31 protein-coding genes and 1 rRNA gene are annotated in these 44,056 nt (G+C 47.2%); 29 read left to right on the top strand and 3 right to left on the bottom strand.

The window, feature by feature from the left end:
* Positions 1 to 139: 139 nt before the first annotated feature.
* The 22 genes from PHQ97_12350 (at position 140) to PHQ97_12455 (ending at position 34,111) form a co-directional block, all read left to right on the top strand.
* On the top strand, positions 140 to 325 hold the full coding sequence (locus PHQ97_12350) for a hypothetical protein (protein ID MDD4393524.1): 186 nt from the start codon (positions 140 to 142) through the stop codon (positions 323 to 325).
* A 440-nt stretch (positions 326 to 765) separates the two neighbouring features.
* The gene (locus PHQ97_12355) at positions 766 to 1,992 is read left to right on the top strand and encodes an MFS transporter (protein MDD4393525.1); all 1,227 of its coding nucleotides are present in this window, start codon (positions 766 to 768) and stop codon (positions 1,990 to 1,992) included.
* A gap of 680 nt (positions 1,993 to 2,672) precedes the next feature.
* A complete protein-coding gene (locus tag PHQ97_12360; protein ID MDD4393526.1) occupies positions 2,673 to 3,059 on the top strand; it encodes a hypothetical protein in 387 nt (128 codons plus the stop codon).
* A gap of 407 nt (positions 3,060 to 3,466) precedes the next feature.
* Positions 3,467 to 6,388 carry an insulinase family protein gene (locus PHQ97_12365; GenBank protein MDD4393527.1) on the top strand — a complete coding sequence of 974 codons (2,922 nt, stop codon included), beginning with the start codon at positions 3,467 to 3,469 and terminating at the stop codon, positions 6,386 to 6,388.
* 200 nt (positions 6,389 to 6,588) lie between these two features.
* A complete protein-coding gene (locus PHQ97_12370; GenBank protein MDD4393528.1) occupies positions 6,589 to 7,485 on the top strand; it encodes an HAD family hydrolase in 897 nt (298 codons plus the stop codon).
* Between the two features lie 319 nt (positions 7,486 to 7,804).
* Positions 7,805 to 9,175 (top strand): cytochrome c biogenesis protein ResB, encoded by a 1,371-nt coding sequence (locus PHQ97_12375; protein ID MDD4393529.1) that lies wholly within the window; start codon positions 7,805 to 7,807, stop codon positions 9,173 to 9,175.
* A gap of 101 nt (positions 9,176 to 9,276) precedes the next feature.
* A complete protein-coding gene (locus tag PHQ97_12380) occupies positions 9,277 to 10,467 on the top strand; it encodes a methyl-accepting chemotaxis protein (GenBank protein ID MDD4393530.1) in 1,191 nt (396 codons plus the stop codon).
* 30 nt (positions 10,468 to 10,497) lie between these two features.
* Positions 10,498 to 11,337, top strand: a complete 840-nt coding sequence (ccsB, locus tag PHQ97_12385) for a c-type cytochrome biogenesis protein CcsB (protein MDD4393531.1) — start codon at positions 10,498 to 10,500, stop codon at positions 11,335 to 11,337.
* Positions 11,338 to 12,269: 932 nt separating this feature from the next.
* Positions 12,270 to 12,884, top strand: coding sequence for a cytochrome c3 family protein (locus tag PHQ97_12390; GenBank protein MDD4393532.1), 615 nt, complete (start codon positions 12,270 to 12,272; stop codon positions 12,882 to 12,884).
* Between the two features lie 76 nt (positions 12,885 to 12,960).
* Positions 12,961 to 15,243 carry a molybdopterin-dependent oxidoreductase gene (locus PHQ97_12395; protein MDD4393533.1) on the top strand — a complete coding sequence of 761 codons (2,283 nt, stop codon included), beginning with the start codon at positions 12,961 to 12,963 and terminating at the stop codon, positions 15,241 to 15,243.
* An 18-nt stretch (positions 15,244 to 15,261) separates the two neighbouring features.
* Positions 15,262 to 16,071 (top strand): 4Fe-4S dicluster domain-containing protein, encoded by an 810-nt coding sequence (locus PHQ97_12400; GenBank protein ID MDD4393534.1) that lies wholly within the window; start codon positions 15,262 to 15,264, stop codon positions 16,069 to 16,071.
* 69 nt (positions 16,072 to 16,140) lie between these two features.
* A complete protein-coding gene (gene nrfD / locus PHQ97_12405; GenBank protein ID MDD4393535.1) occupies positions 16,141 to 17,373 on the top strand; it encodes a polysulfide reductase NrfD in 1,233 nt (410 codons plus the stop codon).
* A 31-nt stretch (positions 17,374 to 17,404) separates the two neighbouring features.
* Positions 17,405 to 17,563: a hypothetical protein gene (locus PHQ97_12410; protein MDD4393536.1), complete on the top strand. Its 159-nt coding sequence runs from the start codon at positions 17,405 to 17,407 to the stop codon at positions 17,561 to 17,563.
* 218 nt (positions 17,564 to 17,781) lie between these two features.
* Positions 17,782 to 19,032, top strand: a complete 1,251-nt coding sequence (gene murA / locus PHQ97_12415) for a UDP-N-acetylglucosamine 1-carboxyvinyltransferase (GenBank protein MDD4393537.1) — start codon at positions 17,782 to 17,784, stop codon at positions 19,030 to 19,032.
* A 148-nt stretch (positions 19,033 to 19,180) separates the two neighbouring features.
* Positions 19,181 to 21,784: a ComEC/Rec2 family competence protein gene (locus tag PHQ97_12420; GenBank protein ID MDD4393538.1), complete on the top strand. Its 2,604-nt coding sequence runs from the start codon at positions 19,181 to 19,183 to the stop codon at positions 21,782 to 21,784.
* Positions 21,785 to 21,972: 188 nt separating this feature from the next.
* Positions 21,973 to 22,773 carry a TIGR02757 family protein gene (locus PHQ97_12425; protein MDD4393539.1) on the top strand — a complete coding sequence of 267 codons (801 nt, stop codon included), beginning with the start codon at positions 21,973 to 21,975 and terminating at the stop codon, positions 22,771 to 22,773.
* A 156-nt stretch (positions 22,774 to 22,929) separates the two neighbouring features.
* Positions 22,930 to 24,981 carry a serine protein kinase PrkA gene (locus PHQ97_12430; protein MDD4393540.1) on the top strand — a complete coding sequence of 684 codons (2,052 nt, stop codon included), beginning with the start codon at positions 22,930 to 22,932 and terminating at the stop codon, positions 24,979 to 24,981.
* Between the two features lie 385 nt (positions 24,982 to 25,366).
* Positions 25,367 to 26,752, top strand: coding sequence for a DUF444 family protein (locus PHQ97_12435; GenBank protein MDD4393541.1), 1,386 nt, complete (start codon positions 25,367 to 25,369; stop codon positions 26,750 to 26,752).
* Positions 26,753 to 26,810: 58 nt separating this feature from the next.
* A complete protein-coding gene (locus PHQ97_12440) occupies positions 26,811 to 28,463 on the top strand; it encodes a SpoVR family protein (protein MDD4393542.1) in 1,653 nt (550 codons plus the stop codon).
* A gap of 63 nt (positions 28,464 to 28,526) precedes the next feature.
* Entirely contained in the window at positions 28,527 to 30,821 is a 2,295-nt protein-coding gene (locus tag PHQ97_12445; protein MDD4393543.1) for a serine protein kinase PrkA, read from the top strand.
* A gap of 563 nt (positions 30,822 to 31,384) precedes the next feature.
* The gene (locus PHQ97_12450) at positions 31,385 to 31,966 is read left to right on the top strand and encodes a hypothetical protein (GenBank protein ID MDD4393544.1); all 582 of its coding nucleotides are present in this window, start codon (positions 31,385 to 31,387) and stop codon (positions 31,964 to 31,966) included.
* Positions 31,967 to 32,251: 285 nt separating this feature from the next.
* Positions 32,252 to 34,111 carry a UvrD-helicase domain-containing protein gene (locus tag PHQ97_12455; GenBank protein ID MDD4393545.1) on the top strand — a complete coding sequence of 620 codons (1,860 nt, stop codon included), beginning with the start codon at positions 32,252 to 32,254 and terminating at the stop codon, positions 34,109 to 34,111.
* 30 nt (positions 34,112 to 34,141) lie between these two features.
* Here the strand turns inward: PHQ97_12455 and PHQ97_12460 are convergent, their stop codons facing one another.
* A complete protein-coding gene (locus PHQ97_12460; protein ID MDD4393546.1) occupies positions 34,142 to 34,627 on the bottom strand; it encodes a phage holin family protein in 486 nt (161 codons plus the stop codon).
* Positions 34,628 to 35,153: 526 nt separating this feature from the next.
* Between PHQ97_12460 and htpG the strand changes: the two genes are divergently transcribed.
* Together htpG and PHQ97_12470 are read left to right on the top strand one after the other, a co-directional pair.
* A complete protein-coding gene (gene htpG, locus PHQ97_12465; protein MDD4393547.1) occupies positions 35,154 to 37,085 on the top strand; it encodes a molecular chaperone HtpG in 1,932 nt (643 codons plus the stop codon).
* A gap of 125 nt (positions 37,086 to 37,210) precedes the next feature.
* On the top strand, positions 37,211 to 38,437 hold the full coding sequence (locus PHQ97_12470; GenBank protein MDD4393548.1) for a M48 family metallopeptidase: 1,227 nt from the start codon (positions 37,211 to 37,213) through the stop codon (positions 38,435 to 38,437).
* A 25-nt stretch (positions 38,438 to 38,462) separates the two neighbouring features.
* On the opposite strand, the gene PHQ97_12475 is transcribed toward PHQ97_12470, so the two are convergent.
* A complete protein-coding gene (locus PHQ97_12475; protein ID MDD4393549.1) occupies positions 38,463 to 38,819 on the bottom strand; it encodes a hypothetical protein in 357 nt (118 codons plus the stop codon).
* Positions 38,820 to 39,117: 298 nt separating this feature from the next.
* Between PHQ97_12475 and PHQ97_12480 the strand changes: the two genes are divergently transcribed.
* The 4 genes from PHQ97_12480 to PHQ97_12495 all read left to right on the top strand — a co-directional run bounded on the left by PHQ97_12480 (position 39,118) and on the right by PHQ97_12495 (position 42,179).
* Entirely contained in the window at positions 39,118 to 39,282 is a 165-nt protein-coding gene (locus tag PHQ97_12480; GenBank protein MDD4393550.1) for a hypothetical protein, read from the top strand.
* A gap of 717 nt (positions 39,283 to 39,999) precedes the next feature.
* Positions 40,000 to 40,440 carry a hypothetical protein gene (locus PHQ97_12485; protein MDD4393551.1) on the top strand — a complete coding sequence of 147 codons (441 nt, stop codon included), beginning with the start codon at positions 40,000 to 40,002 and terminating at the stop codon, positions 40,438 to 40,440.
* Positions 40,441 to 40,572: 132 nt separating this feature from the next.
* Positions 40,573 to 42,036: a 30S ribosomal protein S1 gene (locus PHQ97_12490; GenBank protein ID MDD4393552.1), complete on the top strand. Its 1,464-nt coding sequence runs from the start codon at positions 40,573 to 40,575 to the stop codon at positions 42,034 to 42,036.
* Entirely contained in the window at positions 42,033 to 42,179 is a 147-nt protein-coding gene (locus PHQ97_12495) for a hypothetical protein (GenBank protein ID MDD4393553.1), read from the top strand. Before PHQ97_12490 ends, PHQ97_12495 begins: the two co-directional genes overlap by 4 nt.
* An 11-nt stretch (positions 42,180 to 42,190) precedes the next feature.
* On the opposite strand, the gene htpX is transcribed toward PHQ97_12495, so the two are convergent.
* On the bottom strand, positions 42,191 to 43,117 hold the full coding sequence (htpX, locus tag PHQ97_12500) for a zinc metalloprotease HtpX (protein MDD4393554.1): 927 nt from the start codon (positions 43,115 to 43,117) through the stop codon (positions 42,191 to 42,193).
* A gap of 849 nt (positions 43,118 to 43,966) precedes the next feature.
* On the opposite strand from htpX, the gene PHQ97_12505 reads away from it, so the two are divergent.
* A 16S ribosomal RNA gene (locus PHQ97_12505) occupies positions 43,967 to 44,056 on the top strand; the annotation flags it as partial.

Here is a 44,056-nt window from a genome sequence, read left to right on the forward strand (position 1 = left end):
AAATGGATGAATCGGGCTTTTTTGTGAAGCCCTGGCATGATGGTTCTGTGGGGTCCGTGGGGGGGGCATACGGTTTAAAAAAAGTCCGGTTTATCGGAAAATTATTTTTCCATGGTATGAATCCGAAAGCTTTTACCTGGTGTTGACGGGATTTATGTGCCTGGTGGTGGCTTTTGGCCTTACAGGTATTTCGGTAGCCCGTGAATATGATCCCTGTCATCGATACCTGTGGCTGCCGGTGCTTCTGGTGGTGATGAGCGGATCGGTTCTCGTATCATGCCTGGTTCGTCTCATCATCCGTTATATCGGCCGGAGTTCAAAGTAGCTTCCATCCATGAATGGTTTTTTGAGGCCTGCGCTTATCCATCCAATTTCCGCGTTAATCTGTCCTCAACCCGGTCAAGGTTGCCAATGGTAAAATGTCCCTTTGCAAATTCGGGGTCCCGGCGGATGCTGTTTAACAGGTGTTGAAGTCGGTTGCATGACAGTTGCCGGATAAGCCCTTTGGGGAAAATATTTTTGAACTTCATGAAATTGATTTGAAAATTGTGAAATCAGGGTGCTGGATCAGCGGTTCATTTTGGGAGCTGTTTGGCTGTCAATTTTTTCTTCGGGCGGGCAGCTGAAATTTACTGAAAATGCCGGCAGTATGCCGGCGGGTAAACCAATGCGCATGACAGCGGTATTGACCGATACCTGATGATAACCGGAGGCCAGTGATCGAATAACATGCATGACGGTAGTAAAAAGAACGGTTTGAAAACAGTGCTGTCCGGAAATGTCCTGATGCTCGGGGTGGTCAGCTTTTTTACCGACATCTCCAGCGAGATGATCTATCCGCTGCTGCCGGTTTTTTTTACAGGCCTGGTATCTGTTTCGAGCGCCGCGATTTATATTGGTCTGATGGAAGGCGTTGCTGAAAGTGTGTCGAGCCTTTTAAAGATCTGGTCCGGCCGGCTGAGCGATGCCACCGGGAAGCGAAAGCCGGTCGTCTTGTTCGGCTACGGTGTCTCGACCGTGGCCCGGCCGCTGATGGCGCTGGCAATGGCCGGGTGGCATGTGATCGCATTCAGATTCCTGGACCGTGTGGGAAAAGGCATCCGCACGTCTGCCCGTGATGCCCTGATCAGTGACTCGGCCGATATCCGGGTTCGAGGGCTGGCCTTCAGCTTTCACCGGGCCATGGATCATGCCGGAGCAGTCATCGGACCGGTACTTGCGACAGGAATACTTTATGCTTTTCTGGGCCATGGCTTATGGAGCCGGGAAGATGCCCTCGCATCGCCTGAGGAAATCCGGGCCCTCCGGTGGCTGTTCGGTATCGCCCTGATTCCGGGGCTTGCTGCCATGGCCGCCCTGCTGGGAAAGGTCAAAGAGATTCCTCAGAAAAACAATTCTCCGGCTGTAGGTACCCTGACGGACTGCCCCTCTTTGCGCCTGCCCAAACGGTTTTACCTTTACCTTGCATCGGTGACCGTATTTACCCTTGGAAACAGTTCAGACCTTTTCCTGATATTTTTTGCCCGGACACGGTTTCATCTGGGTATGGGACATGTGATCGGCCTGTGGGTGCTGCTGCATATTTCAAAAATTGTTTTCAGTGTGCCGGGTGGAATGCTGTCTGATCGCTGGGGGCGCCGGCCGGCCATTGTAACCGGATGGGGGGTGTATATTCTGGTGTATGCCGGCATGGCCTTTCTTTCGGAATTATGGTGCCTGTGGGGGCTGCTGGCGCTTTACGGCCTTTATTACGGCCTGACCGAAGGAGCGGAAAGAGCGTTGGTAGCCGATTATGTGCCATGCGAATACAGGGGAAGGGCCTATGGCCTGTATCACGGGGCGGTGGGGCTGGCAGCGCTGCCGGCAAGCCTTCTGTTCGGTGTGTTCTGGGCGGAACTCGGCCCCCGTATTGCCTTTATGACAGGGGCAGGGCTTGCAGCAGTTGCGACAGGGATGATGGTGGTTTTTCTGTCCGGAAAACAGAAAATTTGATTCAAGCCCAAGTGCGTGGGGAAAAGAAAGGGGCTATGGATCTAATGCGGTCCGTGCCCGCAACCCAATTTCCATGGAATTGCCGTTACAAAAAACTCTTTAATTTTCTACCGCCCGTTCGCTTCGCTCTTTCGAGACACAGAGCTCGCAGAGACCAAAACCACCGTTTCGAGGCTCTGCGTTCTTCGCGTCTCGAGCGAAGCGGGCGGTAACTATAACGGGAAAATTTTTGTTTTTTTTGACAGAGTTTGAGGGATAAGACACTAACAACATCCGGAACCGCTGCAAGCGGGGCCTTTTTTATCGTGAACACGGCGTGGGGACATACGATCAGACACATGCCGCAGCCCACACACCGGTCGCTGTCCAGGGAGAATGTGATGATCTTTTTCAGGCAGATCAATTCTTCCATTGGTGTTGATCTTTTTCTAACTGATTTTATCAGTATGTTACAAACTGAGTGGCGGCAGCTTTGCTTCTTTGAGTCTGCCATAAGATAAAAGAGTCTTGCATCTTGTCTTTTTCCTCAAACGAAGTGCCCCGCCAGCGATAGTGCTACTCAGTCCCGCCCGCAGGGCTGATCCGGTCAGTAATTTTATTGACATTTAACCGCGTATATATTAGTGCACCGCAAAATACCTGACATCATTTTAATAAGATTAACCATATGGAGGATGCACATGAATTTGCTGGAGGATCAGATACGATCCATTTCCGAATCTCTGTCAGCCGTTTCCAGGGAAATAGAAAACCTTTCGAACGTGATCAAAGAGATTCACATTGCACCCCTGACGGCTGAGTCGGAAACTGCTCTTTCAGATGTGTTGTCGGTGATCCAGCAATCGAAAGACCTGGGAGACAGGGCTAAAAAGACGAAAAACGGAAAAGAATTAAAGGTGACTGATTCAGTTTATGATGTAATCAAACGAAGTAAAAAAGGCGCCAGTATCGCCAAACTGAGAGAAAAGACCCTGTTCGATCCCCGCCAGATCAGTAATGCGCTTTACAAGCTGACGAAAAACGGAAAAATTATCGCCAAATCCCGCGGTCTCTATATAAAAGTGTAACGGAAGCGGCAGAATTATCGGTTACGGCCATGTCGATACCGTCGCACCACATAAAATTTCATTCAACCGTCATAAACGTGTCGACCGTCGCCGATTCATAACGGGCGGTTGTTTTGATCTTCTGCGCCAGGCGCATCTCTTCATCGTAAATGCATTCATGTGATAAAAATTTTTATTTTCCCTGAATCCGAACAGTATTTCAGACACTTTCCACCGTCGCTGATAAGGCGGTTTCAATTATTATCCGATGCGGTTATCAGAACATACAGCCGGTAGGGCATGAAACCGATTCCTCTTGCGGGGAGGTGTTGCTTTTTCAGTATCCGGCCTTATGTTGTAAACAAAAATGTGTTCGAATATGCCGTAAATGATGTGCCAGTCTGAAAAATTCATGTAGAGGAGTGATTATGCTTAACCATATGTTCCGTCCTTTTGTCCGGAAGATGTTGTCCCGGTTCGTTATTTCAATAGCCGTTTTTTTTCTGGCCCATGCGTTTGATCCGGATAGTCAGAGCCTTGCATCGGTTGCGGCCCGTAGCACAGACGGGGTTGCGCCGGCAGTACAGTCGGTTCCATGGTGGCCTCAGGAAATCAGCGATCTGAAGCCTGATCCCGGACTGGTTTTCGGGCGTCTGGACAATGGATTCCGATATGTGCTGATGAAAAATCAAAAGCCCGCAGACCGGGTCAGCATGCACCTGAATATTCAGGCCGGTTCCATCCATGAAACCGATTCCCAGCAGGGCGTCGCTCATTTTCTGGAACATATGCTGTTTAACGGCACCGAACACTTTAAGCCGGGTGAGCTTGTCAAATATTTTCAGGGCATCGGAATGCAATTTGGTCCTGATGCCAATGCCCATACCGGATTTTCCGAGACTGTCTATGATATTCTCCTGCCGGATGGAAACCGTGAAAGCCTGAAAAAAGGTCTCCTGGTCATGAAAGATTATGCCCGGGGGGCGTTGTTGCTCGAATCGGAAATCGACCGGGAACGAAAGGTGATCCTGGCGGAAAAACGGACGAGGGATTCTGCATCCTATCGGACCTTTGAGGCCAGTATCCGGTTTGAACTTCCCGGGACAATAGTGCCTGAACGGCTTCCGATCGGAAAAGAGTCCGTTATCCAGAATGCGGACAGGGCCCTGTTGAAGGGGTTTTATGATACCTGGTATCGATCCGACAAGATGATGCTTGTCATGGTCGGAGATATCGACACCACCCTTGCGGCCTCCCTGATCGAAGATACATTTTCGGGTATTAAGCCAGCCGGTTCCACTGCCGGGGACCCGGCGCTGGGTCAGTTTGATCATCAAGGCAATAAGATATTTTATCATTATGAAAAAGAAGCCGGAAAAACATCCGTAAGACTGGGGGTATCGGATATCATTTCCCTGGAGACAGATTCTGAAGACCTTCAGCGGAAACTGACGATCGGGGACCTTGCCGATCAGATCGTTCAGAACCGCCTAGATGCCTTGATGCGCAGGGCCGATACCCCCTTTACATCCGCATCCATCGGATCTTATATTTTTTTGGAACAAATTGATTCTGCCGAAATATCGGCCGAGTGCAGTCCGGAAAACTGGGAAAAATCCCTTGGCATTATCGAACAGACGCTCAGAAAGGCGATTGAATACGGCTTTACACAGTCAGAGCTTGACAGGGTCAGGAAGGACTATCTGTCAAATCTCGAAAACGAGGTGAAAACCGCCTCTACGCGTGACAGCCGGGAGATAGCCGGACGGCTTATCAGCAGCTTGAACAATAACCGGGTCTTTCAATCGCCCGCTCAGCGGCAGGCTCTGTTGAGACCACTGATTGAGTCTCTGACGCCGGAAAAGGTTCATGAGGCATTCAAGGCCACATGGAATCGCGGTCACCGATTGATCATGGTTACCGGAAATGTTGAATTGGGCGGTGTGCAGCCGGCGGAAAACCGCATTGGTCAAGCCTATGCCGGCAGTGCTGCCATTCCGGTTGAAAAGCCGGAGGTAATAAAGACGGCGACGTTTCCCTATCTGCCTGAGCCTCAACAGCCGGGAAAAATTCTGCGAAAGCGCGAAATAAAAGACCTGGGCATCGTTCAGGTTGATTTTGAAAACGGAGTCCGCCTGAATCTGAAACAGACCGATTTTAAAGCGGATGAAATTCTGGTCAGTGTGTGCTTTGGAAGGGGGCGGTCTTCCGAACCCATCGATAAACCGGGCTTATCCTATCTGGCAGCGGATGTGATCAATGAAAGCGGATTCGGCGGTCTCGACAAAGAGACGTTTGAACGTGCCATGGCCGGAAAACGGACGTATGTGTCGTTCGGCGTTGAGGATGGCTGCTTTGTGCTGGAAGGTAAAACCGTATCGGAAGAAATCCCTCTTTTGTTTCAGATACTGTATGCCTACCTGAATGATCCCGGGTTTCGACCGGACGCCTTATCTCTGGTGATGGAGCGGTTCCGGCAGACGTATGAGAAATTGTCCAGTTCGGTTGACGGTGCCATGACCCTGTCCGGGAAGCGTTTTCTGGCCGGAGGCGATTCACGTTTCGGGTTGCCGTCTCCTGATGCTTTTAAAATGCTTACGCTCGAGGATGTACGAAGCTGGATTCTGCCCTCTGTCAGGCAGGATGAGCTGGAAATTTCCGTGGTCGGTGATGTTGAAGATCCGGTGGCTGTAATACAGGCCGCGTCGCTGTTTTTAGGTTCTTCCGATCGGAAAAAATCTGATCCCCGCCCGATCAGGGATAGCCTTCCCCGGTTTCCCCAGGGAGAAAAGCGCCACGTCGGAGTGCCGACGCAAATTCCCAAGAGCCTGGTGATCGTGGCGTATCCGACCGGGGATTTTCTGGATATCCACCGGACCCGCCAGTTTTCCGTTCTGGATGAAGTCGTTACGGACCGGCTGCGGGAAACGGTAAGAGAAAAACTGGGGGCCGCGTATTCCCCTGTCGCTTATAATATCCCGAGCAAGGTCTATAAGGGCTACGGCGTATTTTATGTGATGGTTACCGTTGCGCCGGAGGCCGTAACCGAGATCGAGTCTGAGATCAAGGCGATTATAGATCGTATTGCAGAAAACGGGGTTACGCAGGATGAGCTGATGCGGGCGCTGAAACCTTCTCTGACCGGTATCAAAGACCTTCGCAAAACCAATGAGTACTGGCTGCAAAGTGTCATGAAAGAATCGGATCGGTATCCTCAGCAGCTTGAGTGGAGCCGGACCATGGAAAACGATTACGCTTCCATTGCTTCAAACGAGTTGACAGCACTGGCAAAGACGTATCTGGACAATTCCAGAGCGGCAATTGTCATCATTGCCCCGGATCGGGACTGAGTATTGAGCCGATTGTGTATCCGGTTCATCTCAGCGGGGGGATTTGCCGGCCATGGTTTGGGCAAAATGCGGTTGTGTCCGTGTATACGCCAACCTCATCGCTGCATAAACAAAACAGTGAAGAATATCATAAGCTGATAATTACAAACAGATGTGAAATTAGTAACGTCCGGGCTGATTTGGGTCCTTGAGAGGATACGATGATTATTAACGAGGTCATAAAACCTGAAGCACGCCGTGGTCAAATGCATCCAACTGGCCTGGTCGTTACTGATCTGGATGGAACGCTGATGCGTTCAGACGGGACCATCCATTCGAATGATCTGAAAACGCTGGAGGACCTCGGAACATACGGGATTGTACGAGCCATTGCGACCGGCCGGTCCCTGTATTCATTCAGCCGCAGTGTCGATAGACCGCTGCCGGTCGATTTTATTATCTTTTCAACCGGGGCTGCCATATTAAAATATCCTGAAGGGGTAATGATGAGGTCCGTTAATCTGGAAGCACGGGAAGTTCAGTTCATTATCCGGGTATTTAAACAGCACCGGCTGCATTTTATGGTGCACCGCGGGGCGCCGGACAATCATCTGTTTGCTTATCACCAGCCTGAAGGTCCAAACCCCGATTTCGTCAGGCGGATCGAGCTTTATCATGAGGTATGCTGGCCCCTTGATTCAGATGCTGCCCCCTTTGATCAGGCTGCTCAAGTAATTGCGGTGGTTCCTGAAACCATGGGGGATAAGGTATTTAATCTTATACAGGAGCAGCTGGACGAGTTTAATGTCATACGGACGACCTCTCCCCTTGATGGTGCCTCGATGTGGATCGAGGTTTTTCCTAAAAATGTTTCAAAAAGTCTGTCGACCGCCTGGCTGGCATCCGAGCTGGGAATCGATGCCGAATACGTGATGGCCGTGGGCAATGATTATAACGATATGGATCTGCTGCTGTGGTCCGGTGCCAGTTATGTGGTTGACAATGCGCCGGAAGATTTGAAACGGCGTTTTGCTTCCGTCGCCTCCAATGATAATGCCGGTGTGACCGAAGCCGTCAACCGATGGCTAGGCCTGAATCCGATCCAATGCATCCGCTGAGCAGCCGCGTTTGACCAGCCGGCCCTTTGCTTCCAGACCTGTCCGTTGCTGCCTGATAAAAATCCTTCCTTCCTTTACCCCCTTGCGTTTTGTGATGAATTGATTCTCATTACTCCGGCCTGCCGTGCTGAGCATCTGCCTTTTTGTGATTTTTCGGGTGATGGGGGGTGCGGGAGTAGTGATATCTGACGTTGAAAAAATGATAAAAAAGCATATACATATGCTTTTATTTATAGTATTTTTTTTAATTCGTTATTGTTGCCTCTGAAAAAATGATTTGGTATTGTACTGAAATGATTATGGCAAGAAAGGATATAAGATGAGTGAAAAAGAATCATCGGTCACTTTTTTAAGCAGAATATGGACTTTTTTCGCATCGATAAAGCTGACCGTCGTTGTTCTTCTGTCCCTGGCCGCTACATCCATCGTCGGTACGATTATTCCTCAAAATGAGAGTCCATCCGCATATTTCCAGGAATATGGCCCTGTTTTATACAAGGTATTTTCAGCGCTGGATATTTTCAATATGTACCATTCGTGGTGGTTTCAGCTGCTGATGATTATATTGACCATGAATATCATTGTGTGTTCGATCAATCGGCTTTCCTCCACATGGAAGGTTCTGTTTGTAAAGGTCCCGCCGTTTAATGCTTCGAAATTCAGAGGTATTTCCGATAAAGAAGAATTTTCCGTTCATCGTTCACCTGATGAACTCAGAGCTATATATGAACCGTATATTTCCAGAAAATTTTCTTACTGTCGTGTTGAAGATCAGGAAAACGGATTTTGCATATTCGGTGAAAAAGGCCGTCTGGTCAGACTCGGGGTATATGTAGTCCATCTGAGTGTGGTCATGCTGCTGGTAGGCGGGCTGATCGGTTCTATCTTCGGGTTCGACGGGTTTGTCAATCTGCCGGAAGGCGAGACCGTTCAGGAAGTCCGACTCAAGGGAAGTCAGGAAGTCCGGCCGTTGGGTTTCAGACTGCGGTGTGATAAATTCAAGGTCAGTTTCTATGATACCGGTTCACCGAAAGAATACCGCGCCACACTGTCTGTCATCGAAAACGCAAAGACCGTTTTAACCAAAGATGTCATTGTCAATGATCCGCTACGCTATGGCGGTATAAGTTTTTATCAGTCCAGCTACGGCACATATGCCCCAAAGGAAGTCACATTAAATTTTACAAGTAACCAGACGGGCATGGGGTACAAGGAGAAGATGGTTATCGGTCAGAAGGTCGATATCCCGGAGGGAATGGGAACGTTTGTCTTGAATGGTTACAGAAAATCTTTTCTGTTCCGGGGCCGTGATCTGGGTGAAGCATTCGTCGGAACACTCAATCCGGATACGGCCAACGCGGTGCAGGTCGGGCTGCCGTTAAAATTCCCCAGTTTTGATAAAATGAGAAAAGGCGAAATCAGTGTTACGGTTTCGGATTATATCTCCAGATATTATACCGGCCTTCAGGTCGTTCGGGACCCGGGGGTTTTTCTGGTTTATTTGGGCTTTATTACAATGATTATCGGTTGTTTTGTGACATTTTTCATGTCCCATCAGCGGATCTGTGTTGAGGTGTGCTCAGCCGGTCAGAAAAGTAAAGTGATGGTGGCTGGCACATCCAATAAAAACAAACTGGGACTGAAAACCAAAATCAGTCAAATCGCACAGAAGCTGGCTGCCATGGTTTGAATGGGGCTGAATTGTATTCAACTTGTTGATGAAATCCGAAAGGAACGGATATGTTCAGGCAGTTTGGAATCAGATCTAAATTTTTGGTTGGGTTGGGGGCAATGTTGCTGATTGTTGCTATCTTGAGCGGTTCGAATATCTATTTTCTGCATAAGATTTCCAGCCAGCTCGAACTGATGCGGACATCTGATGCGAATTCGCTTTCCCAAACCGTTTCTTCTCTGTTGGACGTTACGTCGGTTGCCTTTTATCAGTCCGGTATTCTTTGCTGCATTGGGCTGATTGCGTTCGTGAGTCTGGGTCTGCTGTTTTCAAAAACGTTCTTCAATCCGTTGAGGGATGCCGTTGAGGGCTTCAGCCAAAGTGCCTGTCACCTGACAGGATCTTCAAATCAGCTGACGGAAGTCAGCAAGTCTCTGGCTGAAGGCGCATCGCTGCATGCCGCATCGATTGAAGCAACCTCTTCTTCTCTGGAAGAAATATCTTCCATGACCAAGCAAAATTCGGATAATGCCTGCCAGGCCGACATTCTTATGAAAGAGGTCAATGGCGTGGTTCAGCAGGCAAACGATACAATGTCTGAGCTGACCCGGTCCATGAAAGATATTTCAGAAGCCAGTGAAGAGACGTCAAAAATTATTAAAACAATTGATGAAATTGCTTTTCAGACCAATCTGCTGGCGCTTAATGCTGCCGTAGAGGCGGCACGTGCCGGAGAAGCCGGTGCCGGATTTGCCGTGGTGGCGGATGAGGTTCGTAATCTTGCCATGAGAGCGGCGGGTGCTGCCCAGAATACATCCACTCTGATCGAGGGGACCGTCAAGAAAATTCAAAAGGGCTCATATCTTGTGACTAAAACCAATGAAGCCTTTTGCCGGGTGGCCGAAAGCGATGCCAAAGTGGGTGAACTCGTAGCCGAGATAGCGACTGCTTCAAAGGAGCAGGCGGACGGGATCGAACAGATCAACAAAGTCGTGGTCGAAATGGACAGAATTATCCAGCAGAACACGTCGGACGTCCAGGTTTCAGCGTCCGCCTCTGTGACGATGAAAGCGCACACAGGTGAGATTGAAGACATGGTGGCTAAGCTGGTTGCGCTGGTGAAAGGGAGTCTGGAGGAGGAAATAGATCAGGATGTCAGGCCCGGGATGACGGGCCCGCGCGCTGCTGTTCAGCGTCTCGAAATGCAGAGAAAACCGGCAGAATCGACTAAACGACCGGCGCTTCCGAAAAAATCGACAAAACCTGAAGATATTATCCCGTTTGATGACGATGATTTCAAAGATTTTTGATATGGATATCATCAAAGGTAAGGATTCATTATGAACAGTTCGCATGTATTGTCGCTTGTTACGTTTACATATGCCTTTTCCGCAATTTTTTATATAGTGGCCTGGATTTTCAGAAAATCCGTCGCAGGTAAACTGGCCTCACTGATTGCATGGGTCGCCGTGGTCGGGAATTTTTTCGGGTTGATATTGCGCTGGATCGAGTCCTACCAGCTGGGCTATGGCCACGCACCGCTTTCCAATTTATATGAATCCCTTGTCTTTTTTGCCTGTATGATCGGCGCCATATACCTGGTACTTGAATGGAAATATAAAAACAGGGTTGTTGGCGCATTTGCCGCGCCGCTGGCATTTCTGGCAATGGCCTATGCCTCTCTGGCCCCAAATATCAACGACCGGATTCAGCCCCTGGTGCCTGCGTTAAAAAGCAACTGGCTCATTGCCCATGTATTTGCCTGCTTTCTCGGATATGCCGCGTTTGCCATTGCCTTTGGCGTCAGTATCATGTTTCTGATTAAGGGCAGACAATCCGATAAATCGGGGCGTCTGATCTCCCATCTGCCGGATACCAATATTCTGGATGAATTGACCTACCAGATGATCATGTTCGGTTTTCTGTTTTTGTCGATCGGGATCATTACCGGTTCCGTATGGGCCAATTCCGCATGGGGTACATATTGGTCATGGGACCCTAAAGAGACCTGGTCATTGATCACCTGGTTTATTTACGCCACCCTGCTGCACGCCCGATTGATGAGAGGATGGCATGGCAAACGGATTGCCTGGCTTTCCATCTTTGGATTTATGGCCGTGCTGTTTACCTATTTCGGAGTTAATCTGCTGCCGGGTCTCCACAGTTACGGGCAGTTTTAGGCAGCTTCCGGTCATGAAATTTTTTTTCAACCGATGAAAACGCGTTCGTATCTGTTTGATATGGGGCCGGCGGAATTTTATGGGTTTCGCCGGTTTTCTGTTTCCAGCGCCCCGGGGCCGCTTTAAAGAAAACTTTTCATTTGTTTCAAAGATAAGTGCCTGAGGCAGTAAACCGATATCCATCCGCCAGCCACCTGTATAATCATTGCCCACCCGCCCGTTCCGCACAAAGTGCGCACAACCGGTTTGAATCATTTTGGTCCCAGCCTTGTTATCGGAAGGAAGTCGTCGAAATATTTTCAGACTACAATCGGATGCCATCCGGAAATGTTTGTTTTTTTGCCAAATTTTGCGTTTGTCCTGCTGGAATGCGGAGTTCATTTTTCTGGATCGCGTTTCCTGTGCCGGAACCCATACCGGGCCGCTTACGGATGTTGACTCAGTCGGTCCGAAATTAGAATTGTCCGTCTTGAACAAAACTTTTCCGTCTGGCAGTGAGTTGAGTTCCAGACTGGAGAATTTGGTTTATTTTGAATCAGATAGTAGTAATGCTGCATTTGATGCAGCATTTTTTTACCCACGACAATTAAAATTTTATGAATATTGAATCCGGTGGTGTGCGGGTTAAGATCATCGTTGGGTTAGAATTTTCATTGACAAAAATGTAATCACAATGTACTGAAACATCTATTGCTGAAAAAATTTGAACTTCTCATCAGAACAGTTATACGACATATAATAAGGTGGAAAAAAAACAAAAAAAATATATCTTTCTCCAGAGAACCGGGAAAGTATATTTAAGTTTTGTTTTTTGATTTATTGGATTGGGTAACGGTTTGTTAACTATTGGTTATCGATGAAATGTGAAGTCGACCAATAACAGGCTCACCAATTTTAAAAGTAAATTGGAGGAAAAACAAAAGGGGTCAATCATGGATGAAAAAAAGCAGGGAGGCAAGTCCAGCGGAGTAATTTTCCTGTCTTTTGTTCTCGGGTTAGCGGCCAGTCTTTTTGTGGGATGGGTTATTTTTCCAGGATTGCTTTACTCAAAGAAAAAGCAGCCGATTGATTTTGATCACGCCCTTCACGTAAATTCAGTGGATTCAGGTTGTGAGAGCTGTCATTTCTTCCGAGAAGATGGAAGTTTTTCCGGAGTACCGAAGATCGCGCAATGTGTTGACTGCCATGAAGAAGTTCAGGGAGAAAATCCCGAAGAGACGAAATTTGTGGAGGAATATGTTGCTCAGGGGAAGGAAGTCCCCTGGCTGGTATATTCCAGGCAGCCGGATTGCGTATTCTTTTCCCATGCCGCACATGTCAAAACGGCGGAAATGGAATGTGCAACATGTCACGGAGCCATTGGAGAATCGACAAATTCCAGGGTATATCAAGAAAATCGCATCACGGGATACAGTCGTGACATCTGGGGAAAAAATATTTCGGGATTTAACAAAAATACCTGGGACAGTATGAAAATGGATGATTGTGCCGGCTGCCATGAGCAGACGCCCGGCCGAAAAGATGCCTGTTTTGTATGCCACAAGTAACGGAAGACATCTTTAACTGATCCATTATTAATTTGCTGACAATCTTGGCATTTATTCGAGTTAAGGGGTAGAATCTATGAAAATAGACAGAAGAAGTTTTTTGTCATTAGTAGCTGGCGGTGCCGCGGGTACCGCTCTTTCCCCATTGCCCTGGAAGCTGACGGATGATATCTCTATTTGGTCTCAAAACTGGTCGTGGACACCTGTGCCTGAGGACGGAGAGGCCGAATACGTCAGTTCGGTTTGTACTTTATGTCCCGGCGGATGCGGAATCACAGCACGCAGGATCAAAGACAGGGTGGTTAAAATTGAAGGGTTGAAGGGTTGTCCCGTCAATGACGGGGGAATATGTATTCTCGGTTTGTCCGGGACTCAGTTGCTGTATGGGCCTACCCGGATTCCGTCACCGATGAAGCGGACCGGAAACCGGGGCGATGGCCAATGGGAAAAAATATCATGGGATGAGGCCGTATCCACGGTTGTGGAAAAATTAGCTTCGCTGCGTTCAGGCGGTCAACCGCAGAAGGCCGGCTGTATTCTGGGCTCAGAGCAGGGAACCCTGCCGAGTCTTTTCGATCGGTTTATGACCGCTTACGGCTCACCCAATGTCATGAGTCCGGCTTCTTCCCGAACATCTTATGAAATGGCGATGCAGCTGATGCAGGGCGGGAAGCCGACCGCCGGATATGATTTTGAACATTCCGATTTTATTCTGAGTTTCGGAAGCGGCATCATTGATGGCTGGGGATCGCCCGTCAGGATGTTTCAATCCAACAGCGATTGGAAAACACGCAAGGTCAAGGTGGTCCAGATTGAACCGCGTCTTTCCAATACGGCCGCAAAATCCGACAAGTGGATTCCCGTAAATCCCGGAACTGAATGCGTTCTCGCTCTGGGAATGGCATACGTCATCATCAAGGAGGGGATCTACAATCAGAAATTTATCGATAATTTTGCCTATGGATTTTTTGATTGGACAGACGAAAAAGGCGAAAATCATCACAAGGGGTTCAAGGAACTGGTCCTCGGCAATTATTCTCCGGATCAGGTTTCAAAAATAACCGGCGTTTCTCAGTCGACGATTGCCCATCTGGCAAGAAGTTTTGCATTCGCATCCAAACCGGTGGCCATCTGCGGACGCGGTCAGGGTCATACGCCCGTCAGCCTTCATGAAGCCATGGCTGTTCACGCGCTCAATGCCCTGGTGGGCAATATCAATCAGAAAGGTGGCATATGGGCGGTTCCGGCCCCTGATTATATCCGGTGGCCGGAAGTGAAGTTAGATGAGGCCGCCCGAAAAGGGTTGACAGCATCCAGGATCGATGGGGCGGGATCGGATAAATATCCGCTTGTAAAATCCCTGTTGAACCGGCTGCCCGGAGCGATTGCATCCGGCAGTCAATCATTGGAGCTGTTGTTTGTGTCCGGAGTCAATCCCTTATACGAGATGCGCGACACCCATGCCGTAAAATCGGCGTTTGAGAAAATCCCGTTTGTGGTCAGTTTTTCATCCTACATGGATGAAACCGCGGCAAATGCAGATCTGATTCTTCCCAGTCATGTGTATCTTGAGCGATATGAAGATGTCCCGTCACCCGTCGGATTTAACAGGCCCTTTATCGGTTTGACAAAACCGGTCATAGAACCCCTGTATGATACCCGGCATGTGGGAGATGTGATACTGCTTATGGCAAAAGCCCTTGGGGGAAGTGTCGCGGAGGCGTTCCCGTGGGACAGCTATGAGGTCTGCCTGCGGGAAACCCTGGGAGATAAATGGGACGCACTGGTTGAAAACGGGTTCTGGATTGACGAGGGGTATGTCCCGGAATCGCTCGATAAGGCCTTTGAGACAAAGTCGACAAAATTTGAATTTTTCGTCTCCAGATTATCTGAAACCTTGCGCAAGGATGAGCAGGCACTGCCCCATTATATGGCGATTGAAAGCGAGGGCGATGTCGAATCTTATCCGCTGGTGCTGATTCCCTACGATACAACACGCCTTTCGAATGGTTACATCGGGAATCCACCGTTTATGACCAAAACGCTCGATGATACCATCCTCAAGGGAAATGACGGGTTCATTGAGATCAATCCGAAAACGGCAAAAACGCTTGGATGGGTTGAAGGAGCGTTTGCAACGGTGACGACTCCCAAGGGAGAGGCAAGGGTTAAAGTCCATCTGTTTGAGGGCCTGATGCCCGGCATCATTGCAATGCCCACCGGATTGGGTCATACGGCCTATGATAGTTATTTGGCTGGAAAAGGGTTCAATGTGAATGAGCTTATCGGTCCCGTGGAAGATCCGGCGTCCGGTCTTGATGCAGCCTGGGGAATTAGGGCAAAACTGGCCAAAGCTTAATAAATAAGTGAGGTTCTGATGAAAAAAGAACACGATGAAAACGCTAAAAAATATGGGATGGTCATAGACCTGGATAAGTGTACGGGGTGCGGAGCCTGCATGGTCGCCTGTATGGCCGAAAATAATGTGCCATTCAAGGAGGATGAAACTGACAGGCTCAAAAGCATCACATGGATGCGGGTTTACAAAATAACCAATGGAAAATCGTATCCCGATACTGAAATATGCTATATTCCAAGGCCTTGCATGCATTGTGAGGGAACGGGCCATGGGGCTCCCTGTACGTCGGTGTGCCCGGCAACCGCTACCGACTACAGCCATGAAACCGGGATCGTCAGCCAGATCTATACGCGATGTTTTGGATGTCGGTACTGCATGGCAGCCTGTCCGTATCATGCACGATATTTTAACTGGTGGGATCCGGTATGGCCCGAAGGAATGGAACGATATCTGAGTCCGAATGTATCGCCCCGGATGCGGGGCGTGGTGGAAAAATGCAGCTTTTGCTTTCATCGGTATCAGCTGGCCAAGGACAAAGCCTTAACCGAAGGCCGTAAGGAACTCGAAGAACACGAATATCAGACAGCCTGTACGCAGGCATGTCCGGCCGGTGCGATTACATTCGGGGATTTAAATAATCCCGAGCATGCGGTTCACCAGATGGTTCAGCCTGACAGCCATCATGGTGGACGCCCGAAAAACCCTAATGCTTTCCGGCTTCTTGAAAGATTGCAGACAAATCCGAAGGTCTATTATCTGACCAGCCGTAAGTGGGTGAAACAACAGGGCGATAATTACCTTGAAAAAGAACTCAAGACGATGCGTTAACATTGGTTGCTTTTTTTCCGGAGTACTTGACGATTACAAGCAACTGCAGACATTGAGGAGTCATAACGTATGGATTCTGAATTAATACCCAAAGGCGTTAAACGCTGTTCTCTGGGAACATTTGCCTTTTGGATCGTTGTGGTCGGCATTGTATTGCTGTGGGGTGTGTATGCCATGTTTCTGTGCTGGTTCAAGGGACTTAACCAGACTAACATGAATGATTATTACGGGTTTGCGTTGTGGATCTGGGCGGATCTGGCTGTTATCGCGCTGGGGGGTGGTGCGTTTTTCACCGGATTCCTGAGGTATATTGTCGGGAAGGATGAGTTGAAAAACATCATCAACTACGCGGTTGTCATCGGTTTTATCTGCTACAGCTCCGCATTGTTGATTCTGGCGATAGACGTTGGACAGCCACTGAGATCCTGGTTCATTTTCTGGCATGCCAATGTTCACTCCATGCTGACCGAAGTGGCATTCTGCCTGTCATGTTATTTTACCATTCTGACGATTGAATATTTGCCGCTGATTCTTGAAAATAGAAAAATTGATGAGGTTCCGTTTTTTCATAATCTGGGGCACAACATGCATGAGATTATGGCGGTGTTCGCCGCAACCGGCGCGTTTCTGTCATTTTTCCATCAGGGATCTCTCGGCGGCGTTGCCGGTGTGCTGTTCGGCCGGCCGTTTGCCTACAGAGAAGGTATTCTGATCTGGCCGTGGACATTCTTTCTGTTTACCTGGTCAGCAGCGGCCTACGGGCCATCTTTTACCATGCTGATCACAAAAATAACCGAATGGATAACCGGCAAGAAACTGGTCAAGCAGAATGTCTATGAGTTGCTGGGTAAAATTTCCGGATGGATGATCGGCACCTATATCGTTGCCAAGATCATTGATACCCTTTACTGGGCGTTTGTTACCGCACCGGCCAGGGGCTTTACATTCAAGGAATTTTATTCCAATAATCCTGAGTATGGGCTGTGGATTTTATTTGTCGAACTGGTCCTTGGCGGGATTATTCCGGCCGCTATCCTGCTGACGGAAAAAGGCCGCAAGAATTCATTTCTGTTTTTTATCGCCATTTTGCTTGGGGTTATCGGTGTCAGTTTTAACCGATGGGTCATGGTGCTGCAGGTTATGGCGGTACCGACCTTGCCCTGGGAGTCGTGGCAATTGTATGCGCCCAGCTGGCAGGAATATGCCACCACGATATTGCCGGTGGCTTACGGCATTATCCTGATTATGTTGTCGTTCCGCTATTTGCCGATATTTCCTCAGGAAAAGGAATTGAATCGATAGCGTAACCTTCCAGATACAAGGAGGATAGAACATGTTTCCGTTTTCGTTTGAGTGGGTATGGGACATGGCACATTACGTATTCCATGGCGGACTTTGGTACGCGCTTTCCATTATCGTTCTTGGCATGACCTACTGTATTGTCAAAGCCGCGATCGATACCATGAAAGGAAAAGGCAGCCACAGCCATTAAATACCGTACAGCGACCATCAAGAGCGCTGTTTCTCCCACCACCGGCGGGATGAGGCAGCGCTTTTTTTATTGCCAGTTGGTTTGAGGTTCATATATAGTGCATTTTTAAGTAAATCTGTTGGAATCGATTATTTAAGGGCTTCGGTGAGAACTGGAGTTATTCTTGTTGAGACCTTAAATCTGAATATAGATAATGCATCATTTGTGAGAATGTCCGCATGGATAAAATTATAGTCGAAGGGGGCAGCCCCCTTAAAGGTGAAGTCAGAATCAGCGGCGCAAAAAATGCGGCGCTTCCGATACTGGCCGCATCCCTCCTGACCGATGGCTGCTGCACTTTTTCCAATGTTCCGCGTCTGAAAGATATCGAAAGTATCAACCTGCTGCTGGAGCATCTTGGCGCCAGGGTTGAAACCGAAATGGACCAGGTCCGGATTGATGGAAGCGGCCTGTACAATATGGAAGCCCCCTATGAGCTGGTTCGGAAAATGAGGGCATCCATTTTGGTGCTGGGCCCTTTGCTGGCCCGGCTGGGTAAGGCCCGGGTGTCCATGCCGGGGGGCTGTGCCATTGGCGCACGTCCGATCGATTTGCATCTCAGGGCGCTGGAACGTATGGGTGCATCGATTGAACTCCATCACGGATATGTAGAGGCGACTGCGGACCGTTTGAAAGGCAATGAAATATATTTTGACATCGTTACGGTGACGGGTACGGAAAACCTGATGATGGCAGCGGTTCTGGCTGAAGGGGTTACGGTACTGAGAAATGCGGCATGTGAACCGGAAGTTGTGGCCCTGGCAGATGCCTTGAATCAGATGGGGGCAATAATCAGTGGTGCGGGAACATCCCGGATTACCATCGAAGGGGTTTGCAGTCTCCATCCGGTATCCATTTCAATTATTCCGGACCGTATCGAAGCCGGAACCTTTATGGTGGCCGCTGCCCTGACCCGGGGAGATATCACGCTGGTTGACTGTGATCCGAAGCACCTTGAAGCGGTTATTCATAAGCTGAGACTGACAGGGGCTGATATCCGCATCGGCACGAAGGATATCCGTGTCATGGGTGCCGATCTGATCAACAGCGTGGATGCCAAAACCTTGCCATATCCAGGGTTTCCCACAGATATGCAGGCCCAGTTCATGGTGTTGATGTCGGTAGCCAAAGGCCTCAGTATGATATCTGAAACCGTTTTTGAAAACCGGTTTATTCATGTCTGTGAGTTACGACGGATGGGAGCGGATATAACGGTTACCGGCAAAACGGCTTTGGTCAAAGGCGTTTGCCATCTTTCCGGCGCGCCGGTGATGGCGACGGATTTGAGAGCAAGTGCCTCGCTGGTATTAGCCGGGCTTGTGGCTCACGGGACTACCGAGATCAATCGTGTTTATCATTTAGACCGTGGTTATGAAAATATTGAGAAAAAATTCTCCCAACTGGGTGCAGCAATACGACGAGTCAATTGAGACGGTTTTGTACAAAGAGCGGATTCCTTTGATCCTCTGATTCTGTGAATATAGTAAACGATGCTTTCTGATACGCTTCCTCCTGTTGATCGGACCGTCAGTAAATTATTTCATACGAGTTCATCATAAGGGATGTGACGTAGCTGCGATGGCATGCCGCAACTATTATTTTCGTCCGACGATTCCTCTGCTGCTGTCGATGATGGCGGGTATCATGATCGGAAAGATGTTTCCCGGGCATCCGGCCCCTGTGGCGTTCAGCGCTGTGGCCACCATCAGTGCGACTATCTGTTTTATCAACCGCAGCCGTTCTTCTTTCATGTTGCCGGTCATCGTTCTGGCAACCCTGGGCTATCTGCTGATTCAGCCGTGGGCTCATCCTTTCTTTCATGCCAGTCATATTACCCGTTATATGGATTCCCAAAAATGGAACATTATCGGTGAGGTATATGACCCGCCGGTTTTACGAAATCAGCGGCTGACATTTATATTGAAAACCTGTCAGCTTGAACGCGGCAGCGCGACGGTTGCTGTAACCGGTATGATCAGAGTTACCGTGGCATACGGCAACGTTCCGCTATCCCCCGGTGATCGGATATGGCTTCGGGGAAAGCTCAAACCCTTCAGAAACTTTAATAATCCTGGTGGATTTGACTATAAACGTTATATGAAATTCAAGAGCGTTTGGGCATCGGTGTATGTGCGCGGGGATGATGTCCGAATTTTGAACAGTGCTCTGCATTCTGGAGCGCGCCGAATTTTTTTTCGGATTCGGACCCGGATAGGTGCCGTGATTGATCAGTCTTCCCGGGGAAATGCGAACCAGATTTTAAGGGCATTGATATTGGGCCAGAAACAGCAGCTGGACCCAACGCTTCGAGACGCATTCAACCGATGCGGAATCGGGCACGTGCTGGCAATTTCCGGCCTTCATATCGGGGTGATCGCGATGTGGGCCTTCTTGTCGGGCAGGTGGGTGCTTTCGCGTTTCAAATGGTTTCTGTGGCACGCATGGGCCGAAAAAGGCGCTGCTGTTTTGGCGATGATTCCGGTGATTATGTACGGGATGCTTTCGGGAATGTCGCCATCCACCCAGCGGGCAGTGATAATGGCGTGTGTGTTTTTAACGGCGATCTGTATTGAAAGGGATAACGACCCGGTCAATACATTGGCCGTAGCCGCTTTGCTGATTTTAATTTTTCATCCCCCGTCTTTGTTTTCCGCCTCCTTTCAGCTTTCATTTTCAGCGGTTCTGGCTATCATCTGCGGAATGCCTGTCATGATAAAACTGACAAAATCCTCGATCAGCAGTCGATTTCGTTTCAAAGAAAAGCTGATTCGATTTGCGATGGTAACCGTATTGGCCATGGCCGGAACGTTGCCGGTTGTGATGTGGTATTTTAATCAGGTCTCGCTGATCGGCCTGATGGTGAATCTGGTGGTGGTTCCGGTAATCGGGTCTCTGATTGTGCCATTTGGCCTGCTGGCGGTGATCATTAATCCCTTCAGCTCATGGGTGACCGCTGCGGTGCTGACGCTGTGCGATTATGTATTAAGGGCCGTTATCGATGGGGTGATCTGGTGCTCGAAGTTACCGTTTGCCGCAGTTCATACGGTGACCCCGTCTGAAGGCGAAATCATCCTGTATTATGTAACCGGCTGGGCGGTTCTCCAGACGCTTGCCTTCTGTATCGACACCGGAAATCAATCGGATGATTCATGTGAGAATTTCGAGGCAAATTTTTACTCGAAGATGTATGGGGAATCAAAAAAGAATCGGCTCTCACGTATCGTCGATTCCTGCCGGTCGGCAAAGCAGAAAATCATAAGTTGCTTGTCCGGTCAGAAAATGATGCTCGGCATATGGGCTGTAATATTGGTTGCCGGCTGTCTGGATGTCTGTTATTATTTTAATAAACGATTCTGGCATGATGATCTGAGAGTGACGGTTCTGGACGTCGGACAGGGCAGCGCGGCGCTTCTGGAGTTTCCTGATGGATATAATATGATGATTGACGGAGGCGGCTACCCGGACAATTCCATGTTTGATATCGGGGCCAGAGTAATCGCCCCCTGTCTGTGGCGAAAAAAAATCAACACTATCGATACGCTGATCGTCTCGCATCCGGACAGTGATCATCTGAACGGTTTGTTATATATCGCAGAAAATTTTCATGTCAAGACCATATGGACCAACAGTGAGCCGTCAGATAGCGCGGGCTATCGTCAGCTCATGAAAACAATCGATACGCATGATATTGATTTTCCGGCGTATCGGGATTTGCCACGTCATCAAACCATAAACAATGTACATCTTGATATACTTTATCCTCCGCAGGATTTTCTGAAATTCAGGGAACAGGATAAATGGCGAAATACGAACAATAACAGCATGGTGGTCAAACTTTCATACGGTAGTGTATCTTTGCTTTTCCCGGGGGATATCGAAGCCAGGGCCGAAAAAGAACTGGTTCGAATCGCAGGTAAAAATCTTAAAAGTACGGTGCTGCTTTCACCTCATCACGGCAGTGCTTCATCCAGTAGTCAGATGTTTCTGGAACAGGTTGATCCGGATATCGTAGTGGTTCCGGGATGCGTAAGCCGTTTTCTTGCGTCACCGGATCCAAGAATGATCGGTCGATATCGTCTGCGGGGCGCTGAGGTGTTCAATACCCGGCGAAATGGGGCGATACGCTTGACAACCGATTCGAAAACGTTGAAAATTAAACCACGCGTTTCTCCTTCCGGTTGAATTTGTCGTCAGGGCATTATTTTTGTCGAGGCCCTATCGTCGGCATAAGCCGTTGTTCAAACATAACTGTAACATTGTAATGTCGTAACCGGCATATCAGGGGCTGTAACGAAATGGTTAGAAATGTAATGGTTATTTCGTAACGGCCTCTGAACAACAGATATAAAAGGATTTGATTTTATAACGACGTGAGCTGTACAATCAATTTTGAAGCACTGTACCGCAAGTATAACAAAAAACAGTACATTCATCCGGATCCTCTTGAATTTCTTTTTCACTATCAATGTCTCTGCGATCGCGAAATCGTCGCAATGGTGGCCTCATCACTGGCATATGGAAATGTGAAACAAATCTTGAACAGTGTGTCCCGGGTTCTTGAAAAACTGGGCCCGACTCCATCGCAATTTTTGAAGCAGGCGTCCCGAAAAACGTTATGTGATACCTTGAAAGGGTTTAAACACCGGTTTGCAACCGGGGATCAGGTTGCCACGCTGCTGATGGGATTAAAACGGGCCATTGAGATACACGGATCGCTTTACAGTTGTTTTTTGAACGGATTCAGTTCGAATGACGCAACGATACTTCCTGCCCTGTCACGTTATATCCGTGTTTTGACAGATGAAGGCCGAAATGATCCGGGTCATCTGATTCCTCTTCCCGATCGCGGAAGCGCATGTAAGCGATTGAATCTTTTTCTGCGGTGGATGGTTCGTAAAGATGAGGTGGACCCGGGGGGATGGGATGCCGTGCCGGAGTCGAAACTGATTGTGCCTGTAGATACCCATATGCACCGGATTTGCCTGGAAATAGGTTTTACCACGCGGCGGCAGGCTGATATGAGAACGGCACTTGACATTACCACGGCCTTTAAGGCCATAGCGCCCGAAGATCCGGTCCGGTATGATTTCTCGCTTACTCGCCTTGGAATTAGAAAAAATATTGACATCGGTCATTGGATAACGACTGCCAAATCAACAGACGACTGCTGACGCACGACGCAAGGCTCACGACTCACGACTCACGCCAGTCATGATGACATGGCTGCCCCCCCCGGTTACATGGTTTTGCAAGTGTGCATCTGTTTTGTAACGATAACAAACGAATCCATAAATTTTATTTTGATACGCGAGGTTATTATGACAATTATGAATCATAAATCGCTTGCCGTTCATCTGTCAGAGGTTAAGAACAAAAATCTGAGGTTTGAAAACGCTTTTCAGTCGATATCCAGAATGATTTTGGAACATGATTTCGAGAAAGTGGTGGTCAACGGGAAAACAACTTACGATTTTAAAATTTTTCGTACGGGTAAAAAACATATTGTCGGGATGTATGATGAGGTCAACAGCTTTGTATCCTATGTGAAAGATGCGGCCGAGGGCGGATCATCCAAGGAAATGGCCTTCGTCCTGGTTGGAGAACCGGGAAACGGGAAAACATTTTTTGTTGATTTTTTATGCGGCAAATATCGCGGTTATCTTGCCAAGCCACCAAATCGCCGTTACACCTTTAAATTTATCAATATGGACCGGCTTGAGGGATATGGGAGAATCAAGATTGTCGAATCTCAGACCTACGAAGATCCTGTGATTCTGGCGATGAACCTTTATGACGATCCGGATGAAACGCTACGATTTTTATCGGAAACAGCCGGCTTTACCGATTCGGAAATTGAGACATTGTATGAAAATTATCGCCCGTTGGCAGCATGCACCGGATATATTTGGAATGATATCCGGAATTTTACCAATGGCGATATAAATGAAATGCTCAAATTTGTGGAGATTTTTCCGGTTCCTCTGACCGAAAGCCTGGGGACGGTGACGGGAAAATATCCGGCAAAAGATAAAATAACCTCATCAGCTGTTGATTTGCTTGGCGAAGAATCCATTCAGCGACTGCTTCACATTACCGATACCAATAATCCCTACCGGTTTGATCTGAGACGTGGCGCATTGGCGAGGGTAGCTGGCGGGGGCATTCATTTCAGTGATGAGATATATAAAAACAAAAAAGATCTGGTTCAGGTATATCTGGGCGTTATCCAGAATCGTGTGATTGAAATTGACGGATACAAGTGGCCGATTGACACGCTGGTGATTGCTACCAGCAACAACTCCGAGTTTAACCGGTTCCTGTCGGAAAAAGAAGAGGCGCCCATTATTGACCGTTGTCGGATCTGTTATGTGTCTCACAACACCAATTACAAGCTGCAGGAAAAGCTGACATCCTATGCGATTGGAAGCGATACCAAAACGACATTGAGCCGTGAGTTTCTGCATCAGGACCCAAACCTGAATTACGCCGCTTCGGTAGCGATCGTGATGTCAAGACTTCCCCGGTCAGAGAAGCTCACCCCCATTGAGACCATGAAACTGGCTGCCGGCGAAGTGGCCGGAGAAAAAAGCATCAAGACGCTGGCAGAAGTCATCGATACGCTGAATCAGAATCCGGATATCACCCGGCGGTTTGGTCAGAGTGGCCTGGGCCAGAGGAACCTTGGGCGGTCCGTTCAGCTGCTGGTGGAAAGTTCCGAGACCAATGAAGGCCAGTGCATGTTTGCTTACGATATCTTTAAAACATTGGAACGGGTGGTACTCGATTATGTTTCCGATGCCAATAACAGAACAAAATATCTCGAAGATATCAAGCTGGCCAAAGGGCTGTACCGGGAACGGATTATGACCGAGATGTTTAATGCCTATATGGATGAACCGTTTGCTATCCGCAAAGATGTGATGAATTACGTGAACATGATTATCGGTATCGATGCGGAAAATCTCGGGCCGGATAAGATGTGGAAGTACAAGGATCCTCAGACCGGTGAACTCAAGGCAATGAAGATCGATGAACGTTATATCCGTAATGTGGAAGAGCGGCTGGGATTGAAAACAGATGAGCGCAGGGAAACGTTCAGAACGTCGATCCGAAAGATTTACGGTCAGAAAATCTCCGTGGACCCGAATTATGATTTTATGGATAACCTTGAACTGGTCAAGGCGGTGACCGATGTACGGCTCAAGTCGGATATCGCAGGGGCAGGAAGTCTTATCGGTGCACTGGCCAACCGGACCAACGAGGAAAACCAGAAGCTTTACGATCGAATGGTCAATACCATGCTGAATAAACTGGGTTACTGTCGAACCTGTGCGCAGAAGACCATTGAGTATTTCTGCACTCAGGAAGATGAACAATAGGCCGGGGTCGTTCCAGTAATAATGAATTCGTAAAAAATTAAAATTGAGATGGCAAAGTGAAAAGTTCAAGTTCAAGGCGACGCGAATTCCATGGAATGAGGCGTACTGATTTACGTCGCAGTGACCATGGAATGAAGCGCAACGCTCATGGCCTTTTTTACGACGCTGTTAATAATAATTTAAGCGTATAGGGCGTTTCAATTTTTTTAATCTGTTTTATCAGTTGGTCATAGACCGAGGTGCGCTGACTTTGCTTCCTTGAGGATGTTATAAGATAAAAGACTCTTGCTTCTTGGCTTTTGTCTCAAACGAAGTGCTCCTCCAGCGATAGCGCGCCTAAGTCCGCCCGCAGGGTGCCAATCCATTCAACTAATGGTTATCATTCATGACAAAGAATCGGCTGTTTCATTTATATCAGATTATGCGGCAAAAGGGCATGCCTTCAGATCAGGATCTGAAAATGCGTCTCGAATTCGATTACAAAGGGACTCATGATATTGAGGGCACCTCCAGAGAATCTGAAAGACACCTCATGGTAACCGACAAAGAGCGGTTCTATGAATATGATGATCTTAATGGGTTTGAAAAATTTCGACCCCAATGGTCTCATGGCACCAGCCTCAGTACAATTGATGAACTGCTGGAGCGGGACCGTCAGAGAGAAAAAGACGGGTTTTCCAGAAAAATTCGTATCGGCCGTCTCATAAAACCCGGAAAAGATCAAAAAGACAAGGTCGTGGTAGTTCCCAGTACTGTGGAAGAAAAATTTATCCATGACCGATTGCCCGACGCCGATGAAGAGCAGGAAGCCTCGGGTGGTTCCGGAGAAGGGGAGGAAGGAGAGGTTATCGGTCAGCAGCCGGTGCAGCAACCCGGACAGGCCGGAGCCGGCGAGGGAGGCGAGGGAGGCGGCGGGAAGCACGAGATAGAATCCAGTGCGTATGATCTGGGGAAAATTCTTACGGAGAACTTTGAGCTGCCCAACCTGAAAGACAAAGGTAAAAAACGCTCATTTGCCCGTTACATCTATGAAATGACCGATAAAAATCGCGGATTCGGACAAATTCTCGACAAAAAGGCGACGTTAAAAAAAATTTTGGAGACCAATATCAGTCTGGGCAATATTCCGGATCTTTATCGGATAGATCCGACCGGCTTTCTTATCTCACCTGCCGATAAAGTGTATCGGATACTTTCCCGGGAAAAGGAGTATCAGTCACGGGCCATGGTGTTCTTTCTCAGAGACTATTCCGGTTCGATGGGGGGCAAATGTACGGATCTGGTGGTGACCCAGCATGTGTTCATTTACAGCTGGCTGCTGTATCAATACGCTCAGCATGTGGCGTCCCGCTTTATATTACACGACACAGACGCTTTGGAAGTACCTGATTTTTATACATATTATAATTCAAAAGTTGCCGGTGGCACAAAGGTGGCCTCAGCGTATCGGCTGGTTAACGAAATCGTGGAAAAGGAAAATCTGGCTCAGGATTATAACATATATATATTTCACGGGACAGACGGAGATGACTGGGACACGTATGGCAAGGAAACCGTGCCGGAACTCAAAAAAATGCTGTCTTATTCAAACCGGGTCGGGATTACGATTGCAGAGCATGCCTATGTGGGGGAAACCCGGACAGAAGTTGAAAAATATCTGATTCGATCGGGAGTGCTTGAAGACAAACCGGATTTGATACGGCTCGATGTCATGCATGAAGAAGCGGATGAACCCCGTCTGATTGAAGGAATTAAGCGCCTCATATCATGATCTCAGAAGGTCAAAACGGTTTGCCATAACCCGAATCTTACCGACAGCGGGGATACTCATGGAATTAATTGATCAGCATACGAAAAAAATTATGGAAGGCTGTAAGGAAAGAGCCAGGGCTGCCGGGTTGTGTTTTCAGGATGAAACACTGGAATATATTGTCACCAACCGCGATTTGCTGGAGCTGTCCCCTAAGGTCATGATTCCGACCCTGTATGATTACTGGGTACATGACGTGGAAGTCCTCAAGGAAAAAGGCCGTTACGAGCTGTATCCTGGCAATCCGTACGAAACCGTTATCAATACCAGACCGCCCATTTCGTTTTACAATGATAATAATCCGGATTGGCTGAATGTGATGATTTTCTATCATGTGCTGGGGCACATCGATTTTTTTCAAAACAATCTGTTTTTTCGCCACACATGGGATTTTGATTTTTCCGGAGAGGCCCTTTCGGACAAGCGGCTGATTGCCGGATACCGGGCTGAAAAAGGAAGATGGGTGGATTATGTGATCGAATTCGCCCGGGGGATGGATAACCTGGTAGGCTACTTTGATGAGTTGGGAAAACGAGATGAAATTCCCGGCACCCGGTTTTCCCGGCGGTTGGATTTTTACTTCGATGTGTTCCTCCAGAGAATCAAAAATGTCAAAGCCACCGGGTATGTCAAGGAAATCGAGAGATACAATGAATGCATCCGGCAATATAATAAATTGGGGGAGCAAAGCTTTTTTGCAGATGTCGTCAAAACGTATCCGGAATTTGAAACGATCTACGCCAGGAGCCTCGGGAAAAAGATCAGCAGCAAACTTGATCCGATGCAGTTCGTTATGGAATATTCCGAATTTTTGAACAAAGATGAAAATAAATGGATGAAATCCGTGATGCAGGTCGTTCGTAATACGTCCATGTTCTTTCAACCGCAGATTCGAACGAAAATTATGAACGAGGGCTGGTCCAGTTACTGGCACGAGAAACTTTTTCTCGAGGACGACCGGATTAAAGGGCATGAAGTCGATTTTGCCAGAGTCAATTCCGGTGTGACCTCCCTTCCCCGGGTTGGGCTCAATCCTTATGCGCTGGGGATGCGTCTGTTTTATTACCTTGAGGAGATGGCGAACAAGGGAAAATACTCTTACGATTTTCAAAAGCTTCATTCCAGCAATGAACGGGAAAAATATGATGCAAATACCGGAGAGGGTAAACGGTTTATTTTCGATGTCCGGGAGAATTTATCGGATTTTATGTTTATCAATACCTTTGTCGATCAGGCGTTTGTGACCCGAAATGATCTGTTTGTAGCCGGCAAGCGGCTGAATCAGGATAAAATGGTATGGGAATATTATGTGAAAAGTCGCAACGCAGCGGCTTATCGACAGATGCTGCTGGAATCTCTCTATCATCCGGCGCACATTGAAGTGGATGTTGAAAAAAGCAGCAGCCCGGTTTTGTATCTGGTTCATCATTTTGAAGGAAAGCCTCTGGTAAGGGATTTTATTCAAAATACCATGATGGGGATAGAATTTTTGTGGGGCGGCCCGGTGCAGCTGGAAACCAGTGAGGCACTTGTCACCCGCTCATACCCCGGCCATCCGCTCTATGGCGCAGCGCTGGGGAAGGTGCTGGACAGCGAAAAAAAAATCAAACTCACCTGGCAACGGGTATTGTATACGATGGAAAATAGAAAATTAGGGAAGAAAAACATCTGACCGGGTGTGCGCTTTCAGTGGGAACCGCTGCTTTTTAACGAACAAAGATTCTGGAAGATTCATATGAATGATAATGTCCGGAAAGCCATGCAACATTTGAATCAGAGCGTGCGTGAGCATGTTCAACTCGCTCCGGTTGCGTTTGAAGACTTTGTCAAACTCATCGCTGAACAGCCTGACGAAATGATTCGAAATGTCTTTCAGTTATTTCATGATATGATCAAAACATATGTGACTGAGGACGTTGATGAATACCCGAATGATCCCGAGACGGTTCATTATGCAAGTTACGACTGCAGCCGGCTCTTTGTGACGGGTTCGGATCATCCTTTTTTTGCCGACAGACTGTTTGCCAATCGGCTGGTGAATCTGGCCGAATCCTTCCGGCGGGGGGCACAGCAAAATAAAATTTATATTTTTGAAGGGCCGCCGGGTTCCGGGAAAAGTACCTTTTTAAACAATCTTCTCAGAAAATTTGAAGAATATGTCAATTCGGAGCAGGGTTTGCTTTTTGAAACCGTTTGGAGGTTGAATCGCAAACTGTTGGGAACGCTTCCGGCCCGACAGATCGAGCTTTTGCATGACCATGTCCCGGAGCTGTTGTACAACGGGGAAGCTGAGCATAAAGGAACAAAGCGGATAAATGCTCCTCCTTTTTCTGCGGAAGATTATATAGAAATTCCATGTCCGAGTCATGATCATCCGGTTCTGATGATTCCAAAGCAGAATAGGCATGAATTTTTAGAAAATCTTTTTTCAGATCAGCCGTTCAGGACCCGGTTAATAAACGAAAAGGAATATGACTGGGTGTTCCGGGATAAAGCCTGTACCATATGCAGCTCGCTGTATCAGACGTTATTGTACCGGCTGAAAAGTCCGGCTGACGTGTTCCGGATGATATTTGCCCGTCCGTATCAGTTCAACCGGCGACTCGGGCAGGGAATCAGTGTGTTTACTCCCGGCGATAAGCGTATGGAAAAAACCGTTTTGAGCAATGAGATATTTCAAAAACGAATCGATGAAGTGCTGGAAGACAGTAACCGGGTTAAATATGTGTTTTCCCGCTACGCTAAAACCAACAATGGTATCTATGCGCTCATGGATATAAAATCCAATAATACCGACCGGCTCATCGAACTGCACAATATTATCAGCGAAGGGGTTCACAAGGTTGAGGATATAGAGGAAAATGTCAATTCACTTTTTCTGGCACTTATGAACCCGGAAGATAAAAAAAATATTCAGGATTTTCAATCATTTTCTGATCGGATCGAATATATCAATATCCCTTATATTCTGGATTTGAGAACTGAGGTAGAGATTTATCGCCATATTTTCGGCGGGCATATTGACCAGAAATTTTTGCCGAGAGTGTTGCATAATTTTGCCCGGGTAATCATCTCGTCACGTTTGAATACCCGGTCGGAAGCCCTGTTGGAATGGATCGGGAATCCCCATAAATATCGTCATTACTGCGATGAAAATCTTCAACTGCTCAAAATGGAGATTTATACGGGTTATATTCCAAAGTGGCTGACGGAAGAGGACCGAAAACGTCTGACGGCCCGTTTAAGGCGAAAAATATTGTCCGAGTCCGAAACGGAAGGCGCCAAAGGATTTTCCGGGCGAGATTCCATTAAAATATTCAATATGTTCTATTCCCCGTACGCAAAACTCAATAAGCCGATCAATATGTCCATGATGTGCCGCTTCTTTACCAAAACGCATCAGGAACTTAATAAGCTGATCCCGGAAGGGTTTCTGGATTCGCTGCTTCGCATGTATAATTATACGGTGCTTCAGGAAGTGAAAGAATCGCTTTATTATTATAATGAAGAGCAGATTTCCAAAGATATTCAGAATTATATGTTTGCTGTAAATTTTGAAACCGGATCAAAAGTGACGTGCAAATTTACAAAGGAAAAGCTCAATATAACCGATGATTTTTTTGACAGTATCGAGAATCGCATTCTGGGTGCAAAGGCAAATAAGGATAAACGATTGGGATTCCGGGGGGATACCCAGAAGGTGTATGCATCCAACACCTTGACGCAGGAGATCATGCTCAAGCAAATGCCTGTGACTGAAACGACGTTGTACCATGCCCTGCATGAACGGTATGTGTATAACTTGAAGGAAAAAGTGCTGGACCCCTTTCTTGAAAATGAAAATTTTAGAAACGCGATCAAAGATTATGGAAAGGAGTCTTTTAAAACTTACGACAGAAAAATACAGGAGGATGTATTATTCCTGATCAATAACCTCTGTTCCAGGTACCGGTATACGGAAAGAGGTGCTAATGAAGTGTGCATGTACGTGATCGATAATGATCTGGCAGGAAAATTCTTAAATCCATGAGCAGCATGTCTTGAGATCGCTGCCCGTTGCCTCAGTGCCTTTTCATTCCCTCCTCGGGTTGTCTTTTCACCAATAAGGGAAATGTCCGCAGCAAGATTCGAAATGAGATATTTTTCCTTCTTCTGAATGGTTCAAAGTCCAGGGTTGGTTCTATCATCGGCCATTGCGTCATCCCCGCTGCGGGGATCCGGTTCGGTTGGCCTTTAGATTTCCGCTTTCGCGGGAATGACGAGAACGGGATGCAACGCTGCCGAAGGCGGGGGTTGCTGACATGGTGCGGCTGGCCCACCGGTTCATTATGGAAAATTTCCGTTTTATGGATCGATAAAAGTTGAAAAATGAGTGGGTTCCTCGAGTGATGCCGTTGCATCTGCAACAATGGGTGTGAATGGATCGCGGTGAAATTTTATTTGAACGATATGCGGTTTTCCTTTGACACGCACTCACATATTTCTTATAAAATACGCATTTATTTCTTTCGGCTGATTCCATCCTTCCTAATGTTTATACACTACTACTTTATCTGGAGATCCGAGGAATAGCCTTGGTTTAAGGAGACTATTATGGATGATTTTTTACACAAGCTTCGTACCGGACAGGACAGGCGCAATTTAAACCGCAGACAGTACAACAACCCCATGCAGAGGGGCACTGATCGCAGAGACGGCAACAAGGACTATCGGAAAAACGATCAGAGACGGTCTGGAGCGGAAGCGCCCGGCTTGGATCCTGAATTGCTGTCCGGCATTAAGAGTTCCATGGCTTCTATCGAGGAGACGCTTAAGCAGGTAATGCTCTCTGAAGAACGAAGGGCAGTCGCCCAGGAGCGAACTGCTGACGCACTGGAATTTATAGTTTCGCACATACAACAGAGCGGCATACGGATCGATGATAAAAAGCCCGGTATCGTTTCGGAACCCTTGCCTCATCAATCGGAGCCCATAGAAGTGGACTGTCAGGCAGGCGAGATTTCGACCGGAATTGTCCGTGAAAAGGTGGTCGATATCATCAAACAGATGCGGGAAGCCGGATCGACCTATGACATAATAGCGATGTATTTGGATCAGGAGAAAATACCTACCTTTTCAGGCAAGGGCAACTGGCACGCCCAGACCGTTCACAGGATTTTTAGACAAAATTCCTGAATTCGAACATATTCCATCCGTATACGCTGTTTTAATCTGTGACATTATTCTGATCATCATTTGTATTATTATTTCGTATTTCAGGGATTATCTTAGTCGATTTTACTCAATCAGGTGTCCCATATTCGGTTTCTTCATTCCCCTGACTGTTTTCGATTCGTTACAGGGGCTATTCAGAATTCCTGTCGTTTGAGGGTACAAACCAGTATCCTTTCTGACCGGATAACTATTGCATGTTGACACAATTTTATTAACCAGGGATTTACCCTACCGAATTAGATGCATATGGAACTCTCATCTCAGCAAAAAGAGGCTGTCGAATATACAGGTACGCCTGCACTGGTTGTTGCCGGCGCAGGTTCCGGAAAAACGCGTACATTAATCTCAAAAATGGTCTATCTGGTGGAAGGCGGATTTGATCCGCAACGTATTCTGGCCATAACGTTTACGAATAAAGCCGCGGATGAAATGAAAGACCGGCTGATCGATGCTACCGGTTTGACCCTGCAACAGTTTCCGTGGGTCCGTACCTTTCATTCAGCCTGTTACCGGATATTGAAACTGCATTGTGAGAAGGTGGGGTTGCACGCGCCGTTGCAGATATATTCCGAATACCACCAGAAAAAAACGATAAAAGATATTATTGTTGACCGGTTCAACCTGGATAAAAAACATGTCCCGGTGATTGCCGCACAGATTTCAAACGCCAAGAACTCCGGCGACCCCGAAGCGTATTTTCAGCATAATTCCCGGTCGGCTCAGATGCGGCTGCTGGATATATATCGAATTTATGAAGAAGAACTTCAGAATAAAAACGCAGTGGATTTTGATGATATTCTGATGCTGGTCCGGAATCTTCTCCGGGATAATCCTGACATTCGCCGCAGTTATCAGGAAAAATTTCAGTATATACTCTGTGACGAGTACCAGGATACCAATGACCTGCAGGAGGAAATTGCCAGACTGTTGATGAAAAACGGGAATTTGTTTTGTGTTGGTGACGACTGGCAGGCGATTTATTCGTTTCGGGGCAGCAATGTGAACAATTTTCTGGAGTTTCAGAAAAAATATAAGGGTTCAAAAGTGTTCCGGCTGGAGCAGAACTACCGATGCGCAAATGAAATTGTTCAGGTCGCCAATGATTTGATCAAATATAATGATCAGCAGATGAATAAATCTTGCTTTTCGAGCAAACAGGGCGGAATCGTCGAATGCCTTGAATTCGGCGATGAACGGGCCGAAGCCGACTGGGTGGCTCAGAAAATCAAGGTTTTGCTGGGACATGGTATCCCCTATCAGGATATGGCGGTTCTGTTCCGGACAAAGTTCTGCTCGCTGTCATTTGAGCAGTCCTTCCGCTATTTTCAGATTCCATACCGGATGTTGGGCGGTAAGGGATTTTTTGAGCGGAAAGAGATTATGGATCTGAACTGCTACCTGATGGCTGCCGTGTTTGAATCGGATGATGCCGCGTTTGAGCGGATTGTGAATACGCCGAAGCGGGGGATCGGGGCGGGTGCGATCAGCAAAATTGCCAAAATGAAGACGATGGGGATGAGCCTTCAGGATGCGGCCAGAAAAGCGCTGGCAGAAAAAATTCTGGCCCCGCGGATATATCAGCCTGTCAGCCGGCTGATCGAGCTGCTGGATGACATCAAGATGATGAAACCGGATGCCGCGGTTCAGGAAGTCCTGGACCGGGTGGGCTATCTGGATCACCTAAAATCCTATTCGATTTCCAATTCAATGGATTATACATCCAAGGTGGAAAATATAGAACAGTTGATGTATTCGGCCGGTCAAAAAGATTCTATTGCGGACTATCTGGAAGAAGCCGCCCTGGTTAGAGAGGATAAAAAAGACGAAGACGACGAAAGCGGATTCGGGGTGAACCTGTCGACCGTGCATGCGTCCAAGGGGCTGGAATTTAAGGTGGTGTTTGTCGTCGGCTGTGAAGAGCAGCTGTTTCCGCATTGGAAAGCCATGGACAGTGAAGCCGGCCTTGAGGAAGAGCGGCGGTTGATGTACGTGGCAATGACGCGGGCTGAGAAATGTCTGTTTTTAAGTTCTGCGAATTACAGAAAAGGCCAGTTCAATCGCAGAAGCCGGTTTCTTGATGAAATATACAGTTCGCTGGATCGTTGAAAAAACATTGTCCGCCTGTCGGCAGTGGAATTATTCCCATGAATCGTCATCTTTTTTTTTCAGATCGATTTGATCGATGTGCCCGGTTTGATCTGATCTGCCTGATTCGTCCGGGGTACGGTGTCTGTGGGGAAAATGATATGATTTTGCGGAATGGTAAAACTCAACCCGCCCGCTGTCATTGATCATGGCGTTCAACACCCAGTTGACCGCACTGATCACCAGCGATCCAAAAATGGCCGACCAGAATCCGTAGACATCAAAACCGTCTATGGCGCCGGAAACCATTTTCAGCATCAGCGCATTGATTACGAAAGTAAACCCTCCCAGCGTCAGGATATTTATGGGCAGGGTGAGGATGAGCAGAACCGGGCGGAAGAATACATTCAGGATACCGAGAACGGCGGCTGCAAAACATGCGCTGAAAAATCCGCTCACATGGATGCCGTCAATCATGTAAGATGCCACGATGATCGCTGCTGACAGCATCAGCCATCTGATCATAAGTCCTTTCATGCTACAGGCCTTTCCTGGTAGTTTTAAGGGTATAGACAAAAATAAATTGCACGGGGTGTCCTGCATGAGCCGGGCAACGTACCGGAACGACAGGAACACATACGTTATAGTGAATTTCGGACAAATCTTCAAGCCCATACTTTTTATACAGCCGTTGTTGTATAACCCGCCAGAGCGTATTCCTTTTTTCTGTTCAGAGCCCTGAATGAAAGCCGGCGGTCCCGGATGTCAGCGATATGGCTAATGACTGCAATTTTGGCTTATTTCCCCGTCCTCCGACCGGATTCCCAGCCTTCCTATTGTTACAGTCACAGCGTTTCAAAACACCAGTTTGCATCGTGGAAAAGATTGAATTCTGTTTTTCATGGAATCCGGCAGTCAGATGTTGACAAATGAAAATTTGTACTCATTATATTTTAGTTTCACGTGCAAAGAAAGTGCATCCAGGTGCTTGCCAGTTGTCGCTGCGGCGCCTGTGCATTGAAGATAACTCAATGGATAAATGCCGTTATATACAGGAGAAAAAATGGAACAGATGAAAGAAACACACCAGTTTAAAACAGAAGTTCAGCAATTGCTTAATATCATTGTCAATTCCTTGTATTCCAACAAAGAGATATTTTTGAGGGAATTGATATCCAATGCATCCGATGCTATCGACAAACTTCGATTCAACGCTCAAACCGACTCCGATATTCTGGGAGAAGATACCCGGTTCAAAATTAAACTGGTTCCGGATGGAATAAAACAGACGTTGGAAATATCGGATAATGGAATCGGCATGACCTCTGAAGAGGTTCTGGAAAATATCGGGACGATTGCCAAAAGCGGAACCGCGGCATTTACCGAAGCACTTGAGCGGTCAAAAATTCATCAGACGCTGGGCTCTGAACTGATCGGGCAATTTGGCGTGGGGTTTTACAGTGCGTTCATGGTGGCGAACAAAGTTACAGTGATTACCCGTGCGGCAGGGGCTGATACGGCTACAAAATGGGAGTCCATGGGTGATGGAACCTTTACGCTTGAGCCGGCGGAAAAAGATGACCGGGGCACGACCGTCACTCTTGAACTGAAAAAGCCAGGCAAAGATGAATCAGATTTCACCGATCAGTGGACGCTTCGACGGCTTGTTAAACGGCATTCCGATTTTATAACCTATCCGGTTGTAATGGATGTGGAAAGGCAGGATCCGGTTCCTGAAGAAGAACTCATTCGGGATAAAGACGGAAAGCCTATCGGAAAGACCACCCGGACCGTAATTCGCGAAGAGACCCTCAATTCAATGAAAGCCATTTGGACAAAACCCGGAAAAGACGTCTCTGACAAAGAATACGAAGAATTTTACCAGCATCTGAGTCACGACTGGAATCCGCCCCTGACACATCTGCACATGAAGCTGGAGGGGACCGCTGAATACAGTGCGCTGCTGTTTATCCCTTCAAAAGCACCGTTTGATTTATTCCAACCCGATCGAAAGCATGGTGTTCACCTTTACTGCAAGCGTGTTTTTATCATGGATGACTGTAAAGAGCTGCTTCCGGAGTACCTGAGTTTTGTTAAGGGCGTAGTGGATGCCCCGGATCTGAATCTTAATGTCAGCCGGGAAATTCTTCAGCAGGACAGGCTGGTGCGCAACATTCGAAAGAATCTGATCAAAAAACTTCTCGATCTGTTTGCCGGCATGGAAAAAGAGATGTACCAGAAATTTTATGAGGAATTTGGCCAGGTCCTGAAAATCGGCATTTATACGGACGCTGACAATCGCAGCAAGCTGTCGGACCTTATTCGATATAAAACGACAAAATCCAACGGTGAGCGGGTATCATTGAAAAACTATGTGGCCAACATGAAGCCGGATCAGGACAATATTTATTATATTACCGGTGATAACCTGACCGCGATTGTCAACAGCCCCCATCTGGAAAAGTTGAAAGAAAAGGATTATGAGGTGTTGCTGATGACAGATCCGGTTGACGAATGGGTGGTACAATCCCTGAATGAATATGAGGGAAAATCACTCAAGAGTGCTGAAAAAGGGGATCTGAACCTTGACAAGGTAGACGAAAAAAAACAGGACGAGTACAGTTCCCTGCTGGGCCTTATCAAATTGAATCTGCAGGACAAGGTCAAGGAGACCAGAGCCTCTGTCCGTCTGAATGATTCGGTATCCTGCCTGAGCGGTGATTCAGAGGATATGAGCGTGTACATGGAAAAAATCATGAAGGCATCCGGGCAGAAAGTTCCCGATGTCAAGCGGGTTCTGGAGTTGAATCTGAATCACCCGGTTCTTGAAAAAATGAAAACGGTATATGATAAAGATCGCAAGGCCCCGGTATTGAAAGACTACAGCCAGCTTCTATATGATATGGCGGTGATCAGCGAAGGCGGGAAAGTTGAAAATCCGTCGAATTTCGGTAAAATGGTCGGCGAGCTGATGGCTGCGGCCTTGACTGATTAAAACCCAACGCGGCGGAAACGCCAGGGTAAAAGGACCGGCTGGATTGTATGTTTCTTTTTCCCCGGATACGGCATCATATCCGGGGAAATCCGCCGGTAGGCTCTCAGTCGCTGAAACGAGATGACATGAATGTAATAGCGATTATTATCCTGGTGGCGCTGCTGGGGGAGTTCGTTCTCCATCTGACAGCGGATATGTTGAATTTGAGAGCCCTTCGGGAGGAGCTTCCCGAGTCTTTTCAGGGTTTTTATGATGCAGACCGTTACCGGCAATCGCAGCGGTATTTGAGAATAAATACCCGCTTTGGCTGGCTGTGCGCGGTGGTAAATCTGGTGGTGGTTCTGATGGCCTGGTTTTTGAAGGGGTTTCCGCTGCTGGATCAATGGGTGAGAAACCTGCATATGGGTTCCATCATGAACGGCCTGATATATATCGGTATTCTTGTGCTGGCGAAAGCCATTTTGCAGCTTCCCTTCAGCCTTTATTCCACTTTTGTTATCGAAGAGCATTTCGGATTCAATAAAACCACATGGGGAACTTACGCGCTGGATCTGATAAAGGCAGCCCTCCTGTCAATCGTACTGGGCGGGATTCTGTTATCCGGCGTGCTGGCTTTTTTTGAATATACCGGATCCAATGCCTGGTGGTATTGCTGGATGGGGGTTACGGCATTTATGCTGTTGGTCCACTATATCGCTCCAGCCTGGATTCTGCCGCTGTTCAATAAATTTGAAGCGCTTGAAGACGGGGAGCTTAAAGATGCCATTTTCAATTATGCCCGGTCAATTGATTTTCCTCTGAAAAATGTGATGGTGATGGACGGGTCCAGGCGTTCGGGAAAGTCTAATGCGTTTTTTACCGGTTTTGGATCATATAAGCGTATTGTCCTGTTTGATACCCTGATTGAACGCCATTCCATATCAGAGCTTGTTGCTGTTCTGGCTCATGAAATGGGCCATTATAAGAAAAAACATATTCTGCAGCAGATGCTCATCGGTATCGCCCATACGGGGATCATGTTTTTTCTTCTTTCCGTTTTCATCTCGCATAAAGGACTCTTTGACGCGTTTTTCATGCAATCCGCCTCGGTATATTCCGGAATGATATTTTTCGGGATGCTTTACAATCCGGTCGAATTTTTTATGGGCCTGCTGTTTCAGATCCTTTCAAGAAAAAATGAGTATGAAGCCGACAAATTTGCGGTTGAAACGACCGGTGATCCCAAGCCCATGGCAGATGCCCTGAAAAAACTTTCGGTACACAATCTCAGTAACCTCCTGCCGCACCGGTTTTATGTGTTCTTGAATTATTCACATCCCCCGGTCCTGGACAGAATCAGGGCGATTTCATGATGCTCCGGGTGATGGAATGCCCGGGTTATGATGGTTTCGGCGGTTCGATCTTGTCTGTTATCTGTTGCAGCCTGGTATTCAGCAGCTGAACGGACATCTGGAGATCATCCAGCCGGTGGAGGATGTCCGGGGCGTTGGGGGAAACCATCGTATCGGATGCGGGGCCGCCTGGTTTTGTGATTTTGATCAGCGTTTCATTGGCCTTTTCGATATGCCTTGAAATGTCATCCAGCCGGATGCCTATAGTTACGATGAAATACAGCAGCAATACAAAACCATATTCATGTTTTTCCCATCCCCATAACCAGTTGCCGGTCAATATGATGACTATGAAAATCAGTCCCGTAATAACGTAGGGGTCTTTCAGAATCGGATATCTCATTTGGTTTTCCCTGTAATTGATAGTTATACCTCCTCGAGGCCTCGTTTAACTCGTTTAACTCGTGTTGCCTGTGTTTACCTTATTTTCCTTATTCCATGGGCGTCTTCTACTGTACTTGCAAGTGCACTCCATTGATCAGCAGCTGACCGGCGGGTTTTTCACATAACGGTTTTGAAAAATAATACCCCTGCCCGGAATCATAACGAAATTTTTTGCAGCTGCTGATAATGGCGCGGGGTTCATTCCTTCAACAATAAATTTTTCGGCCGGATGATGGGACAGTTAACTGGTGGCCTCGATGATCTTACTGTCCCTGATTTCGTTTATCGAGCTTGCCGGCGAAGCATTTGTCGGCTTTGAGGATAGCCTCCGGGAACTGGTCCAGAGACGGCATCAATGGAATCGTCGCGGCAAAATTTCTGCTTCAGCGGTTCGTAGCTCACTGCCGGATAGATATGAATAACTTTGGTTGAAATATCATGTCCATAGTTTCAGTACACTGCCGAAGTTTTTCGGCTTATGGTATCATAAATCGGCGCATGTAGTGGCCTTGTCGGATGCCTCCTTTCAATATCCGGCGTGATTGGTTTCCGAAAATCAAATGCGGTTACAACGGTGATTGCCCGTCGTTCATCCATAAATTCGGTCTTCACCGGGGTATCAGCGCATGCTTCCAGGCCGGAAATGAGAAATTTTATACAATCTCACAGATTGACACGGAGATTGGGTGGAAAAACGCAGACTTCGAAAAGGCCATTTATGGATCGAGGCTAACTAATAACTTGTTTATTTGTCATTATCATCATATTATAATGAAATAAAGCACAACGATGAAGTCATGGAAATTGAGTATGTTTTTTCAGCTGTTTGAAATCGATAAATGTTAGCCATATATTGTAATAAATTTAAGTGTGTCAATTCAAAAAAATATTTTATTGCCTGATTGGCTGGCGATACGCCGGAGCAGATCGCCTCATGACATTGTTGAGAACGTTACGAAATGTGTGAGTCAATCGAAGAATCGGAACAGGTCGTTCTCAAGTTGTATGAACAGTATGTGTCTTGCTCATGATAACTCCAACCCACGTATGACATCACCCTTACCCGCCAGGATGAATTTTTTTATAGCGTCATGGTTTGAGAATCGGCATTGATTTATTCCAAGGGAGTACGACTGGAAATGATAAATGAATTTATTGATGAGGTGCTTTCAAAAGGGGCGGAAGCCGTTCTGCCGCAACATTTAAATGACGAGTGGCTCGATCGCCTGTATGTGGGCGCTAAACAGTTAATTGATCTTGTTGTTCGGGACGGTAGGGAAGGCGGTGCCGCCGATGAACAGGAACCATTTCAGGATGACTGCTCCATGGCGCTGATGATGGCTGTGATGGAGATTGTTCAGCATCAGGCCGGATATCCTGCGGATCGAATCGATATGCCGGAATATGAATTGATGGAAAAAATGAAATGCTATGCGATGGCAATTGTATTCGAATCCATCAGTCGTATTTCAGATCTTGAAATGGATCTCCCAGCCCTGGATAATATTTTTGACAAAATACGAATTATAGAATTTGAGGAGACTCATCCTGAGATTACGACCATACTTAATCGAATTTAAAAGCAGTTGGGCTGATATCCGGGCAACTCAAACGGCGTTTATTCAGCCCGTGCGTATAAACAAGTTGATGCAATGATTGGGGGGGCCTTATTGGTAATAAGAGGCCTGGAAGACTTCAGACAGGAGATGAAAATGACAGAGCAATTTGATAACGAGCACAGTATTCAGGAAGAGGAAAACTTTGCCGATTTGATTGATTCATATTGTGCAGGGATGAATGATAATATCCGGACGGGTGACAAAATTCAGGGGAAAATTGTTTCAATCGGAACGGATAGTGTTTTTATCGATACCGGTACTAAAATAGATGGGGTGGTTGACAAAAAAGAACTTACCGACGAAGACGGTCAATTTTCTTATCACGAAGGCGATGTCGTTGAATTGTATGTAACCTCTTTGGAGGAAAGTGAGATCCGGCTTTCAAAAGCATTAACGGGCGTTTCCGGTGTTGAAGTGCTGAAGGAGGCTTTCGGCAGCCAGATACCTGTGGAAGGGAAGGTCAAAGGGCCCTGTAAGGGAGGCTTTCAAGTTGTGGTCTTAAATAACAGAGCCTTTTGTCCGAGCAGTCAGATGGATATAAGCTTTGCGCAGGATCCGGAGCATTACAGTGGTGAAACCTATCGGTTTTTAATCACTCGTTTTGAGCAGGGGGGAAAGAATATCGTTGTGTCCAGGCGACAGTTGCTCGAAAAGGAGCTTGAAAAAGAAAAACAAAGCTTTGTTGAGCAGTTGGAAACCGGTTCAGTCGTGGAGGGCCGTGTCCGAACCGTGATGCCTTACGGGGCATTCGTCGAGGTTTTTCCCGGAGTGGATGGGTTGGTTCATATATCGCAATTAAGCTGGGCCAGAGTCGAAAAGCCTGAAAACGTGGTGAATGTCGGTGACCGGGTTCGGGTTAAAGTCCTTTCGGTAGAAAAGGGGAAACCGAATCAACTGAAATTGTCTTTGTCAATCAAACAGGCGGGCCCAGATCCCTGGGACAGTATTGGTGAAGAACTTCGGGCCGGTGATAAAATCGAGGGTAGGGTGACGCGGTGTGCAAAATTTGGAGCATTCGTGGAGATCAAACCGGGAATTGAGGGATTGCTTCATATCAGCGAATTGAGTTATGCCCGGAGGATTTTAAAACCGGAGGACGTTGTTTTGCCCGGGGATAACATCATCGTGCTGGTAAAAGAATTAGATCCGGACAACAGAAAAATATCATTAAGCCTGAAGGATGTTGATGGCGATCCTTGGGCCAGGATTTCCAATACCTATCGTCCCGGTCAGACCATCGAGGGGGTTCTGGAAAAAAAAGAAAAATTTGGTTATTTTGTATCATTGGAGCCCGGTATTACCGGCCTTATTCCAGCTTCGAAAATCAGTAGAATGGCCGATCCAGGCTTGTTGGAGAAGCGCAGGGCAGGGGATAAGATCCGGGTTGTGGTTGATCAGATACATACCGATGAACATAAAATCAGCCTGTCGCCCGCCGATGAAGTCACTGAAAATGAATGGAAAAAATTTTCCACCGAAAAAAGTGATGATTCGGAAGGTCTTGGTGCTTTGGGAGCAAAATTGAAACAGGCGCTTGAAGGCCGGGATAAGGAATGAAAAAATGGACCGCCGCCGCTGTTTTGGATAAACCACCTGGTGGTCCCAATATGCCGTCCGGCAGCCGCTGGCCGGAAACTGCCATGACCGTATGGGTTCTGATGCCGCAGGATGGGGCCGAACACAGAGACCGGATTGCTTGAAAAACCGGGAATCAACGAGACAGTCGTCTCCAGAAATTTTCTGCGTCCTCCAGTCTGCGGCGATCGGATTCTGTATGCCCTGATGACGGTCGAATCCCTCGCAATCGCGCAATTCTGTCTGCCAGGGGGGGATGGGTCGAAAAAAGATTCGATAGCCGGTTCCCTGTCAATGGATTGACAATAAACATGTGAGCAGTGGACGCTGATGCGTTCATTGGTATTGTTCCGGAATAAAAGCCCAATTTTTCAAGGGCCTTAGCCAGGCTTTCCCCATTGCCAACCATGTCAGCCGCACCGGCGTCTGCCAGATATTCTCTGGAACGTGAAACAGCCATTTGTATAAGTGCGGCGGCTACAGGCGCAAGCAGCGACATGATTAAGAGTCCGATGGTGCCTGATCCGCCTTCTTTATTATCATTACTGCTGGCGCCCCAGCCGAAAATGGCTGACCAGCGGGCCATATTTGCCAGTATCATGATTGCGCCTGCCATGGTGGCAACGATTGTACCGATCAGAATGTCATGGTGTTTGACATGTGAAAGCTCGTGGGCCAGGACCCCTTCGATTTCTTCGTCGTTCAGGAGCTGTATAAGGCCTTCTGTGACCGCAACAACGGCGTGACCTGGATTTCTACCTGTAGCAAATGCATTTGGTGTCTGGCTGGGAATGATGTATATTTTCGGCATCGGAAGGTTGCCTGCACGGGCAAGTCGGTTTACGATTTGATAAAGTCCTGAATTTTGACTCGGGGTGGCTTCCCGGGCCTGATATGACCTCAAAATTATCCGGTCAGCGTACCAGAAGCTGAAAAAATTCATCCCGGCTGCCAGAAAAAGGGCAATGATCATGCCCTGGGGTCCGCCTAATGTCTGGCCGATCAATAACATGATGACGGTTATAATGGTTAAGAGTAACGTAGTTTTGATCTGATTGGCCATTTATAAAATTTCTTTCAGGATTAAGGCTGTCATCTATCGTAGCTGCATATGTTTCAAGCCCGGTTCGCAAGATTCCGAAAAATATAGAACGACCGGTTCTTTGAAAGAAGATTAGCCTGTTTTTTGAAAATCATCAAGATGCTTTTGGGATAAAGAAAACTGCCATCGGCAGTTACACCCGTTGTGAATCAGGAAAAAATATCTGGTTATCGTCAGTATAAATACCGCTGATAAAATAAAAGTGGTTTAAGAAAGGGCAAACCCGCCGGAAAGGGTTTTTACCAATATCATACGCAGATATTATTTCATGGGTTGCGTGGAGAATATAAGTGCTATTGGTTCGATATGTCTCTTCCGGTCGTTGAATCCTCTTTGTTTTTGTCAAGCGGAGGGCAGCGTTCAGCTTTTTCAATACGGGTTTGAGTGGACTTTAAATGGATTTTTTCGGAAACAGGAATCGATTTATCCAATTGCGTAAGTTAATCGTTTGAATTTATATATTAATAGTTAATGCTTGAAAAAATGTGATGATAATGTGTTGACAAAAAAAACAGGAGGATGTAGGTATAGCCCGTTCTTCGAATGGGGATCAATCATTGATCAGGCAGTTAATAGACTTTTGGTCTGCCTCTGATGGAAAATGAAGATTCCGATAGAAAAAAATTTACATACAATGTTTTTTTTGATTTTGTTCTTGACAAGCAAGTTGTTTTTGGAATATAAAATCGGTTTTGTTGCTAACGCATCAAGACATAAGACTTTGATCTTTGAAAACTAAATAGTGGCAGCGAGTCTGATTTTCGAAAAGAGGATTAAGACTTATTAAAGTAAGTCTGAGAAAAAAGGATTTAATTGGAGAGTTTGATCCTGGCTCAGAATGAACGCTGGCGGCGTGCCTAACACATGCAAGTCGCACGAGAACTCTCCTGCTTGCAGGAG

This window comes from Desulfobacterales bacterium, assembly GCA_028704555.1.
Lineage (GTDB): Bacteria > Desulfobacterota > Desulfobacteria > Desulfobacterales > JAQWFD01 > JAQWFD01.

Coding starts and splice junctions, on each gene's coding strand:
- htpX (MDD4393554.1), bottom strand. CDS start 43,117: ATGGCCAATCAGATCAAAACTACGTTACTCTTAACCATTATAACCGTC.
- PHQ97_12445 (MDD4393543.1), top strand. CDS start 28,527: ATGAATGATAATGTCCGGAAAGCCATGCAACATTTGAATCAGAGCGTG.
- PHQ97_12475 (MDD4393549.1), bottom strand. CDS start 38,819: ATGAGATATCCGATTCTGAAAGACCCCTACGTTATTACGGGACTGATT.
- PHQ97_12380 (MDD4393530.1), top strand. CDS start 9,277: ATGTTGCTGATTGTTGCTATCTTGAGCGGTTCGAATATCTATTTTCTG.
- murA (MDD4393537.1), top strand. CDS start 17,782: ATGGATAAAATTATAGTCGAAGGGGGCAGCCCCCTTAAAGGTGAAGTC.
- PHQ97_12420 (MDD4393538.1), top strand. CDS start 19,181: ATGGCATGCCGCAACTATTATTTTCGTCCGACGATTCCTCTGCTGCTG.
- PHQ97_12410 (MDD4393536.1), top strand. CDS start 17,405: ATGTTTCCGTTTTCGTTTGAGTGGGTATGGGACATGGCACATTACGTA.
- PHQ97_12440 (MDD4393542.1), top strand. CDS start 26,811: ATGGAATTAATTGATCAGCATACGAAAAAAATTATGGAAGGCTGTAAG.
- PHQ97_12455 (MDD4393545.1), top strand. CDS start 32,252: ATGGAACTCTCATCTCAGCAAAAAGAGGCTGTCGAATATACAGGTACG.
- ccsB (MDD4393531.1), top strand. CDS start 10,498: ATGAACAGTTCGCATGTATTGTCGCTTGTTACGTTTACATATGCCTTT.
- PHQ97_12390 (MDD4393532.1), top strand. CDS start 12,270: ATGGATGAAAAAAAGCAGGGAGGCAAGTCCAGCGGAGTAATTTTCCTG.
- PHQ97_12365 (MDD4393527.1), top strand. CDS start 3,467: ATGCTTAACCATATGTTCCGTCCTTTTGTCCGGAAGATGTTGTCCCGG.
- PHQ97_12470 (MDD4393548.1), top strand. CDS start 37,211: ATGAATGTAATAGCGATTATTATCCTGGTGGCGCTGCTGGGGGAGTTC.
- PHQ97_12460 (MDD4393546.1), bottom strand. CDS start 34,627: ATGAAAGGACTTATGATCAGATGGCTGATGCTGTCAGCAGCGATCATC.
- nrfD (MDD4393535.1), top strand. CDS start 16,141: ATGGATTCTGAATTAATACCCAAAGGCGTTAAACGCTGTTCTCTGGGA.
- PHQ97_12490 (MDD4393552.1), top strand. CDS start 40,573: ATGACAGAGCAATTTGATAACGAGCACAGTATTCAGGAAGAGGAAAAC.
- PHQ97_12400 (MDD4393534.1), top strand. CDS start 15,262: ATGAAAAAAGAACACGATGAAAACGCTAAAAAATATGGGATGGTCATA.
- PHQ97_12450 (MDD4393544.1), top strand. CDS start 31,385: ATGGATGATTTTTTACACAAGCTTCGTACCGGACAGGACAGGCGCAAT.
- PHQ97_12370 (MDD4393528.1), top strand. CDS start 6,589: ATGATTATTAACGAGGTCATAAAACCTGAAGCACGCCGTGGTCAAATG.
- PHQ97_12375 (MDD4393529.1), top strand. CDS start 7,805: ATGAGTGAAAAAGAATCATCGGTCACTTTTTTAAGCAGAATATGGACT.
- PHQ97_12485 (MDD4393551.1), top strand. CDS start 40,000: ATGATAAATGAATTTATTGATGAGGTGCTTTCAAAAGGGGCGGAAGCC.
- PHQ97_12495 (MDD4393553.1), top strand. CDS start 42,033: ATGAAAAAATGGACCGCCGCCGCTGTTTTGGATAAACCACCTGGTGGT.
- PHQ97_12395 (MDD4393533.1), top strand. CDS start 12,961: ATGAAAATAGACAGAAGAAGTTTTTTGTCATTAGTAGCTGGCGGTGCC.
- PHQ97_12430 (MDD4393540.1), top strand. CDS start 22,930: ATGAATCATAAATCGCTTGCCGTTCATCTGTCAGAGGTTAAGAACAAA.
- htpG (MDD4393547.1), top strand. CDS start 35,154: ATGGAACAGATGAAAGAAACACACCAGTTTAAAACAGAAGTTCAGCAA.
- PHQ97_12360 (MDD4393526.1), top strand. CDS start 2,673: ATGAATTTGCTGGAGGATCAGATACGATCCATTTCCGAATCTCTGTCA.
- PHQ97_12435 (MDD4393541.1), top strand. CDS start 25,367: ATGACAAAGAATCGGCTGTTTCATTTATATCAGATTATGCGGCAAAAG.
- PHQ97_12480 (MDD4393550.1), top strand. CDS start 39,118: ATGATCTTACTGTCCCTGATTTCGTTTATCGAGCTTGCCGGCGAAGCA.